Source organism: Gulbenkiania mobilis (assembly GCA_004346645.1).
GTDB lineage: Bacteria > Pseudomonadota > Gammaproteobacteria > Burkholderiales > Chromobacteriaceae > Gulbenkiania > Gulbenkiania mobilis.
Genome location: SMDA01000004.1, coordinates 168,342 through 226,012 on the forward strand (window position 1 = coordinate 168,342; position 57,671 = coordinate 226,012).

Here is a 57,671-nt window from a genome sequence, read left to right on the forward strand (position 1 = left end):
CTGACTTTCGTCACCGCCGCCTTACTTCTGACCGTCTGCCTCGCGTCGAACAACGGTTTCCTCGCTTTTGTGGGCGCCTTACTATTCGGCCTCACGCTGTTTTATGGCGGCAATGCCGTGGGTATCACCCTGATGGATGCGGCAGCCAACGAAGGCAGGGTGCGCCCGATGGCAACCGCAGTGATGGTGTCGCTATTCAGCAGCCATCGGCTGATCGTGCTCGCCCTCTTGGCTGCGCTGGTCATGACCGCGCTCTTCTTGGTGGTGGCCCTGGCGCTTTTCCTCTGCAAGATTCCGGTGCTGGGACCCTTGCTCACGGTGGTGGTTTTGCCGGTGGGCGCCCTGCTCGTCGGTCTGAGCTTCTTCGTGTTCAACTTCGTGTTCTATCCAATGGCGGCCGCTGCGGTATGGAACGGCGCAGGTATCCGCGAAACCATCAGTCACCTGCTCGCGATCGCCCGCCAGAAGCTGGCTTCGGTACTGATCCAGGAAGTGCTGCTGATGCTGCTGGTGGGGTTAATCAGCCTTTTCATCGGCATCGTGGTGTTCTATGGCTTGTTTGTGGTCGGCAGCATGGCTAGCGGCATTCTGGTACCGGAAGGGCTGACCAGGATGCTGCTGATGGGCGGGCCTGCCATGCTGCTGGGCATGGGCGGTGGCGAGGGCAGCGGGGCATACATGATGGCCATGAGCGTGGGTGCAGGCCTGCTGATCGCCATCGGCATGATCATTCCCGGCCTGATCACCCTGCAGGGCTACTGCCAGATCTACCTCAGCTCCCTGGAAGGACTGGATGTGGCCCACGCCCGGCAGCTGGTGGAGGAAGGGAGCGCGGCCCTGCGGCGCAAGCAGGAGGAGATGCGTCGGCGGCTGGAAGAAACCCAGCGCAAAACTGCCCAACCGGGGACCAGTACACCCGTGGTTGCGCCCACGACCGCTTCGGCCAACCCTTCCACCGCGGCAGCGGCCGTCTGCCCGGCCTGCCATACCGTACCGGAAGAGCCCGATGGCAAGTTCTGCGGCGAATGCGGTCATCAACTGAGGTAAGCGACATGGGTCTTTTCTGCACGGAATGCGGGCAGCGCAAGGAAAGCGCTGATGCCCTGTTCTGCACCCACTGCGGGCATCGCTTCCCGTCTGGCACCACCGTTTTTCAGCCTACCCTAGCGCCTCTCGCCAGCGACCCTCTTCGGTCACCGGCTGCTTCCCTGCGTCGACCCGGCAAACGCACCCTGCTCCTCGGTGGGGCAGGGTTGGCACTGCTTTTCGCTCTTGGAGCCGGCGTCGCCTACTACATGCGTCCCCCGGCCGCGACACCCGAAGCGTACACCGAGGCCATCAACCACCATCTGGCTAGCCATCGCGAGCAGGCACAGGACAAGGTCTGCCTGAGCAACTTCCCGTATGCGACCAATCCGGTCTTTACCAACGCGTCGGACACAGCCACCAATCACTGGCTAGATCTGCTGGTGAAGGCCGGTCTTTACCGGCAGCCCGATACCCTCACCGAAGGTTTCTGGACCAAGCTGCGCTACACCCAAACCGATAAAGGGCACACAGTACTGAAGGAAGGACGTTTGTGCCTGGCAAAAGGGCTGAAGGTGGAACGCATCGAATCTGTACTTCCACCCGAAACCATCGCAGGCGCCTTGGTAGGCAAAGCGGTTTTCAGCACCACCTTGGACGCGCCGGCCGACTGGGTGACCGAGGAAATGCGCAGAGAGCTGCCCGGTGAAGGCCATCTGACCGGGCAGACCCTGCTGCTGACGGTACAGGATGGCGCGTGGCAGGTCATGGATGCGGCACAGCTGCAGCGCTCGCAGATGGCGCAAGCCCCTTCCCCGGAAGCTGGAACATCGGGGCTGCGTGGTTGGTGGCAGCGACTGACCGGCCCCACCGAACCTGACGATGACGCCATCTGGACAGCGCTGATGCCGCATGTACACGGTCTGAGCCGCGAAGCGCTGCAGTTTCGCAAGGGTTCGTGTGAACGCCAAGCCGAGGGGCGTTTTCGTTGTGTCATCCACCTGGGCGATCGGGAGGAACGGATTTCACTGATGCGCGAGGGAGAGAGCTGGGTGCTGCAAGACGAGTGAATCTCGTTAGCCTCCGCCCTTCCCGGCCCCGCCTCGTGGCGGGGTTTTTGCATTGGAGCGGGCGCTGGGAAGCGCCACGCCCTAACAGCAGAACGTCCGTGCGCCGTCAGGTTGGCAGCGCACGGACGAGCGGATGTAGACAAACAATAAAGATTCATCATGCCTATAACGCAAAGCATTGTTGCGAATAGGCATGCAATCTTTCATAGACAAATAAAGATGCAGCGTGAAGATTGAGCTGTAACACAAGTCTCACCCCATGATGAACAATAAAGTTTCATCTCAGCTGAGATGCACTTGGGGCTCTTCTTATACACACGTGCAGTTCACAAGGCTGCGTGAAACACTGTACTCAAATCGCACCAGCAGAGCAGCCTCAGGGAGCCAAGTCTTCCTTGCACCCAAACACGGATGGATGCCCCCTGCACACCTTTCTCCACACCTGTAGCGGAGGCAAGAAGAGTCTTGTGCACCCAGCCAGGATGCTCAGAAATGCGCCTCAAGCTTCTGGATTAGTAGCTGAACGGTTTTTCCCTGGTTGCTGCTGTCGAGAAGGAAGTCGACCAACTCGTTGCGCAAGGCCATTCCCGCGGAGCTAGCGCCAGCGACCCCCGACCAAGGGCCATACAGGTGATCGGAACGTCCGCCAGTGCTGAACCCTACACTCTCGAAAATCTGCTGCAGTTGTTCCTGCCCGGGCGAGCCAGGTGGCATACTGCCACGGCCCAGTGCGGAGAGCCGAATGTACTTGCGCGCCTGTAGCGCGCTGCCTGCCCCAATATGCGAGGGGAAGAAGGCGCGAAGGGCGCGCCGAAGACAGGCCTCACCTCGGCTGATCAACGGTGCCTTCTCCTTGTGGGTGATGCCGATCAAAGGCTGGTCGTTTCCCGCCCAATCACCGCGCAGGAGATTCTGGATCTCTCCTTCGGTAAAGCAGCTCTGGAATGTCGCGACAACCTCGTACTCGTTCTCGCTGAAGGCGGGCTTGAACTGGCTGATGACGTTGCCAGTTCCGAGGAACGAGCAATTCCGAAACTGTAATGCCGGCTTGAACTTTGACTGGATATTGGTGATGACTACGTCGCTAAGCGTACAGGCTTCGAAGGTGATCGGCCCTTCGCAGTCGATAAGTTCGAGTTTCGAGACCTCGCAGTTTGTGAATACCACGCCTCGCATGGAAACACCGTTCAAACGGGCACAGGCTATTGACGAGTTGACGAAAAGCGACCCGTCGAGCATAAAGTCGCTGCCGCTGAACTCCTCGCCGATCGTAAAGCCGACGAATTCTTCGTCGGTAATCTCCGCCAAGGGCAACGGATTTTGCACAGGGGCGCCCAAGCGCTCGTCTCCAACTGCCGCACGCAGCGACCATTGATTGGCGCTCGCGGCCTCAATCTTGTCGGCTACGGCAGCGTTCAATGCGTCGAGCCATTCGGCGTGCACCAGCTCATCTTCCAGCATTGATGGCAGCAGCAGCTCGAAGGTGTACTTCGCACGGGTGGCGGACGCGGCGAGCTTAAGTACCTCGGCACGATTTAGTTTCCCTACGGGCGGGCAGCTCTTGAAGATTTGTGCCAGCAACGAGCATCGGATCCAGTCGCTCAGGAACTGGGGCCGGTAAGCGCCGGCAGCCTCCGTCGCGTACAGCAGCGCGTGCTTGGCGTTTTGTCGGACGATGGCCACGTTGACTTCGGGCGCATTAACGGGGTCGACGCCGAAGGCGTCAGGGATCAGTTCATAAGGGGTTGGAATGTTCGCAAGGCTCGGAGCTGACGCGATAGCTGCCAGTCCTTGGAGCACAAGCATTTGTCCTTCTACCGAGTAATTGGCCTTGGCGACGATGTCAATCTTCGTGCACTCGCGCAGGCAAGCGTAGAGCGCGGCGATAAGGCAAACGTCCCAGACGGGTGGCACGTCGAGCTTACCCTCAGGGCTTCGCAACGGGGCGCGGTTGCCTGCTCGGCGTCCGATCGCAATGGCGGCCAGGCCCTGTACAAAGAACAGCGACGGCTCCTGTGCGAGCTCGGGAAGCACTTCAATGATCCACTGGACGATGTCATCACGCTCACGCTTGACTTGGTCGTCTACCAGACGCTCGCCGACGAGGTCGACATACTCCTCGGGAATCTCCACCGGCTCAGCGCGTTGCCGCACAACCCCATCAACGACGGAGCCAACGTAGGTGCGGAAATCATCCGTTTCCAGATTGGGCAGTTCGACGCTGAAAATAGCCCACTCCTGGGGGCTCAAGTGGCGAGCCTCGGTCTTGCGACCCGAAAGAACCACCGCCGACTCGGTTGAGCGCAAACGCCCCGTCATCAGCTCCAACAAATCCCGAATGAGGTTCTTGTCGTAGCGGCCGGAGACTTCGTCGATGCCGTCAAGAAAGAGAGTGACGAGTCCCGACTTCACGGCACGAATCAGCCGTTCCGAGCCCTCCCCGACGATGCCGATGAGTTGGGTAATGCTTTCCCAAGCTACGCCAGATTCGAGAGGAAGCTTGCGGAGCGGAATGTAGATCGGGAGCTTGCCGTTCCACTGCTCTCGCATCTTCTGGGCTTGAGACGCGAGAAGAATAGTCTTGCCCCTGCCAGCTTCGGCCTCGATGAAGACCAGTCCGCTGCCCATCGTGGCGGAATCGTCTATCAGTTTGGAAAGCTTCTCAGCGGCGTTCGAATAACTCTCTCCTTCGTTGTCGATCAACCGCATGGCGATCGGCTGTGCGTGCAAAAGCGCGAGAGGCGATAGCGCCTCGTCGATCAAGGCTTGTTGCGACTTCTCGAAGGTGGCGGGCAGATCAAGCAACCTGCGGAGCGCGAAAGCCTTCGTGACCGCAGATTTACCGAGTTGTAATGACACCTGCTCCAGATCGTCGGAGCTCTTGTTTGTTTGGAGATGACTACGAGGATCCCAGTGAATCAAAACATAGTGAACCGCGAACACATCGGGCGGTAGCGGCGCGCCGAGAATGTCCGCAGCAGCCTTGAGACCATCCGGGGACGTAATTTGTGGGCGGCTTACGAATACCCACAGTTCGTGGTGATGCGTAAACGCCTGAGCGTCCGGGGCTAACTGGAGCAGTTGATGCTCCAGGGCAGACGCCAGCGCAAACGCAGTATCGAATTCGTTCTTTGACATATACTTCCCTTGATTCTTGTTGTTACAGCCTATCCTCGGTCACTAGCCGACCAGATGACGCAGTGCAGGTCGAACAGGCCGTAGCAGCTGCCAACAGCTCGGGGCCGCAGGCTAGACGCTCACTCCTCCGGCAGCCTCCAAGCTCAGCTGAGCCGGCGGTCAATCGACCATGCGTGGCGCCCCCCACCAGTAAGGTGTCTGATCAGCGCGTGGGCTGATACATGGCCACACCCCTGTTGCTAGTAGTTGTCAGAAAGCACCACGGGTCAGCATCCAGAAAACGCTGAGACCGAAGAAAAATGCGACCCAACAGATGGTGAACACAATCCACAATCCAATGCGGTGTAGTGTCGCCCGATTGGTGAGTTTGACAAAGATGCTATCCAAGCGCGCCTTGATATCTGCGTGATCTTCTTCCAACGCTTTTTTGTGCCGATCTATTTCCTCTTCAAGCACGTCCAGCGTATGTTTCTGGTTCAAAGCCGCCAACGTCAGGAAAATGCAAAAGATAAAAGCACCGGCGATCACGGCAACGTTGATCCACATCTGCCCCGTCCTTGCCGGACCGGTCAGCGCCTCCACATCCTTGAACTGGGTGGCGACGACGATAGTCGAGATCGGGATGCCCAAGAGCTGTCCTTGGATATCCGAGAAGGTCTTATGAATTTTGCCCAGATACTCGATCCGGATCGATTCTGCTTGGTCCCGTACCTTTTCGAACGAGAATGAAGCAGCAAATAGCTTGTAGCCATCGACAAAACGCTGCCGGAACTCCGCGAGGCCTCGTAGCAGCACCGCAAACCGCTTTTCCTTGGGCTGACCGGAGAGCATTTCGCAAATGGCCGTTGCACAAATCTCATGGCGCTGATCCGTGTGGCCATCTTCGAGTTTAAGCTGCGTGATCATTTCCTGTGCGATCTTCTCGTCGCACGCCAGCAGGACCTCACCATCAAACTGAATTGGTACATCTAGACGCCCATCACGCAAGAACACGATGCGTGCATTACGCGCATCGAAAATCGAAGCGGTACCTTCCAAGGCTTTAACAAATTGGTGCACGACCTGAAGCCGACGGGGGATTTCCTTGTCAGCCTCCCAACTGGCCTCATCCCGATCCACAACATACCAATGAGTAGTTTCGGTACCCGAGGCAACCTGGGTATTGCGTAGCAGCGTGTCGACATCAGGTGCGATTAGTCCAATGGCCGTTCGCACACGGCCAAAGCACAAACGAAACAGGTCCCCAACCCTGACATTATCAGGGTCACCTTCGACGACCTCGCATGGATAGTGATCCGCTTGGCCCTCATCGAGCAGCTCCCTCAGAAAATCCGCAGTAGCCTGATCAGGCACGCACAGCTCTCCGCACAGACGACCATCCCGCCATGTGCGGTCAGTCATCTGGCGGAATAGCGTCACCAGTTCAGTCAGCGGGATCGTCCGGGTTGGCATTGGCCGAAAACTCATTCGTCAGGCTTGCCAGTATATCGGCAGGCAGGTTCCGAATAGTAAGGGTTCCTTCATCTGGATCAAAATGGATGGTGTGGTCCTGGATCGCTTCACGCTCGAACTCCAACTTCCACTTCGCCGTCTTCGCTTTGAAGCGCACCAAACCATCGAGACCTCGCTTCCGTGGCACGAATCCATCAGCGATGGGAGGATCGGCTCGGGCAAATGCTGCGTTCAGGTCCCCTGGCGCTTGCGGCCATACCCTGTTCGCCAACTCTCCTAGGTCTAATGGCTCCTGTCTTTCCGCCTTGTCGGCTGCAATGTTGTTCACTTCAGTAAGCAGGCGTTCACGGCTGGCGTCATCCAGATTCTGATCCGCGGCGAACTTCTTGATGACCTTCACTAGGTTGCGTGTATCGACCAAGTCTTGCTGGGAGGTCGAGCACCCCAGGAACTTCTGGAAGTACTGGGAGACTTCCGAGTTCTTGCCACGCAAGAAGCTGATGTAACGCTGGTTCGCTCTTTCCCACTCGATGAAGTTGACTCTGCCAGCGAAACGAATCCCATCGACATCCAAGTGAGGTGCCGGAACGACCCTGAAGTTGGCATCGATCATGGTCCCTGGTGCACTATTGACGATGGCAACTACAAACCAGCGTGTCCCGTGGGCACTGAAGTCGAACATCAGTACATGTCCACCCGTCGCAAAGTTCTGTGACTCGACTTTGTCCTTTAGGATTTGCATCAGTGCGATGGAGATGTCATAGAAATCGGCATCGTCCTGATCCCGCAACTGCTGTAAGTATGGCTCGGCCGAGACAAGAGTCAGCTCCGGGTCGAACACGCCATAGCTTTTCCCTTGGCGACCGCCGTACACCCCGTGAACCGACTCGACCAACTCCCGCAATGGAGCATCGTTGACATCCAGACAGGCCGGTGCCTCCTGTATCACGGCGGGTTGCCCAGCGTCACGGTGTAGCCGGTGGATAACGGCATGGTGGATGACTTCTATCACTCCAATTACCCTTTACATTTGTTGTGCATGGTGAGGGGAAAGCAGGTTGTTTCCGTCTTGCAATGCAACTCTCTGCAACAGCCCACCTGATTACAACATCATACATCTTAAAGTCATAAATCGTTTGTACTTTTGAATTCCGTTAGTCAGAAAAATAATGTATATTTCTGACATGACTATCCGAAAAAGACTGAACGATAGGATCTCGTCCTTGCAGGCAGGACACCCTTTCGTTACGGCACAGCTGCTTGACCTAGGGAGACGCGATGCGATCGACCAAGCTTTGTCACGCCTAGTCAAATGTGGAGACATCACTAGGATAGGACGGGGAGTTTACGTTCGTACTCCCCACAATCGAACGTCTGAAGTAGAGACAAAGCACTTAATTGATCAAGCCGTTATCGCAATGAGTACGGCACATGGACTCCCCATCCAATCCAATGGGAAAGAAGCTCTATGCCGTCTCGGGATACCCGACGTTGAAGGTGCCGCAGCAGAGCATTCTGATCATTCAACTTATCCCCATACCTTCTTGAGCTCCACAGGGCGGCGAAACTTCCGCATTTGCGGTCAGGTCATCCATGTAAAGAAAGTTAGCCCTCGGAAGATTGCACAGGGAGGGACGCCTGTCGGCTTGGCGATATCGGCGATTTGGTATCTCGGCAAGAAAGGCTTCACCCCCATCATCATGGGACATATCATGCAGAAACTCACTCCTGAAGAGCAACAATTGCTTAGAGCATCGCGACGCGATCTGCCCGGCTGGGCCTTGGATGTTTTAGACCAAAACGTATCTGAGGACTATACGAATAGAGAACTGCATGAGAGCGCTACCGGTACTCTTTCGTCGCATCCTGTCTCCACAGCTCCCCAACAGATTGCCGAATTGGAAAAACGCTGGACACCCAGCACGATTGAGGGGCGCTGGAGCGGTTTCGGCCCTTACTATGCAATGTTTCCTGTTGAGTTTGCCCGAAAGGTAATTGCGCAATACTGCCCCCCCAATGGTGCAGTATTGGATCCATTTTGTGGCCGGGGAACCGTCCCATTCGTTGCTATGGCAACAGGACGAGAAGCCGCGGCGTGCGATATCAACCCTGTTGCATGGGTTTATGCAAAGGTCAAAACAGACCCGCACCCCAACTCCTCAGATGTACTCGCCAGGGCAAAAGAAATATTCGATAGCATTCAAGCAGATGATCGCATCCCTGAGAATGAATTTCAGGAGCTAGCTTGGGCACCAGATGTACTAGCCTATTTGAATGCAGCTCGCAGGCTTCTGAATTGGAGATCATCATCGATTGACCGAACCCTGATGGGTACGTTGCTGATCCATCTTCACGCCAAACTTGGCGATGGATTCTCTAATCAGATGAGACAATCCAAATCGATGGCACCAGCGTACTCAGTTCGCTGGTGGAAAGAGCGGAACATGATGCCGCCAGTGATAGATATGCTTGATCTTATCAAGAAGAAACTTGATTGGCGCTATCAAAAAGGGATCTTGATTCCAGAGCAAGAGCGGCCGCAAATCATCCTTCGTGACGCGCGTGAAGCCATCCCCACTCTTCACAGTTCATTCAAAGCTGATCTGGTCTTTACATCCCCCCCATACTGCGGTGTAACAAACTATCGCTATGATAATTGGATCCGCCTTTGGCTTTTAGGTGAAGGACCGGCAGTTGCATCTGGCGATACCAAACAACGTTATGTCAATAAGACTGCTTATAAAGAACTGCTAAATGAAACATTCAGTGCATGCAGCAAGGTTACCAAAGAAAATGCAGTCATTTATGTCAGAACGGATGCAAGACAATTTACTCTAGAAGCAACTAAAGCTGCACTTTGCTTAGCATGGCCTGATAAAGAAATGTTCTTCATTCATGATGGTTTTAAAAAGGCAACACAAACTGCCCTTTATGGAGACAAAAGCAAAAAACCGGGAGAAGTTGATCTCTTGCTTCTGCCTAAAGGTGCCAATTACTCACATGAGATGAAAGAAGAGTCCCAAGGTTTGATAAATTTACTAAAAACTTTCAAATAAATCTTAAGTATTATTTATTCCAACATGCTCTCTGGCTAGCATATCTAGTACTTTTTCACCCATTTTGAGCGGTATAGCTGCCTCAGAGTGTGCAGCAATCAGAGGGATCACCGCATTGGGGTATCGCATGGAGACTAGGAGATCCAGCAGGTCTAAAGCATCTGCTAGTCGAGGGAAAAGTTCTGGGCTTGCCTTCTTTCTATCATCTTGCTCAGGCGAAAGGATAGCGCTAATCCCCACGATCATTGCGCCTGTAGAGGTTTTATAAAGAAATGGTCTTCCATAATAGGTATCTTTCCCATGAGGCTTGTCGCTTTCGCTGGGAACGATGTACTTCTTGATGTATTGATCGTCAATGAGCATAACCGATTGCTTGGGAATCCGCCCCGGCTGATAGACTCTGAACTCATCGGGATCGATTTGCTCTTCTGCCGCAAGCTTCCGCTCTAGCTCAAAATCACGTTTCGATTTGGTATCCAGTCGGCACCAGTGATCGAAAAAGCGCCCGCTTTTTTCGATACCAAATACAAGCATATCCTTGCCCGTTTTATCACGGACAAGCTTGTTGAGCCGTGCTAGCTCTAATTTGATAGCCTGACTCAACCACGCCGGATGGCCAAAAACTGCTAAGCTTCCATCCATCACAATGGCCGTATCTTCGAACATGGACCAGTTACCGCTGTCTTGACACAAGCGCTCCATATGACGAAGGAAACCAACGAGCAAAAGATGTTCTAGAACGCGCATCACTTCGCCAAAGCTCTCACCATTGCTATTAGAATCCGTAAACCGCTCGTGAATTCGAAGCGAGTCCGTCAAATAAACGTCATACTTACCGCATGCGCATTTTCCCTTACTGTAATCAGGCTTGAATGAATCCTTGGTTTCGCATAAGTCCATCAGAGGGCACTGCAGCTCGCTCTCAGTTGGTTTCCAAGCCAGCAGCGCTTCATAGGTCTCTAGCAGTGTTTCTGACTTGTCGGCAGGGCGGGTGTTCTTGAGCAACTCGTACCAGCTTGAGCGAAATGAAGAGCGCGCATCAGGAAAGTCCACATGGATCATGTTAGAGCTTGGCAGCACGGCGGTCAGTGGGTACGAAGACTGCACCTGATTAAATTCAACCGGATCAATCGTCGTTTTGCTCGATGCCTCGATAAGCTTCTCGACCTTGATTAATACGGTTGCGATGCTGATAAAGCTAAGCTCCGCGCCAGGAAACCCTTGATCGTATTGCAGCTCTTGGTGACTACCATCAATCGCCACGACATATCTTGGTTTCCATTGGTTGCGTTCTATCATGCAGCCACAGGCTCGCTCGTCCTCCGGGTACTCAGGTTCCTTGAAGTTTTCAAGCAACTTCTTAATTTCAGGATTTTCAGTAAATCGACCTAAAATTTTATGCTGTGCAAATTCATTGACAAAAGGCATAGTTATACTCACTTATATAAATTCAATTTGCAGGCTGCACTATATTCAAAACAAACCGTTCAATTTGAACTGGATTTACATAAGGGTTACTAAGCATCTTTGCCCTCAAGAAGCCTCTGTTCTGCGCATGCAAGATAGAATCTTCAAAATTTGCAAAATCATAAAATTTCTTCAACTCCCTGGTTTCATCTGTGTTATTTAGATGCGAAATAAACCAGTTGGCCGTATTTTTGAGGATATTTTTCTGGATACTCGATACTTCTTGTGTCGCATAGACCAGACCAATCCTGTACTTACTACCCTCCTTGGCCGTACGCACCCATACATCCTTCAAATCGTCTGCTTTACTGGGCGGCAGCAGGTTATGCGCCTCTTCAACGTAGATCAAAATGTCTTTTGGTGTTTCGCCGGCAATAAAGGAGCGTTGATTACCCTTGAAGACCTGCCACATAATTCTTCTTGCAGCAGCTTCATTTAACGAAGGCTCACCGCCAGCCTGATCAACAATAACCAATTTTCCCTCTAGCAAATCATCATATATCTGCCTAGCAAAATCGCGACTGTTATCACCATCATGATACTGCGCCAATCTAGCAACAGACTTCGCACCATTTCCATATCTAAACATTTCTAAAATACGTGACACATTCTGATCTGCCCATGGCTCACCCGTACTACTTTTTTGAACATACTTAGTATTAAACTCAGAATATCCACTATCTTTGCTTGAAATAAAATTCGATAAAATTTCCAAGGCACTACTTAGCTTTTCCCAAGTAAGCTTACTGACATTAGCAGGGTCAAGTATGTCAGCAGCCACTGAATATGAAGCTTGCTGAGACTCATCCGGGCTAGATCTCATACTTTGAAGAAGGTCCTTACCAAACAATCCGTTGCCACCTAAACCTAAAATATCTGGCTTTGAGATAGTATTTGGAGCATCAAGATCTGCTTTCTTTAGCAATGCCCGATAAATCAATACGAGTCTTCTGTATCGTGTTTGCTTACTTGGATCTGAAATATTATCAGGAACTGACAAATCTACTTCACAGAAATTTTTCACGTACTTTGCCGGATCATCGGCAAGGAGATCACCCAATATCTCTTTGCCAACACATAACATGTCTAGATCCTCTACGACCTTGTTGTAGTCACTCCAATCGCGCACTTTGTTACCAAAAGCATTGATCTGAAGAAGACGACGATCAGGATCATTCTTTGGCCTGCTTAAGCCGTATGTAACAACCTCGTTCTTTCCTTCGTATCTTTCACGCCAAACATTTTTCAAGGCATTCGCCTCAACATCAGCACCACCTTGAGTATTTTCGTTGGCATATTCGCCGTTATAGTCGAATATAAGTTGCCCAACAGCAACCGGATCAGATGGCGAGTTTCGTAAGTGATAGATAGATCTCGCAATAATCTTCGTTGTATTTGATTTACCGGTACGACTCATACCAAAAAGTGCAGTGCGTTGCGCGAGTAGATCGACAGGAGAAATCTGTACGGGTACTTCATCGACGCCTTGCATAGAGCGATTGGTACTTGCATAGCGTACATGACCAATCTGCACTGTAAAATCTTTAAGCGGGTGATCCGGGGTAAATGTTGAGTCTCTGAAATTAACAATACTTTCCAACGCTTCTTTTACTGGCTTGTACACTTTCAAGCCACTGTTAGGATAAAAGTTATTGATATCAGAACCAAATTTCAGCTCCAAACTATCGTCGGAAGCTTTTCCCAAATAAAAAGTACCAACCACTTCACATTGCAATCCCGCAAAGGAAAGCTGATAGCGCGTATAGCTATCCATATTTTCAATAGCTTCCCAATGCTCACTATCGTTCCCCGTCGCACGACGCGCAGCCTCGGCACGAATAATCGTATCCATCATGTCGCTTGGGGTCGGTGCAGCCCCTATCACCCGCAACAGCAATACACTGGCGTCGTCCTCTTTCCAGTTGATTGGCGTTTTCCAATGCTGGATTCTGGAAGCAACCAGATAGCTAAGGTGTGGAATTCCCCCTACCGTCTTACGGTGATGGTCATGTACTTGAACTGTGATATTTCTGAAATCCATTCGGAGTGTTTCGCCCACATACTGGTCTTTCTGAACAAGGCACCCCAATAAATGCTTAGCATCTTCTTGTTCTGCTTGCTCGTGCTTTCTCTCTACATCTTGTTTTTCCTGCTCACCGCGCTGTTGAATTATTTCAAATGGATCCAGATTGTTAGCCATGATATTTCCTGACATTTATAAATTATTTAACACATCATCCCAATGCAAAAATTTATAGATTTTGCATTAATCACCACTTTACAAATTGATCACATTCAAGATCAATTACTCAACATACTCCTCTCACCATGAGCCTAATGATTTCTCGATACGGTACAATAGCCGCTTAGCTACCTGCGCCAAGTAAGGCTTTGAATAGCTGCTCAAATTTCGCTTGAGTAATCGTGGTAGCCGATAAACCGTAGCCAATGGAGATAACCGCTCTTCAAGGTCATTGCCCCAATGCCCCCCGTTACACACTGCATCCATGAGAACTTGGTTGATCAGCGCCTCCAATGCGGCTCGGTTCAAGGGCTGGTTTTCTCTGAGGGCCAAGGTTGAAATGGCACGATCACCGGTACGGTCGATATCAATTACCACTAGCTCCGGTCGGTTGGCAGATGAAAAAATGGCGACCAGGCTTACACGTGAGCGTCGTTCCGCAGTTGAGAACGCTCGCCCTGGCGGGAGCTTGCAGAGTGTCATCGCCAGCTCAATATTCGGGCGCAATGCCGCCATGAGCCTTATAACGCATGCCATTGGCCCCAGCCGGCCCAGTTCCTCCCAACCCACAGCCTCCAGGAACTCGAATTCAATCGGCAAGACATGGGATATGGGTATCTGCTGGGCAACGCTGACGGTGGTGACGCGCCGTAACCGACCCTGCGACGCGCGCCCTCCGGATTTCCTGCCCGGCTTGGTGGTCGGCTTCTCGGTCCTCCAAATCCTCGTAGCAGCCACCGGGTTGATAAAATCTGCTCGTCGCGAAGGAATAGGTACTCCTGCCTGGCCTCTGTCTGTACGTGAACCGGTATCCTCCACCTCGGTTCGATAGTGGGAAGAACCATTTTCTGAGCGTGGGCCCGACTGTCCACTGCCTTTTTCGGATTCGACCAATTTTGGTCGATAGACAAGGGAAGGATGAGAGAACGAAAGCTTTCCGCAAGGTACAGATCGGCCGGACAGATGTTGCAATTCAAGAACCAGCCATGTGCCATTGTGCTCAATCCCCCTGAATGTCCATGTCGAATTAGGGATATCAGGGGGAACAAAGCTGACATAGGATTTACCAACCGTTTCCGCATACACGCTCTCCCAACTAGTGCGGGCGGACTTGTCATAGGCCAACCAAGCGAATTCCTGCACGAAGCTCTGACTCAGCAGCCGCAAGGGCATATCACCGCTGAAACTCAGATGTAGAGGCTTTCCAAACTCGAATGCCTGTTGTTGATGCAACGTCATCAAACTGCCAGGTACCATCAGCGCGTTGGCCATCGTCTTGTTGCACGCAAACAGAAAACGCACCAGTTCTGCGGTAGGGATGAAGATGACCCCTTGCTCAGTTGCATACTTCAACAAATGTTGCACACCGCCACGATGAGCTCCAAACGAATACAACCCAGCAGGAAGCCGGTCAGAGCCAACCTCCTCACCCTCGGCTACATTGGGGATCGTGGCAGTTCCCGTTACGCCTCGGGAGTGAAACTGCAACAGTTGGCCATCTTCAAAATGTGCACCTAGTGTCAGCATTGGGTACATCCCAATAGGCAATGATCGGACCCAAAATTTTCCGGACAGCATGCCGCGCATCACCACCCGGATCTGCCAACCAAGATCGGTTTGATGATAAAAGCCGGCCAGCCAATAGACCTCTAATATCTCCAGTTCGTGCTCGAATGCACCGATCACCAATCCCGTCATGATCGTTTCGCAAAAGCGCCAAGATCAGGGAAATTGAGTTCAATTTCTTGCGGAGAGAGATGCCGTAACCCAGCCTTCCTCTGCACACGCCAGGGCATGGGAGTAATCCCTTGCGCCTGAAGTTGAGCAACCGCCCATTTCACACGGCGCAGACGAAAAGTCTCAACACTTTCAAGAACCTCTTGGATAGCTGTGGCTGTGAGCGGCAAATAGGCAAATTTCTTCTGTAAACAACCAGGGCGATCGATTTGCCGCTCTAGCCGTGTCTTGCTCACGCGCTGGGGAGGATCGATCGCTCGAATTACCGCCGCGGCGGCCAAGACTTTTTCTCGCCACACCACATCGAGCTGATCGCTAACACTGTCAGGATGATTCGTGCGCTGGCGGGCCCGTTTTGTTGGGGCCGATATGCGTGCATGTTGATTGCGGCATTCCTTCGGAGAACCTAACAGCAGCCACCGAGGAGAAAGACCCAACTGCACGCACTGTCGGCGAACGGTGTTGGCATCCACATGCAGCAACCGAGCTGTGCTTCGTAAGCTCTCCCCGCTTCGTATCGCCTCACGAAGACCGATCTCGAAAATGCGACCGTATGCCAAAGGCCGATGCCGGTCACTGACCAATCCGTCCTCGTTTACATGCCGGCAATACTGATAACCACAATCACAGCGGAACACTCCGATCGTCCACTTGCGATTGCGATGGGTCGACACCGAGTGAATCAGCAATTGTCCCTGGTGCGGCTCCAAAGGATTCAAGCAGGGCCATGGACCACGCCCGAACGGCCCCTCGATTTGCGGGCAACAATCTAGAAACTGCTGCAGAAGCAGATGATATAGAGGGTGTGGGCTCCCTCCGCGCTTACGGCTGAATACAGCTGACCACAGATCAAAGCCCGCATGTACTTTATTTCCCAACAGATGACGGAGCCATTCGAGCCGGTGGAATTGCAGAAACTGCTCATTCAGCCGGGCCAGTGCCATCTTTGCATTCCCGCGTAAAAATCCTCGGTCAACTAGGGCATCGTGATAGTCAGAACGCCATTCCTCTGGTGCTCTCGGCGGGGGCATCTGATTCAGCAATGATGTGCTTCGTTGGGCAAGATCTTCGATGCGCTGCCATGTCGAAGACGACCGCTCAATACTCGGTGTCTCGCCATGCTGGCAGTTGTCCCGCAAGGCAGCGATAAAGGCATGTGGGCTCTCACGACCAAGCCGCACCTGACTCAGACGGAGCGGCTCACCATGATCAATGCAGACCAAAACACCCGGCAACTGGTGCGATCGACGCCAATACAATTCACCAAGCGTCGCATCCATCTCGTTTACACATGCAGGGCAGTACCGTAACTGGGAAATAGCCGGAACTAGCGTTGCGGCCAAACCCAACCGCATATGCAATCCAGCAGCTCCATTCTTGGTCATCGCCAGCAGCGCATCGTGCCTTCTGATTTCATCGCTAAATGCCAGGAAATACGGGTAGAGCGTCAACTCGTAGACCATCCGCTGGCTGCTCAGGCCCCGCTCAGGGGGAATGCGCCGTACCAGCCGAGCGAGATGGCCGGGCAGATCCAGGCTGGCATGAACATGCCGATTGCCGAATAAGTCTTCGAGGGTCTGTGTAGGGCTCGTTGAGCCGGTGTGACGGTGATAGCGCGCCAGTACGCTGTAGAGCAATTCATCTCGGTAAATTTGCGGGAAATAGCTCAGCATGGCGCCATCCTTTATGCCGCGAAATCCGCTAACGGTGATTTGATCACTCCGCGCACCCTCAGCGCCTCATAGGCACGCAATCCTTGCTGACGCCCCTCCTTCGTAATGAACCTCAAATCGTCGTCTTCAAGTACAGTGTCTTTTTTTGGCTTACCCTGCCGGCGTGTCGGTTTGGCTTTGTTCGGCACCGGTGCTTGATGATTACTCAGGATGCGACCGATCAGTTCCTTCGGATCGGCATTGGGGTGTGCGGCCAATGCATCGCTGACGAATTGCCCGGCAATTGCAGACTCCATACCCAGATTGACCAGCACCTCAACCACTTTGTCGCGCGTGTCATCCGGCTTTCGCACCAGTACACGGGCCGATATGGTCGATTCGCTTTGCGTGGATTGCAGCGTCCAGGTATCGAACAGCCGCTGAACATGTTCATGGAGCGGCAGTAAATCATCGAACTGACTTAACGCCTTGAGGTTGCCGGATTTCAGCGCAGCAATCATCGGCGCAATGATCTTGAAGTTCTCTCTGGCGACATACCGAATCAGCTGTGCATCAATCCGCTCAGGCCGATTTCGCACAGCCCGCATCTGAATCGCATACTTCTGCGTCAACATGTACAGATTGATGACCACGTCGACGATCCCCTGGCTTTCCTCATAGAGTGCCGTCCGGATTTCGTCGTCAAGCGGGGAATATTCCCGGGTCCACTGCAATTGCCACATGTGCTGGATAAAATGGTCCCAGCTGGCATTTTTCGGCATACGCTCCCAGACCATGGAGCCCAAGCCACTTGCACGGCGCGCCTGCCGGAAATCCTTCTGCAGCAGGGGCAAGGCACTCAACGTGCCGATGAAAATCATGGGGATCGCCACCAAGTTGACCATCCGTACCAGGAAAGCCATCAAGTCTTGCGATGTCGTCCCGCTGTTTTCCTGGATGTTCTGGATCTCGTCGATCACCAGCACGCCGATTGCATGCAAACTGGCAATCTGGGCCATATGCACCACCATCGCGCCGGCGGCCGTGCCAGACCGGCCATACTTCGCCAGATAGTTGGTCCCCAGCAGCCGATCGACTTCAGCAAAGAAACTGATGCACAGGTCCTTATGTGATCCCCTGGAAGGGCACTCGAGCTTCAGCCAGACAATCTGATGCAGACTGAATGGCTCGCGGTGATAGATCACCTGATCGTACAGCGACAGCACCCGCTCCATAGATTTGGTTTTGCCGACGCCCGAGCAGCCAACTAAGGCGAAACTCGCCGCGGTGTTGCCAACCTGGTGGCGACTGGCCGTCAAATCCTGCTGTTCGATGCGTTCGTAGTTATTCTGCAGATGGCGTATATAATCCCCATTTGCGGGATTTCTCCCAACATATCCCTGCCGTAGCAGCATCGCAAAATGCTGCTCAAGAGCCAGATGCTGTTCGAGCGGCTCGAAAAACCGTTTCAACCGCAACAGACAATGCGCACGAATATGATCTGGGTAATTCCGTTCGGCATCCTCGTGGATAGCCGGCACGCCCAATGCTTGCACGCTGTCCGCTGTCGACAAGATCGACGGCAGCCGCGCAATAAAGGGGTTATCCCGGTATTCGGGAAGCCAGAGCGAGTCTTGGACCTCAGTCATCGGCATCCCTTTCGGGTTTCAGGCTGCTGAGAATCTCGGTGATACCAGGAGAGGACAGATCATCCGGGACATTCGTGCGCAAGGGGATTACCTTGGCGGGCGTCTCTGCCGGCGTGGTAGGAGGTAGGAACCGCTCAGATTGACGTGCGGCGTGTTTCTCAGCTGCCCGGTTCTCACGCACCTTCGCGGTACGCTCCTGGTTGGACTCAGTCGTTTCAGGCTTCTTGGCATCCGCATCCGCGACAATGGCCTCGATGCGCGACGCCAAGTCGGCGGAGGACAGCGTTTGGCGTGGCCGCGCCGCCTGTATCTGTTTACTCTCCTCAACCTGTCGCAGGTCACTCTCCCACACCGACATTCCCTGATCTGCCCGGCTGCGGTCGGTCAAAAAACACTCTTGGTAGCCATTGGCGGCTTCCGCGTCGTGCAGGTAGATCATGTCGGTGGAAATGGGATCGTAGGAGATATCGACGTTCCAGCGGCCGCGCTGGCGGGCGGCGTCAAACCAGTGTGATTCGATCGCTTTGGCACAGCTATAGTAGCGACCCTGGAATTTGAGCCCGAAGGTTGTGACCGTCGCGGAGGCGGTCGGCAACAGGCTGAAACGCACACGTTTTTCTGGCCAACGCCGCAATGCGCCACTGCAATTGGCAATGCCCCATTCCCACAGATCGATCGGAATCGGCGGCACCTCATCGCGAACCATCTGCGACGAACGGTCATAGCTGGTCAGCGCATGCGAGTTGTTGTAGTACAGCACGCATTCGATGATCACCTGCGTGAACTGGTCGATATCCAGCGTCGCATCCAGCCGGTAATCCCGCCCGCCGCGCGCCCGAAAATCGGTTTCGATATAGCCAGGGGTATAGGCCTTGAACTTGGCCGGCAACAGTCGAAAACGCTGTTCGACGATGCCCTTCCAATCTGCGCGGAACGGCGCTGTATTCTCGACCAGAACGTTAAAGTTGTTGATCAGATTCTCGATATGGCGCGCTTCGATCTCGCCTCGGTCACCCAGCAAAATCCCGGGCAGGAAATGACAGGGCCAGTCGGCCTCTTCGATGTCGATGTTGAAGCGCTTGCAGAACGCCACCTTGTCGCCGGCCGTATTGGCCAGCGCTAGCATCGCCCCGATCCAGGACGGCCCCTCCAGCCCCACGTAGATACCGACGATCATGCGGCTAAATACGTCGATGACGACATAGAGTACCGGCCGTCCGATGATGCGGCGTCGATTGGCACGTGACAGCAAATAGACGTCGGCCAAAGTGGCGTCGATCTGGTATCGTGAAGCCGGTCCCATCACCTCTGCCGCAGACGTCCCGATCAGCCCGCGCATATCCTTGTCGTACACCCGAGGCGTCCTGCGCTTCTTTTCAATCTGCTCGCGCCCCTGGCTGTCCAGCCAATAGCTGAACTGCCGCAGTGTCGGCACGCCGTCAGGCGTATCGTCGACATGCGTCACCAAGCCGGTCTCGGGATCGATCACCTTGGAGAAATAAAACTCCTTCAGCATCTCGTGGTAAGTGGACGTGATCGTGAAGCGCTTGTTCTTGATATAGCTGCGCTGCAACGCGATCCGAAAAATCGCTTCGTCCTCCGCGACGCGGTTTCGGCCTGGTTCCTCACCATATTTGCGCGGGCGACCCAGTTTCTTTGCGCCTGCCTTGCGCGGCATTCCCTTGGCGCCGGAATTCAGATAATCGGGCAGTAGGGCATTGGGTATTTGGCCTCGTTGCCAATAGCGGCGCAGGTATCCATAGAGTGTGCTGTGGGCGGGAGCACCCTGGCTCAACATAGATCGAATCAACCGCCCGCGTTTCTGTGAATCAAAAATGGCTGGGGTGTGCTCAACAAGCGGTTGAATAATCTGCCAGGCTTTATCTCGAACCGCTTTCTGCTTGTCGCTGCGCGGCACCATCATCTGAGAATGGAAAGGATCCTCTGCCAGAAGTTGGGCGCGATGTTCTGCCAGGTCGGCGAGCAGCACCGGATATTCGCGTAGAACGGGCATCGCCGCGGCTGCATGGATATCGATCAGGTAGGCAATGGTCTGAGCAGGATGAATCCACAAGACCCTGAGTTCGGATGGGCCTTCCGGCAAAGGATAGGTGACGATGTCATTGACCAGCAACATCAGGCGCTCCTGGGAAGATCCGGTTGCACCGACTGCACCAGTTCAAGCGAAGTCATCTTGTCCAACGGATCGAACTTTCGATCCAGATTCATGAATAAGCGCTTGTTCGCCAGCAGATAGCGGATGACTGTAAGCCCCTCGCCAGATTGGAATCCCAGGGTTTGCTCCAGCCAGCGGCAATAGCCCTTGATGCTCATCTCACCGGCCGCGGCGAGGTGGGTGCAGAACGTGTCGATACGATCGTCCCAATAGCCGTCATAAGGCACCTGCGTTCCGTCCAGCGAGCGCATCGAATGTAGCCAGTGCAGGTTCTGAATACGCTCTGCCGACAATTCAGCATCGGTCACGATGCCCCAATCGACACCCTTTCTGGTCCAATAGCGGCGCTCGATCTCAAACTTGGCGATCGTGCGCTCATCGTCCAGATCCTCAACCCGTTTGAAGGTCCGAGCCAGAAGATGGGTCTTGCCATCGATGACCACATCTACCAGAAAATCGGTCGTCATCACCAAGTCGGTCTGGGTATGGTTATCTCGCGGATGAGGTACGCCGATCTCGACAGCAATCTGCCGAGTAACGTCTCGATCAAGTGGAAACTGCTCACGAATATCCGCAACGCAGTCTTCCCAATCGAGCATCAGGAACAGTCCGGTTTCGCCGTCGGAGAGCAGATGATGGATCCGACCGGTATGCCAGCCTTGAATACGACTGACGCGGCCAGAAGAGGGAACATCGTGAACAGTCAGCCAGGGTTGGTAAGAGACAAATTGGCCCGCGCCACGGCCTTCGGCAAGGTAACGCTGAATCTTTGGCTCATCAAAGTCGTACCGCCGCTTTGCCATAAATATCCCCAATGACTATGGGTGATCATAAACCTCACCTTCACTGTATGACAATGGATAGCCATGGTGTTTTATCGATTTTGCTTATGAATGCCAACTTGAGAGGCAAGCCAAGCTAAACGATAGGACCGCGCATCATGCAAAGCGTGATGCCAAGGATGCTCAGGTCGAGCGTGATACTTCTCAACAGCATGGTGATACGTCCCAGTGTCGATCAATGGCGCTAGGTCCAGACGCTGCGAAGCAAGGTTGGGGGGGTGGTCACCAAGGAGGGCCAACAAGAACTGAAAATCTCTTTCTGCATCGCAAGCCACGATACAGTTACGCGGCGCCGCGGCCATCCATTGACGAAGAGACTCTCGGGCCTCTACCCACCTGAGGCGGGATTCCTGCAGAAGTGGCAAAACCTCTCGTTTGACGAAGGGGGAACAATCTTGCTCTGTCCAACCGTCGGCCAATTCCGCATACCACCCCCTGCTGCCATCCTCTGCAACCAAGGCCAGCGAAATCAGCAGAGGGCTGCCAACATGGTTCCCTGTGTACTCAGTATCAAGAAACAACCGCATCCTATTGCTCATTCATTCGTCTATAGACGCTCATTTCTGACAATACACGATTGCTCCAGCACCCCGCTATCTGGCCGAGGCGAGACATTAAATGCCACCGCTAAATGCAAACAGCCCGGCAAGGCATGCTTACCGGGCTGCAATCAAACTTTATTGTCTGTGATGAAATTTTATTGTTTACGATTCAACTTTATTGCTCGTAAACAGCGGACTTAAGACTACTGCGCGGTTATTCCACCGTCACCGCTTTGGCCAGATTCCGTGGTTTGTCAACGTCGGTGCCACGTGCCAAGGCCGCGTGGTAGGCGAGGATCTGTACTGGGATCGCATGCACCACAGGCGAGAGCACACCCACATGGCGCGGGGTACGGATGACATGCACGCCGTCGGACTCGCTGAAGTGGCTGTCGGCATCGGCAAACACGAAGAGCTCGCCGCCCCGGGCGCTCACTTCCTGCATGTTGGACTTCACCTTTTCAAGCAGTGCATCGTTCGGTGCGATCACCACCACCGGAATGGTGTTGTCCACCAGCGCCAGCGGACCGTGCTTGAGTTCGCCTGCCGGATACGCCTCGGCATGGATGTACGAGATTTCCTTGAGCTTGAGCGCGCCCTCCAGAGCAATCGGATAATGCAGGCCACGGCCGAGGAACAGCGCATTGCTCTTCGCGGCAAAACGGTCGGCCCAGGCCTTGATCTGCGGCTCCAGGTTGAGCACGTGCTGTACGCTGCCCGGCAGATGCAGGAGTTCGTCCAGATAACGCGCCTCATCGGCCGGCGAAACCTTGCCGCGCAGACGGCCGAGTGTGGCGGCGAGCGCAAAGAGCGCCACCAGCTGGGTGGTGAAGGCCTTGGTGGAGGCAACGCCGATCTCGGCTCCGGCACGGGTGTAGAACACCAGGTCGCTGGCGCGAGGAATGGCACTCTCGCGCACGTTGCAGATCGAGAGCGCAAAGCGGTGCCCCAGTTCGCGGGCGTATTTCAGCGCTTCCATCGTGTCGAGCGTCTCGCCCGATTGCGAGATGGTCACGACCAGATGCTCGGGGTTGGCAAATGCCGCACGATAGCGGTACTCGCTGGCGATCTCGACATCGCACGGCAAGCCGGCAATGCTCTCGATCCAGTACTTGGCGGTTAGGCCGGCATAGTAGCTGGTGCCGCAGGCAAGGATCTTGACACCCTGCACCTGCGGCAGGATGTGCTCCCCGTCCGGCCCGAACAGCCTGGCTGAAAAGCCGGTGTCACGGATGGCCTCCAGTGTGTCCGAAATGGCCTTGGGCTGCTCGTGGATTTCCTTCTGCATGAAGTGGCTGTACGGGCCCAGTTCCAGCGAGGCGAGCGATACGTCCGACACATGTACCGCACGCTCGGCTGGTTGGCCATGCTTGTCCAGAAGCACGATGCTTTCGCGTGTCAGGCGCCCCAAGTCTCCTTCTTCCAGGAAAATCACACGGCGCGTCGCGGACAGAATGGCAGAAACATCCGAGGCGATGAAGTTCTCGCCCTCGCCAAGACCGACCAGCAGCGGGCAGCCCATGCGCGCGCAGACAAGTTCATCCGGACGATCCAGCGCAAGAACCCCAATGGCGTAGGCACCGGTCAGCTCGCGGGTGGCCTGTTGCACCGCCTTGAGCAGGTCGCCTTCCTGCAGATAGTAACGGTGTACCAGATGCGCGATTACTTCGGTGTCGGTCTGGGAGGTGAAAACATAGCCGGCAGCCTTCAGCTCGGCCCGCTTCTCCTCGTGGTTTTCGATGATGCCGTTATGTACTACGGCGATCAGCCCGTGGGAGACATGCGGATGCGCGTTGTCTTCGGTCACACCTCCGTGCGTCGCCCAGCGGGTGTGGCCGATGCCCAGTTGGCCGGACAGGTCGGCAGCGACGGCCGCCTGTTCCATCTCGGCTACACGGCCTACTCTGCGTACGCGGGTAATGGTGTCGCCGGTAAGCACGGCGATGCCCGCCGAGTCGTAACCGCGGTACTCCAGCCGCTTCAGGCCTTCCACCAGTACCGGTACTACATTGCGTTTGGCGATGGCGCCGACGATGCCGCACATTATCTTCTCCTTGCATTGAGGTTGGCCGAAGGCGCGCAGATCAGCGTGACGCCTTTGGCCAGAATTCGGTCCCTGTACTCACCGGACAGGGCGTCATCGGTCACCAGGGTATGGATGCTTTCCCAAGGCAACTCGAGATTGGGAATGCGACGGCCGATCTTTTCCGACTCGACCATCACGATGACTTCGCGCGCCACCTCGGCCATCACGCGCGACAGGCCCACCAGTTCGTTGAAGGTAGTAGTGCCGCGCTCCAGATCGATGCCGTCCGCGCCGATAAACAGCTGGTCGAAATCGTAGGAGCGCAGCACCAGCTCGGCCACTTGCCCTTGGAACGACTCGGAATGTGGGTCCCATGTGCCCCCCGTCATCAGCAGGGTGGGCTCGTTCTCCAGCTCGCGCAGTGCACCGGCTACATTCAGCGAATTGGTCATGACCACCAGGCCGCGCTTGTTGCCCAGCAGCGGAATCATGGCGCGGGTGGTGGTGCCACTATCGATGAGGATGCGGTTGTGGTCGCGGATGCGCGCTGCCGCCGCGCGGGCGATGGCCTGCTTGCGCAGCGACATTTGCTCTGCGTCCTCTTCCGCCACCATCTCAGTGGGCAGACACACGGCGCCGCCATAACGGCGCAGCAGCAGGCCACCGGTTTCCAGTAGGGCCAGGTCCTTGCGGATGGTGACTTCGGAGGTGTCGAAACGACGGGTCAACTCCTCCACACTGACCTCGCCCTGTTCCTGCACCAGAGCGGCGATGGCATGACGGCGTTGCTGGGTATTTCGTTTCGTCATTAATTTGTTTCGTTTCGAAAGGTTAAATCTTAACAGCCGCTTCCTATCGGGGCAAGCATGACCGCGTGGACCCTGTGCCGGCTGTTACCACACCTACAATAGCGGGGCCCGGCCCGGTGCTACCCCACCCAGGGCCGTACAGACGCGGCAGAAACATGAAACCGCAGAGGCGCGGAAAAGGAAGGACATGAAGAGAGGGCTATGGACAGCGTGTTCCTTACTTGTCCTTGCGTTGTCGGCTCAGGCGGAACCCTTGGACATGTTTATCGGAACGCTAGAGAAGCGGGCCGAGGGATGGACGATGATGCGTTGCGACCTTGCCAAGGAGCGCTACCTGCTGCTGGATGGGACAGGAGAGGCTGAGGGCTTTACCGCGATGCTGCCGGCGCAAGCCAAGCGTGAAGGAAAGTCTTTCACAGTGTGGGTGATAGCAAGGCTATCAGGCCCGGGGTGCGCGACACACCTTGCGGGTGTCGCGCATTCATCAACTGGAGCCAGACAGCTGTCACCTTGATGAGCTGCTGTAAGGCAGAGCCCGAGCACGAAGAAGACCCGCCTAACTTTTCTTGACCGGGCGCTTCCAGCCCACGATGGACGTCTGGCGCGCACGCGCCACGGTCAAGGCGTCGGCAGGCGCGGTCTTGGTAATCACCGACCCCGCAGCAATGGTGGCCCCGGCCTCGAGTGTGACCGGCGCCACGAGCATGCTGCCCGAACCGACAAACACGCCATCGCCGATAAGGGTGCGGAACTTATTCACGCCGTCATAGTTGCAGGTGACGGTGCCAGCACCGACGTTCACATGGCTCCCGATGCTGGCGTCGCCGATGTAGGTCAGATGATTCACCTTGCTGCCGGCCCCGATCTCGCTCTTCTTGATCTCGACGAAGTTACCCACGTGCACGCCTTCGGCCAACTGTGCCCCGGGTCGCAGCCGGGCATACGGGCCGATGCGACAGGCCGGGCCGACTTTTGCACCTTCCAGGTGGGAGAAAGGGGCGATGCGCGCATGGGCGGCCACGTGCACGTTCTTCAGCACGCAGTTGGCGCCGATGCTGACGCCCTCCTCCAGTACGACGTCTCCTTCGAACACGCAGTTGATATCGATGCTCACGTCCCGGCCATGCTCAAGGCGCCCACGGATGTCGATCCGGGCAGGGTCGGCCAGGGTGACACCAGCCTCCAGCAACGCATGCGCCTGGTTCTGCTGCAGGATGCGCTCCAGCTCAGCCAGCTGTACCTTGTTGTTAACGCCGGCTGCCTGCCAAGAGGCGGGCACCTGTACGCCATGCACCGTCAGACCGTCGCGTACGGCCAGTGCCACCACATCGGTCAGATAGTATTCGCCCTGGGCGTTGCCGTTGCGCAGTTCGGCCAACCAGCCCGCCAGACGCGCACTGGGCAGCACCAGCATGCCGGTGTTGATCTCGCGAATGGCACGCTCGTCCGGTGTACAGTCCTTGTCCTCGACGATCGCCGAAATGGCCCCGTCAGCTGACCGGACAATGCGGCCATACCCGGTCGGGTTGTCCAGCACGTCGGTCAGCAGCGCCACCTCATCGCCGGCTGCAGCCACCAGCGCTTCCAGCGTGCTCGCCTCGATCAGCGGCACATCCCCATACAGCACCAGGGTGCGCCCAGTCTCCGGCAAGGCCGGTAATGCCATCTTTAAGGCATGCCCGGTGCCAAGCTGTTCGGCCTGTTCTGCCCATACGATGTCCGCATCAGGTAGAGCGGCACGCACCGCCTCGCCACCATGGCCATACACCACCACCAGGCGGGAGGGGGACAGTGTGCGGGCAGTATCGAGTACCCGGGCCAGCATGGGGCGGCCGCCAATGGGATGCAGCACCTTGGGCAAGGAGGAGTACATGCGCTTGCCTTTACCGGCAGCGAGAACAACGATGGAAAGGTCGGTCATGAGGGCTTAACACCATAGAAAAAGGCTGCCCGATCGGGCAGCCTCGAATAGTACACGAACCGGAGTCCGTTTTCAGTCCACACGCTTGCGGAGGTAATCCAGCGCCTTCAGTTCGGCAATCGCCACCGCCAAGGCGGCGTGGGCTTTTGCCGTGGAAAGGTCGTCGGAAGCATGCTTCAGTGCGTTTTCTGCAGCACGCTTGGCCTCGTTGGCGCGGGCTTCGTCAAGATCTTCGCCGCGGATAGCCGTATCGGCGAGTACGGTGATGTGCGTTGGCTGCACTTCCATCATGCCGCCAGACACGGCCACCAGTACTTCACCCTGCTGTCCCGGTACCTGCAGCCGCAGGACACCGGGCTTGATACGGGTCAGGAGCGGCACGTGACGCGGGTAAACGCCGATTTCGCCCTCTTCCGCAGGCGCCACCAGGAACGACGCCTCACCGGAATAGATCTGCTGCTCGGTGCTCACCACTTCCACATGCATCAGGGCCATGAGACCTCTCCTTAGCTGATGGTCTTAGCCTTCTCGACGGCTTCTTCGATACCGCCCACCATGTAGAACGCCTGTTCCGGCAGGTGGTCGTATTCGCCGCTGATGATGGCCTTGAAGCCCTTGATCGTATCCTTGAGCGATACGTACTTGCCGGGCGAACCGGTGAACACTTCAGCCACATGGAACGGCTGGGACAGGAAGCGCTGGATCTTACGTGCACGGTAAACGACCAGCTTGTCTTCCTCGGACAGTTCGTCCATACCCAGAATCGCGATAATGTCGCGCAGTTCCTTGTAACGCTGCAGGGTCGACTGAACGCCACGGGCCACGGAGTAGTGCTCGTCGCCTACCACCAGCGGATCGAGCTGGCGGGAAGTGGAATCGAGCGGATCCACGGCCGGGTAGATACCCAGCGAAGCGATGTCACGGCTCAGTACCACGGTTGCATCCAGGTGAGCAAAGGTGGTGGCCGGGGACGGGTCGGTCAGGTCATCCGCGGGGACGTATACGGCCTGGATCGAGGTGATCGAACCATCCTTGGTCGAGGTGATGCGTTCCTGCAGACGGCCCATCTCTTCGGCCAACGTCGGCTGGTAGCCCACTGCAGAAGGCATACGACCCAGCAGGGCGGACACTTCGGTACCGGCCAGGGTGTAACGGTAGATGTTGTCTACGAAGAACAGCACGTCACGGCCCCTGCCGCTGGCGTCTTTTTCGTCACGGAACGACTCGGCCATGGTCAGGCCGGTCAGTGCCACGCGCAGACGGTTGCCCGGCGGTTCGTTCATCTGGCCGTATACCATTGCCACCTTGTCCAGAACGTTCGACTCTTTCATCTCGTGATAGAAGTCGTTCCCTTCACGGGTACGTTCACCGACACCGGCAAACACGGACAGACCCGAGTGCGCCTTGGCGATGTTGTTGATGAGTTCCATCATGTTCACGGTCTTGCCCACGCCGGCACCGCCGAACAGGCCGACCTTACCGCCCTTGGCAAACGGGCACAGCAGGTCGATCACCTTGATCCCGGTTTCCAGGATCTCGGTGGACGAGGACAGCTCGTCGAACTTCGGAGCGGGCTGGTGGATGGAGCGGCGCGCGTCGGTTGCGACCGGACCAGCTTCGTCCACCGGGTTGCCCAGTACGTCCATGATGCGGCCGAGGGTGGCAGCACCGACCGGGACCGAGATCGGTGCGCCGGTATTGCTGACATCCATGCCACGCTTCAGGCCGTCCGAGCTGCCCATTGCAATGGTACGGACCACGCCGTCGCCCAGCAGTTGCTGAACTTCGAGCGTCAGGTCTGCATCGACCAGCTTGAGGGCATCATAAACCTTTGGCATGGCATCGCGCGGAAACTCCACGTCGATAACCGGGCCAATGATTTGTACGATTTTGCCTTGGCTCATTATCGGTTCCTAAACTCAATAAACTTTTACAGTCCGTCTCGGCTTACACCGCTGCGGCACCGGCCACGATTTCGGACAGCTCCGTGGTAATCGCCGCCTGACGCGACTTGTTGTACACAAGACGCAGGCGTTTGATCGCGTTACCGGCGTTGTCGGTAGCGGCCTTCATGGCCACCATCCGCGCTGCCTGCTCCGAGGCCATGTTCTCGGCCAGAGCCTGGTATACGACCGATTCCACATAACGCTTGACCAAGAACTCCATGACGGAGAGCGGACCGGGCTCGTAGACGTAATCCCACGAGTGGCTGTGCTCTACCACCATGTGCTCCGGAGTCAGCGGCAGCAGCTGTTCCAGGACCGGCTCCTGCTTCATGGTGTTCACGAAGGAGGAGTAAACGATGTAGACCGCGTCCAGTTCGCCATCGGCGTACTGCTTCATCAGCACTGTAAGCGGGCCAATCAGGGCTTCCATCCGGGGGGTGTCCCCCAGGTGCACCGCGCTGGCTACGACGTTCAGGCGTGCGCGCTGGCAAGCGGCCAGACCTTTCTGCCCCAGGCAGCACACGTCGACTTCGACGTTGGCGTCCTGCAGTTCCTTGACCTTGGCAAAGAAGCGCTTGAGCGTGTTCACGTTCAAGCCACCACAAAGACCCTTGTCGGAGGTGAGCAGGATGATGCCGGCACGCTTGATGACGTCGCGGCGTGCGAGAAGGGGATGCTCCAAGTCCGCATTAGCCTGAGCGAGGTGCGCCATTACGGTACGCATCTTCTCGGCATAAGGACGGGCAGCGCGCATACGCTCTTGCGTTTTGCGCATCTTGGAGGTCGCCACCATCTGCATTGCGCGGGTGATCTTCTGCGTGTTCTGCACGCTTCGGATCTTGGTGAGAATCTCTTTGCCGACTGCCATATCCTGAACCTTTCTTTAACTTGACGTTGGCCGAAAGACTCAGTTGAAGCTGTAGCCGGCTTTGAACGATTCGATCGCCTGCACCAGAACCTTCTCGTGATCGCCAGAAAGGTCGCCGGACGCATCGATGGCCTGCAGGACATCAGCGTGGTTGGCACGCATGAACGCCATGAAGGCGGCTTCGAAAGCCAGGGCCTTCTTCACCGGTACGTCTTCGTAGTAACCCTTGTTGACGGCCCAGAGGGTCAGCGTCATCTCGGAGGTCGACAGCGTGGCAAACTGCTTCTGCTTCATCAGTTCGGTCACAATCTCGCCGTGGGCCAGCTGCTTGCGGGTGGCTTCGTCGAGGTCGGAGGCAAACTGCGAGAACGCAGCCAGTTCACGGTACTGGGCCAGTGCAAGACGAATACCGCCGCCGAGCTTCTTGATCACCTTGGTCTGAGCCGCACCGCCCACACGGGATACCGAAATACCGGCATTGATGGCCGGACGGATACCCGAGTTGAACAGGTCGGTTTCCAGGAAGATCTGGCCGTCGGTGATCGAGATCACGTTGGTCGGCACGAAGGCGGACACGTCACCAGCCTGGGTCTCGATGATCGGCAGCGCGGTCAGCGAACCGGTTTTGCCCTTCACTTCGCCAGAGGTCAGCTTCTCGACTTCTTCCTCGTTGATGCGCGCGGCACGCTCAAGCAGGCGGGAGTGCAGGTAGAACACGTCGCCAGGGTAGGCTTCACGGCCCGGCGGACGACGCAGCAGCAGCGAGATCTGACGGTAGGCAACAGCCTGCTTGGACAGATCATCGTAAACGATCAGCGCATCTTCGCCGCGGTCGCGGAAGTATTCGCCCATCGCGCACCCGGAGTACGGGGCGATGAACTGCAGGGCAGCGGCTTCGGAAGCGGAAGCGGCGACGACGATGGTATGGCCCATCGCACCGTGCTCTTCCAGCTTGCGCACCACGTTGGCGATCGACGATGCTTTCTGGCCGATAGCGACGTAGATACAAATAACGCCGGTGCCCTTCTGGTTGATGATTGCATCCAGCGCGACGGCGGTCTTACCGGTCTGACGGTCGCCAATGATCAGCTCACGCTGACCACGGCCGATCGGCACCATCGAGTCGATGGACTTCAGGCCGGTCTGAAGCGGCTGCGACACCGATTTCCGGGCAATCACGCCCGGGGCGATCTTTTCGATCGGGGAGGAAGCACTGGCGCTGATCGGGCCTTTGCCATCAATCGGCTGACCGAGGGCATCGACCACGCGGCCGACCAGTTCCGGACCAACCGGGACTTCCAGAATGCGCCCGGTGCAGGTCACCTCGTCGCCTTCGGAAATGTGCTCGTATTCGCCCAGTACAACGGCGCCCACGGAGTCACGCTCCAGGTTCATCGCCAGACCGAAGGTGTTGCCCGGGAATTCGAGCATCTCGCCCTGCATCACGTCTGCGAGGCCATGGATACGAACGATACCGTCGGTCACGGAAATCACCGTACCTTTGGTACGGGTTTCAGCGCCTTCAGCCAGGTTCTGGATCTTGGCCTTGATCAGATCGCTGATTTCAGAGGGGTTCAACTGCATGATCTCTCCTAATTCTTGAGGCTTGCCGCCATTGCGTGCAGTTTGCCGCGAACAGAAGCGTCGATGACTTCGTCACCAAGCAGAACCCGCACCCCGCCCAGAAGGTCGGGGTCGTCACGCACATCAAGATGTACCTGCTTGCCATACTTCTTGGAAAGCGTGGCGGCGAGTTCGGTTTTCTGTTCTTCGGTCAGGGGGAAGGCGGTTTCAACCACGGCTTCGAGTGCGCCTTCCGCTTCCGACTTCAGGATTTCAAACTGGCTGGCAATTTCCGGCAGCAAGAGCAGGCGGCCGTTTTCGATGAGGGTTGCGATCAGGCGACGGGCGCCCTCGCTGGCACGCTCACCAAGCAGGTCCAGCATCAGCGCCTCAACCTCTTGTGCGGTATGTTTCGGATGGGTAACGATTTGGGCCACATCCGGGTTGTTCACCATGGCAGCCAGCCAGGACAGCGTTTCCGACCACTGGCCGAGAGCCTGCTGTTCCTTGGCGAGGCTGTATACCGCTTCGGCGTAGGGCCTTGCTACGGTAATGAGTTCTGCCATGAGTTAATTACAACTCCGCTTTGATGGAGGCTAACAGATCAGCGTGTTTAGCAGCGTCGATCTCACGGCGCAGGATCTTCTCGGCGCCCACCACGGCCAGTTCGGCAACCTGCTCGCGCAGGGCTTCCTTGGCCCGGAGGACTTCCTGATCGATCTGCCCCTTGGCATCGGCCAGAAGCTTGGCACCTTCGGTGCGGGCGGCTTCCTTGGCTTCTTCCACGATCTGACTGGCACGCTTTTCGGCAGCGAGCATGATCTCGGTAGCCTGCTGCTTGGCGGTGCGAAGTTCATCCGCAACGCGTTTTTCAGCAGCCTCGAGGTCCTGTTTGCCGCGTTCTGCAGCGGCCAAGCCATCAGCGATACGCTTGGCACGCTCGTCCATCATGTTGGTAAGCGGAGGCCAAACAAACTTCATGGTGAACCATACCAGGATGGCGAAAGTGATCGCCTGGCCCAGTAGTGTCGCGTTGAATTCCACGCTTGTTTTCCTCCAGTTTGGTGACTACAACAACCGTCCGGTCGTACGGATTAGGCAGCAGCTTTCAGAGCAGCAACGGCAGCCGACAGGAACGGGTTGTTGAAGGTGTAGAGCATGGCTACACCGACACCGATCATGGAGATGGCGTCCAGCAGACCTGCGATGATGAACAGCTTGGTTTGCAGCACCGGGATCATTTCGGGCTGGCGAGCGGAGGACTCGAGGAACTTGCCACCCAGGATGGCGAAGCCCAGAGCGGTACCGATAGCGCCGAGGCCGATGATGATAGCGGCTGCCAGCACGGTCATCGACTGGATCTGAGAAACGAGTGCTTCCATTGAGGTATCTCCTAAGACTTAATGCAAGGATGGTTGGTAAAAGGGTTTGGTTGAAATCGGTTTAGTGGCTTTCCACCGCCAGGCTCAGGTACACGATGGTCAGCATCATGAATACGAAGGCCTGCAGGGTGATGACCAGGATGTGGAAGATGGCCCACGGGGCACCAAGAATCCACTGGAAGCCCCAGGGCAGCAGCGCGATCAGGATGAAGATCAGCTCACCCGAATACATGTTGCCGAACAGACGAAGCGAGAGCGAAATCGGCTTGGCCAGCAGTTCGATCATCTGAAAGGCGAAGTTGATGGGTGCGAGGATGACCTTCATCACCGTGCCATGTGCGTGGAAGGGCGTGGTGAGGAGTTCCTTGCCCCAGCCGCCGAGGCCCTTGGCGCTGATCGAAAAGCCGATAATGCAGATCATCACCGACAGCGACATGGCGAAGGTGGCGTTCACGTCGGCCGAAGGCACCACACGCAGGTAGACGTGATGCGGGTCGTGGCCAAGTGCAGCACCTACGTTCTGGGCAATCCACGGCAGCAGATCCACCGGCAGCAGGTCCATCGCATTCATCAGGAAAATCCAGCAGAAGATCGTCAGCGCCAGCGGGGCGATGACCTTGCTCTTGCCGTGGAAGATCTCCTTGACCTGGGTATCCACCATATCGACGACCATTTCCACGAACAGCTGCAGGCGGCCCGGGTTTTCCAGTCGTGCACGGCGGGCCACGAGGGCAAAGATGCCGGCAAAGACGAAGCCCAGAAGCAGCGAGACAGAGAAAGTATCAACGTGGAACGACCAGAACCCGGCAGATGGATCGGAGTTCCAGAAGGTCAGGTGGTGCTTGATGTACTCGGTTGCGTTGCTAGCCATTGGTCTTTCTCAATTTCTGATTAGAAGCCCGAACCAGTACCCGGACACGGCGGCAAGGAATCCACCGATCAGCCCGGCTACGGACAAATCCTTGAAAAACAGCAGCGCTGCACTAAACATGATCAATGTCAGGCAGAACTTCACCGCCTCTGCGGTAAAGTGCGCTTTCATCAGCACCGCGGGCGGGACATGACGTTTGCGGTAGGCGATGCGGGCATAGACCCAAGCCGGCACCAGCGCCGCGAGGCCGCCGATCAGCGCGGACACGGGGTGGCGCAGCTCGCCCTGCCCGATCACGAGCGCCGCAAGCACGGCAACTGCGGTCAGCGTCCACTGCAACCGCAGGACAGCCCTAACTTCCGGATTAATCATGTCCAGCAGAGTGAAAAAATCGCACGATTATAGGCTGGCGCCGATGCGAGCGTCAACCTGAAAACCCCTCTTCCGCAGGGTGGAACGCCCTTGTCAGCGCATTGATTTTTCAAGCAGTTTTTCCAGAAGACCGTCAAGCTCCTCGAGAGAGGAATAATCGATTGTCAAGCGCCCTCGCCCGGTCTTGCCGGCACGGATGGCGACCCGGGCCCCCAGGGCTTCGGAAAGGGTCTCCGCCAGGCGTGCGACATCGGGATCGGCGGTATGCACAGGCGCCGGACGCACAACCGTCGGGGCAGCCCCCTCGGACACGCCCTTGATGCGGCGCTCCACTTCCCGAACCGACCAGCCTTCTTCGACGATCCGCCGGGCAAACGCCAGCTGGTCGATGACAGGCAGGGACAGCAGCGCTCGCGCGTGCCCCATCTCCAACTGCCCGTCGTGCAACAAATCCTGCACTGGCTCCGGCAGGGACAGCAGACGCAGCATGTTACTCACCGCGCTGCGCGAACGCCCGACCGCTGCAGCCACCGCTTCGTGCGTGAGACCGAACTCCTCGATCAACCGGCGAAACCCTCGTGCCTCCTCGATGGGGTTGAGGGCCTGACGCTGGATATTCTCGATCAGCCCCATCGCCAGCACGGCCTCGTCCGGCACGGCCTTCACCACTGCCGGAATATCGGCAAGCCCGGCACGCTGACTGGCACGCCAGCGGCGCTCGCCGGCGATCAGTTCGTATTCGCTGACACCGACCTCGCGCACCACGACCGGCTGGATGACCCCTTGAGCACGAATGGATGCGGCCAGATCTTCAAGGGCGGCCTCGTCGATTTCCTGCCGGGGTTGGTAACGCCCGGGGCGGATGCTGGCTACCGGCAGGGTCTGCAGGCGGTCTTCGGCAGAGGGAACGTCGGAAAACAGGGCGTCGAGTCCGCGCCCAAGGCCTTTGCGTTTGCTCATGGTCGGTCTTGGCTAGAAGAAGGGGCAGGCTCCAGGCGCTGCAGGAGTTCCGTGGCCAGGGCCTGATAGGCCTGGGCACCGCGCGAGGCCGGATCGTACACCACGCCCGGCAATCCGTGGCTGGGCGCTTCGGCCAACCTTACATTGCGGGGCACCACCGTCTCGAACACCTTGTCACCGAAGTGCCGCGCCAGTTGTTCGGCCACCTGCTGCGAGAGGTTGCTGCGCGCGTCAAACATGGTGCGCACAAGGCCGATGATCTCGATTCTGGGGTTGACGGCGACACGCACCTTGCGCAGCGTGTTGACGAGATCGGACAACCCTTCCAAGGCGTAGTACTCGCACACCATGGGGATCAGTACACCTTGGGCGGCCACCAGGCCATTCAAGGTCAGCAGCGTCAGCGATGGGGGACAGTCGATCAGCACGTAATCGTACTCTGCCTCCACTTCGGCCAAGGCATTCTTCAGGCGCGCCTCGCGCGCCAGTTCGTGCACCAGCTCCACCTCCGCCCCGGCCAAGTTGCGGTTGGCAGGCAGGACGTCGAAGCCCCCTTCTTCCGAGCGCTGGCGCGCCTCGGGGATACCCGCATCCCCCAGCAGCACTTGATACACCGATGCGGGCAAGTCTCCTTTGCGCACGCCGGACCCCATGGTGGAGTTAGCCTGCGGGTCCAGATCCACCAGCAGCACGCGGCGACCCTGCTGGGCAAGCGCAGCCGCCAGGTTGACGGCGGTGGTGGTTTTGCCCACTCCGCCCTTCTGGTTGGCCACGGCAAGGATGCGTGCGGTCATTGGGCCACCATGCGCACCAGATGGCGCTCGGCGTCCAGGCCGGGCACCTTCAGGGGCAGGACTTCCTCTGCACGGAAATCACTGGGCAGCAGCGCGATCTCCTCATAGGGGTAGACGCCCTTCATGGCTAGATAAGCCCCGCCCGGCGCCAACAGATGCCGTGTGAGACGCACGAACTCGGCCAGCTCGGAGAAGGCGCGGCTGGTAATGCAGTCGAAGCGCTCGGCTGGCTGGTATGCCTCCACACGGTCGGTGACGACCTCGACATTGGCCAGGCCCAGTTCGATCACGGCCTGCCGCAGGAAGGTGGTCTTCTTGTGGTTGGCGTCCAGCAGCACCACCTGCAGGTCGGGACGGGCAATGGCCGCCGGAATGCCGGGCATGCCACCACCGGACCCGACATCCAGCAGGCGGTGGATGCCGGCCAGGTGCGGCACCAGCGTCAGGCTGTCGAGCAGGTGATAACTGACCATGCGGCTTTCCTCACGCACTGCGGTCAGGTTGTAGGTCTGGTTCCACTTTGCAAGCAGGGCAAGGTAGGCTTCCAGCCGCGCAAGCTGGTCGGCCGAAAGTGGCAGGCCCAGTTGCACCAGGCCCTGCGTCAGTTCTTCATGATGGTTCATGCGGTCTTCTTGGCACCGGCAAAGCCGCGCTTGAGATGGACGGTCAGGAGGGCCACCGCAGCCGGCGTGATGCCCTGGATGCGGGAGGCCTGACCGAGCGTTTCCGGTCGCTGGCTGTTGAGTTTCTGCTGGACTTCCTTCGACAGGCCCTTGACGAGGCTGTAATCGATGTCGTCGGGCAGTCGGACGTCTTCCAGATGGTCGCGGCGTGCCACTTCCTCATTCTGGCGGTCGATATACCCTTGGTATTTGACCTGAATTTCCACCTGCTCCGCAACTTCGGGTGCGAGCGTTTCGCCTGCTGCACCAGGCAGCGTCATCAACAGCGCATACGACACGCCCGGCCGCTTGAGCAGGTCGGCCAAGGGGTATTCCCGGGCCAGTGGCTGGCCCAGTACACGCTCGGCCTCGCCGTCCGGCAACCGCGCCGGGTGCAGGATGGTGGCGGCCAGACGGGCCTTCTCGCGCTCCACCGCGTCCCGCTTGCGGCAGAAGGCGTCCCATTGTGTATCGCCCACCAGGCCGAAGCGACGGCCGGCTTCCGTCAGGCGCAGGTCGGCGTTGTCCTCGCGCAGCTGCAGCCGGAACTCGGCGCGGCTGGTGAACATGCGATAAGGCTCGGTGACCCCCTTGGTGATCAGGTCGTCCACCAGCACCCCCAGGTAAGCCTCATCCCGCGCCGGGCACCAGCCCGGTTCGTCACGGGTGTAGAGACCAGCGTTCAGGCCGGCCAGCAGACCCTGCGCGGCGGCCTCCTCGTAGCCTGTAGTGCCGTTGATCTGCCCGGCAAAGAAGAGTCCGGCGATGGCCTTGGTCTCGAGCGTGGACTTCAGCGCACGCGGATCGAAGTAATCGTATTCGATCGCGTAGCCTGGCCGCAGGATGTGGGCGTTTTCAAGGCCGCGCATGCTGCGCACCAGCTCGAGCTGGATGTCGAAGGGTAGGCTGGTAGAAATGCCGTTAGGGTAATACTCGTGCGTATCCAGCCCCTCCGGCTCGAGGAAGATCTGGTGGCTTTCCTTGTCGGCAAAGCGGTTGATCTTGTCCTCGATGCTGGGGCAGTAGCGCGGCCCCACGCCCTCGATCACACCGGTGAACATCGGGCTGCGGTCGAAGCCGCTGCGGATGATCTCGTGCGTGCGGGCATTGGTGTGGGTGATCCAGCACGGCAGCTGCTGCGGATGCATGGTGCGCGATCCGCGGAAGGAAAATACGGGCTCGGGCGTGTCCCCCGGCTGCATCTCCATCACCGAGAAGTCGATGGTACGGCCATCGATGCGCGGAGGCGTGCCGGTCTTCAGGCGCCCTACTGGCAGGGCCAGTTCGCGCAACCGGGCGCCGAGCGTGGCCGCCGCCGGGTCGCCGGCGCGACCGCCGGTGTAGTTCTCCAGGCCGACGTGGATCTTACCCGAGAGGAAGGTGCCGGCGGTCAGCACCACGGCGCGCGCGCGGAAGGTGATGCCAATAGTGGTGACGGCACCGGCCACGCGATCGCCTTCGATCAGTAGGTCGTCCACCTGTTGCTGGAACAGCATGAGGTTGGGCTGGTTTTCCAGCATGTGGCGGATGGCCGCCTTGTAGCGCACGCGGTCGGCCTGCGCACGCGTGGCCCGCACGGCTGGGCCCTTGCTGGCATTGAGGGTACGGAACTGGATGCCGCCCAGGTCGGTGGCCAGTGCCATGGCGCCGCCCAGGGCATCGACCTCCTTCACCAGATGACCCTTGCCGATGCCGCCGATCGACGGATTGCACGACATCTGGCCCAAGGTCTCGATGTTGTGGGTCAGCAGCAGTGTGGCGCAGCCCATGCGTGCGGCGGCAAGGGCCGCCTCGGTGCCGGCGTGGCCGCCACCCACTACGATCACGTCGAACGTCGTCGGATAAATCATGGCCGTAAAGATCGGATTCAACAAAACCGGCTATTGTACGGCAAACCGTCGTCGCTGTGTAAGTGACTGATTTTTCTCGTGGGCTTGCCGAATGCGCACCTTGGCCACCCTTGTCATGGCAGCGTCATCGACCCGACACGCGCCCGTCAACAACCGGGCTTAGCATGGCGCCAGCTTCCACGGGAGGATGACCATGCAAGAGCTACTGCAACCGCGTGTCGCGCCCGCACGGCGCGAGCGTCTGACGGTACGGCTGGCCGAGGGCCGCCACGATGTCGAGCGCGCGCTGAGGCTGCGCTTTCAGGTGTTTGGCGAGGAGATGGGCGCCCAGCTCGCTTCGGCCAACCTCGGCATCGACACCGACGACTACGACGATGTGTGCGACCACTTGGTGGTGGAGAACCCTGCCGGCGAGATCGTGGGCACCTATCGCATGCTGCCGCCGGAGGCCGCATGCCTGATGCCCAGCCTGTACTCCGAGCACGAGTTCGACCTCTCGCGGCTGGCGCCGCTACGCGACAGGCTGATCGAGGTGGGTCGTTCGTGCGTCCATCGCGACTACCGCTCAGGCGCGGTGATTGCGCTGCTCTGGTCGGGCCTGGCCGCCTATGTGCGCGACAAGGGAGGTGATTACCTGGCTGGCTGCGCCAGCGTCAGCCTGGGCGACGGCGGACGGCAGGCCGCGAGCCTGTACCGCCAGCTGGCCCGCGAACACCTCGCGCCTCCTGAGTGGCACGTGACACCGCATTTGCCGCTTCCTCTGGCAGGCGTGCTCGACGACGAAGCCCCCGTGGCGCCGCCCCCCCTCATCAAGGGCTATCTGCGTGCCGGCGCCTACATCTGCGGCCAACCTGCCTGGGACCCCGACTTCAACTGCGCCGACTTCTTCATGTTGCTGCCGATGGCCCGCCTCACCGACCGCTACAATCGCCACTTCTCCGGCTGACCTGGACAAGGTTGGCCGAAGGCCGGTTCCGACCGGGCGCCGCAGGCCGCTACAATGCGGCCATGACCTTTACTTTCGAAAGCGTGGGGGTGATCGAATCGCCCTATCGGGAGAAATTCGGCATCCCGCGTCAACCCTCGCTGGCACCATCCGCGCCAGTGTCCCTGCGGCTGCTGCCGCCCTACGACTTACCCGAGGCGGTACGAGGGCTGGAAACGTTCTCGCACCTGTGGCTGACCTTCGTCTTCCATGCTACCGCCGCACGCGGCTGGCAGCCTTTGGTACGCCCCCCCCGGCTGGGCGGCAATACTCGCATGGGGGTGTTCGCCACCCGGTCCCCCCACCGGCCCAACCCGATCGGCCTGTCGCTGGTGGAGCTCGCAGGCATCGACTGCAACCAAGGCGTGGTGCTGCACCTGAAGGGGGCCGACCTGCTACACGGCACGCCCATTCTCGACATCAAGCCCTACATTCCGTTCGTGGAATCCCAGCCGGAAGCCCGCAGTGGTTTTGTAGACGGCCCGCCGCCCACCCTGGCGGTACGCTGGCATCCTGCCGCGCGTGCGCAGGCCGCCTGCCTGCCGCCCTGGTTTGTGCCCTTGGTGGAAGAAGTGCTCGCACAGGACCCACGCCCGGCGTATCAGGACGAACCCGAGCGGGTGTACGGCATGCTGCTGCACGATCGCAATGTCCGCTTCCGCATCGCAGGGGGCGAGGCCGAAGTGCTTGAAATCGGCCTGGCCGGACAGAACTAAGACAGACGCAGGCTGTCGTATCGACACTGCAAACCCTTTTTGCCACAGAGAGAGAAGACCATGATGCAACGCGCCCGTGCGGCCCTACTGACCCTGAGCCTGGCAGCCCTGCTGGCTGCCCCGTTGGCCGAAGCGGCCCGGATGGGCAAAGGACGCAGTGCAGGCATGCAACGCTCTGCGCCCACCCAGCCGATGACCATCCCTGCCCGCCCGGCCGCCCCGGCACCGCAGCCGGCCCAGCCTTCGCGCGGGCCCGGTGTGGGCACCGCCATCGCAGCCGGTGCCGCCGGTGCGGCGGCTGGCTATATGTTGGGCAATGCCATGAACGACAACCATGCGTCTGCCCCGTCCGGCCAGCCGGCCGGGTCCGGATTTCCGTGGGGGACGATCGCCCTGATGGCCTTGCTGGTCGGCGGCGCGCTGATGTTCTTCCGCCGCTCGCAGCGCCAGGCCACCGCGGCGATGGCAGGCGGGGCTGCGCGCATGGCGGCACCCACCCAGTTCCCGCCGATTCCGAAGGTGGGTGGCAGCGGAGCCCCCTACGGCGGAGGCATGGCGGCCCAACCGGCCGTGCAGCAAGGCCGCCTGACCGACGGTACCGAAGTGCCGCATTTCCTGCGCCAGGCCAAGGCAACCTTCCTGCACCTGCAGAGCCTGAACACGCCCGAAAGCCTGGAAGAAGTGCGCCGCTACATGACGCCCGAACTGTTCGAGGACCTGCGCGCCGACATCGCCTCCAACTCGGCGGTGGCCGACTTTCCGCAACTGGACTGCCAACTGCTTGAAAGCGTGCAGGAAAATGGCCGTCACGTCGCCAGCGTGCGCTTCACCGGCATGGTGAGCGAGGAAGTGAACGCCCCCACGGTACCGTTCACCGAAACCTGGCACTATGTCAAGGACGCCAACGGTAGCAGCCGCTGGCTGCTGGCGGGTATCCAGCAAGCCTGACCCTTCTGTCCGCCCTCTTCCAAGCCACCGCCTGCGCGGTGGCTTTTTCTTTGCCAGACACGGCGGACTTGGCTGCGGTGGCCCGCATTGGACTAAACTGGAACAGGGCTTGCTTTGCCCCCGTCCGACCCCGGCGGCTTACGCCGCACCCAGGAGAACCCCATGTCGTCCCCGTCATCCCCTTCCGTTTCCGCCGGCTTGCAGCTGGACAGTCATTTCCAGCCGATCTACAGCCTGGCGCACCGGAGAACCGTCGGCCTCGAGGCATTATTGCGGGCACGGCTGGATGACACGCCGCTAGCCCCGCTTGAAGCCTATGCGCGCACCAGCGGCCTGGCCGAGCGCCACGCCTTCGACCTGTCGGTGTGTGCAGCCCATGCCGCCCGCTTCGCTGCCCGGCAGGCCGAGCAGTGCTGGCTGTTTCTCAACATCGATGCCAGCTCGCTGGCCACACCAGAAGCGGCCGAGGCACTGATTGCCACCCTGAAGCAGGCTGGGCTGGCACCGTCCAATGTGGTGCTGGAAGTGCTGGAGCATGTACTGGAAGTGGACGAGCGGCTGATCGAGGGGGTGCGCCGGGTCAAGGAGGCGGGCTTCCTGATTGCGATCGACGATTTCGGCGTCGGCCACTCCAACCTGGACCGTGTCTGCCAGCTGGAGCCCGATCTGGTGAAATTCGACCGTCACCTGCTTCGCAGCGCGGTGACGCAGCCGCGCACCCGCAACCTGCTGTCCAGACTGGTGCACCTGATGCACGAAATCGGTGCACTGGTAGTGGAAGAAGGCATCGAGACCGAAACCGACGTGCTGGTAGCGTTGGAGTCCGGCTGCGACCTGGTGCAGGGCTACTTCATCGGCCGGCCAGGTGCCGAGCCCGACAGCGATGTGCTGATCACTCCGCGGATCGATGCACGCTGGGACGAATTGATGGTCCGGGACCTGCTCAAGCGCAAGATCACCCGCCGGCAGGTGGAGATCGCCCGGCAGGCCTTCGTGCAGACGGCCATCTCGCTGATGCAGGGCACGCCCTTCGCCCAGGCCGCCACGCCGGTGCTGGCGCTGCCGGATGCGATCCGCTGCTTCTTGCTGGACGGCGAGGGGCGCCAGATCGGCCGCAACCTCGATACCTTCCATGCCCCCCCTACCAGCCATCCGAAATTCTCACCGCTGGCGGACACCACCGGGGCGGTGTGGTCGCGCCGGGCCTATTTCCAGCACGCTATCGACCAGCCTGGCGTGCTGTACATGAGCGAGCCCTACCTGTCCATGACCGACACCCGCAGCTGCGTCACCCTGTCGATGGCGATCGAGATCGACGAGGCGTTGCATGTGCTGTGTGCCGACGTGCTTGCCCCACGCACACACTGATCCCCTTCGGCCAACCCAGATAGCCATGGAAAAGCCCGCGCGGATCGCTCCTGCGCGGGCTTTTCACAGACTACACCGGCTCAGCTGGCTGGCTGCACTTCCGCGATGTATTCGAACAGCGTCACCACTTTCTGCACCCCTGCGGTGCGGCTGACCGCCGCGGCTGCCGCCTCGCCTTCCGCCTGCGTGACCAGGCCGAAGACATAGGTAACGCCCCGCTCGGTGACCACTTTCACGTGCGAGGGGTTGAAGCCCTGCGCGTTGAGCAGGTTGGTGCGGATCTTGGTGGTGATCCACGTGTCCTGGTTACGCTCGGTGATGCCCGAGGCAGGCGCCACCACGGTGTGGTTGTAGACCTTGCGCACGTTGGGCACGCCACGCACGATCAACTCTGCCTCGGCCCGGGCCGCCTCGCTGGGCACCTCGCCCGTCATCAGTACCGCACGGTTATAGCTGGTGATGTTGACATGGGCCGAAGGCAGGCGGCTTTCCACCTGATGGCGTGCCTTGATCTCGATGCCCTGATCGTCCACATAGGCACCGCTGGTACGGCGGTCGGTGGCCACCATCGTGGCGCCCACCGCCCCGGTCGCCAGAAGGGGGAAGCACGCACTCAGGGAGGAGGAGAGCGCAGCGGCCATCAGCACGACAGTGAGGGTGCGGCGGCGCATGGTCATTCCCCTCCCAGCAGCATGTAGTCCAGCGCATCGCACAGTGCGTGGATCAGCAGAATGTGCACTTCCTGGATGCGGGCGGTACGGCTGACCGGCACGTTGAGGTGAATGTCCTCCGGCGAGAGCAGGTCGGCGATCTTGCCGCCGTCCTTGCCGGTGAGGGCAATCACCTGCATGCCGCGTTCGTGCGCCGCATAGATGGCCTCGATCACGTTGGCCGAATTGCCCGAGGTGGACAGGGCCAGCAGCAGGTCACCCGCATGCCCCAAGGCACGCACCTGCTTGGAGAACACCATGTCGAAGTCGTAGTCGTTGCCGATGGCGGTGAGTGCGGAGGTGTCGGTAGCCAGCGAGATGGCGGCAAGGCCAGGACGCTCTTTCTCGAAGCGGCCCACCATCTCGGCGGCAAAGTGCTGGGCATCGGCAGCCGAGCCGCCGTTGCCGCAGGCGAGTACCTTGCCCTCGTTCATCAGGCACGCCACCATGCGTTCGGCGGCGGCGGCCACCAGCGGCGACAGCAGCTCCATGGCCTGCTCCTTGGCGGAGATGCTTTCGAGGAAGTGCCCTTGTACGCGCGCGATCAGATCCATGTTTGTCCTTTGCGTGTCCCGGGGTCAGCCCAGGATGTTCTTCAGCCAGACCGGCATTCCGTCCGGCCCCATCAGCACCGCATCGAAGCGGCACGGGGCATCGATGCCGTGTCTGGCCAGGTAGAGTTCGGCCGCCAGCATCAGCCGGCGGCATTTGGTCGGGGTGATGCTTTCTGCAGCACCACCGTACTGCGCATGGCTACGGTGGCGCACCTCAACGAAGACCCACACCGGGCCCTCCCGCAGGATCAGGTCCAGCTCCCCTCCGCGGCAGCGCCAGTTGCGTTCGACCAGCGTCAGCCCTCGCGATTCCAGAAACCTCAGCGCACGCTGCTCGGCGGCGTCGCCCAAGGCCTTCATCTCAGGGCGTCTCGCTGCCGATCACGACCAGCGGCTGGGTGCGTTCGAATTGGCGGTCGCGCGCCAGCCGCAGGTCACCGGTCACACCGTTCAGTCGCAGGTTGGCCGAAGCGCCCCGTGTCTGCCCCAGCTGTACTGCCAGCCGGTAGGCATCGATGCCCAGCGCGTACAGTCGTTCCGACGGCATGGTCAGTGCACTGGTCGGGCGCGGATAGCGTTTGACCGCCGGATGGTCCGCCATTACGAACCATGGCATGTCGATGATGCGCACGCCGTTGAGGGCGGGATCCGGGCGCAGCGTGTGCAATTGCGAGGTGCCGTAGGCCGCCAGTTCGGCCGGCAGCAGACGGCGCACACCCGGCGCCTTGTCGCTGTCGACGGCCAGCAGCACCGCGTCTGCCGTACCGGCCGCGGCCAAGACAGCCTCCTCGCCCTGCCGGGTGACATCCACCACCGTCACCGCACGCCCGGAGGCGCCACCCCACTCGGCGGAAAACGCCTGCTGGATGCGACGCGCCAGGCCGGTTTCGTCCACCACCACCAGCGGGCGAGCCCGACCATCGTCCCGCATCAGCCGTGCTAGTTGGCGGGCTTCGCCCTCCACATTGAGCGAAAGGCTGAAGAGTTTCGGATTGGGCACAATGGCGGGGTCCAGCGTGTTGAGCGCCAGCGTGGGCACCGTGGCATGGGGGGCCACGGCAGCGATGCCTTCACGGGTCAGCGGCCCGACCACCACATCCATGCGTCCTGTCACCGCTTCGCGGTAGCGCGCGGCCACGCTGTCCTCATCGGCGTCCAGGCGCACCACTTCGGCATTCTGTTCCACCGCGGCGGCGGCCTCGAATCCGCTGCGCACCACGGCGGCCGCCTCGCCCAGACGCTTGGAATCGGTAGGCAGCAGCAAACCGATACGCAGGGGACGCGCCCCAGGACGGGCCGTGGTTGCCGGCGCAGCGGGCATCGCCGGCAGCTGAGCGGCCGGCGCCGGGGTCGGAACGGGCGCGGATCGTGGAGCCGGAGCGGCACGCGTGCCAAGCGGCTGCAGCGGCGCGGCGTTCTGTTGAATGATATATTCGCTCTGCGCCTGTGCTGTCCCCAGCCAGGCCGTCAACACGACCATCACCAGCGGGGCCCATCTTTGCATACGTCGTTCCCTCACTTGCTTGATTCCGCCCGGGAAAGTTTCTGTCGCGGCACATTATATGTGGTGGCCACGCCCATTGGAAATCTGGCCGATATCACGCTGCGCGCGCTGGCGGCGCTCTCGGCGGCCGACGTGGTGTGCGCCGAAGACACCCGGGTGACCGGACAGTTGCTCAAGGCCTACGGCATCCATGCCCGGCGCCTGGTCAGCCTGCGCGAGCACAATGAGCGCAGCATGGCAGAACAGGTGGTGGCATGGTTGGCCGAAGGCAAGATCGTGGTGCAGGTTTCCGACGCAGGCACCCCCGCCGTATCCGATCCGGGCGCGCGGCTGGCCGAGGTGGTGCACCGGGCAGGACATCCGGTCAGCCCGGTTCCGGGAGCCTCGGCCGTGATCGCCGCGCTGTCGGCCAGTGGTGTTCCGGACGAACGCTTCGCCTTTTACGGTTTTCTTCCGCCCAAGAGCGGCGAGCGACGCAAGGTGCTGACAGAACTGGTCGCCGCCCCGCATGCCACCGTCTGCTACGAGGCACCACACCGCCTGGTAGACACTCTGACCGACCTGGTGGAGGTGCTAGGCCCGGAACGTCCCGTGCTGCTGGCGCGGGAACTGACCAAGGCTTTCGAAACCCTGCGCCAGCTACCGGCCGGGGGATTGCTGGACTGGGTCAAGGGCGACCCCAACCAGACCCGTGGCGAGATCGTTCTGGTGATCGCCGGCGTGCGCCCTGCTGCTGCCAGCGACACGCCTGCCCTGCCGGAGGAGGCGCTGCGTGTGCTGCGCATCCTCGCCGCCGAACTGCCCACCAAGCAGGCGGCGACGCTCACTGCCGAAATCACCGGCGAGAACCGCAAGGCGCTCTACGATGCGGCCTTGGCACTGAAGGCGGAACGCTGAGCCGATTTGCCAGCCTTGGCCAAGGCTGGCTATAATCGCTTCCTCTGCCCAGGTGGCGAAATCGGTAGACGCAGGGGACTCAAAATCCCCCGCTGCAAGGCGTGTCGGTTCGAGTCCGACCCTGGGCACCACATCAAGAAAGGCGACAGGTCTCAACGACCCTGTCGCCTTTTGCGTTTCGAAAGCTTTTAGAGCGGGCCACCGCAGAACCGTACCGCCAGCCTGAATCGAGCTTATGGCAGGCGGGTGACTACGCCCCTCAAACCGCGGCCTCCGCAGACTGCCTGCAGCGGGAGAAGCGAAAGAGGTCGCCAACACCTCCGGCTCCCCTCTCAATCCGACTGCCACGTTAGAACAGCATGCGGTAACCGACAGTGACACTACCGATAGTGCGGTCTTCATAGGCCACCTGGGGCGTACCGCCACCGCTGGCGCCTGGCAGACGCAACAGGCTGTACTGGGCAAATGCGCTGTGAGCGCGGGCAAGTCGATACTCCACCCCTATCCTGCCCTGATAGACCAGGCCGCTCTCCGATGCGCTGGCGAAGCATTCGCATCCCTCCAGCCGGCCCGAAGGCATGCGCACCTTCCCCCAGCCAATGCCCGCCCCGGCAAATGCCGACCACCGTTCATTGAAGTCGTGGGTGCGGTAGGCGTTGACGGTGACCGCGTCGTAATGGCCCGTGCCATCGGCGGACCGATTGAGTGGCCCTAGCTTCAGGCTATTGAGCTCTATCGCACCCCGTTGGTATTCCATCTCGAAACGGGCGTGCTCGGTCTGCCGACCGAGCATCAGCCCGCCGTGCAGCCCGCTGTCGAGTGCTGCCTCACCACTGGCAGTTACCCCACCGAAATCCACCCGTGCCGGCCAGTGGTCCAGCAGGTTCGTGCCAAGATGCGCCCCCAGGTACGGGGCAGGCTCGGCAGCAAATGCTACCGAGGATGCGAACAAACCGGCGGCTGCGGCCAGAATCAGAGAACGGGACATTGTCGGGGCTCCATGGGCAAACAGGGCAAATGCGGGCAAATGTCGCGCCTGATCAGCCACCGAAGTGGGTTCCGAACGCGGCATTCAGGTCAGCGGCACTGGCTGCGCTGCCGTGGGGAATGCCAACCAGGGTAACCTGTGCCAGATAGTGCTGCTCCACCACCTCCACGAAGCCGGCCTCGGAGGTGGCGTGGTACTGGCCGGCCAGTGTCTGCACCAAGGCCGCCACCGAGGCGTTGCTCCGGTTGGCCACCAGATAGCCCTCAGCATCGAACACGAAGGCGCTGGAGGTGGTGGTGCTGAATTTGACCCCCTTGTCGCTGTAGCCCTGTCCGGCCAGCCCCAGACTGGCGGCTTCGGCGACCGTCACCAGTTGCGTCAGTCCCTGAGCGTTCTGATCGAGATGGAAGGCCGCGCCACTTCCCTGCCCCGGCAGAGCGGCATTGAATCCGGCCCCGTCGGCACGCTGATAGCATGCATAAGGCATTGGCTGCCCATCTGCCGCAAAGTACCAGTCCTTGGTGAAGGGTTGGTAATACGCGTTGAAGTGCTGGCTGCCTGCGCCCTCAAGCGAATCGAAGCGTGCCCCTTCTAGCACGTTGCCGGTTCCCTGCGCCATGCGGGCGGCGTCTGCCGCGCTGGTGGTGTAGTAGCGGTCGCCACTAGCCATACGAATGCTGAAGACGGGTGTAGCGGCTGGCGGAGCAGGTGGCAGGTTTTGGAAGACAAGCATCCCCGGATCGACAATCGTCCCGTTGACCAGCCCGTCCTCATCCCCGGGGCCGCCGTCGGTCAGGGTGACCACCACACGGTCGATCTTGCCGTCCCCGTTTAGGTCCAGCAGCGTGGCTCCGTTATCGAAGGTATCCAGCCGCTGATCATCCAGGAAGCTGTACCAAGTCTTGCTGACAGGGTTCCACTTGAAGAAATCGTTGGCTTTGACACCACCTGCTGGCAGATCGATGACCACTCGTGTCTGCAGCCCGGGGCGGGTCGGGTCCATGTCGGACAAGGGCTGCAGCCCGGTCTGCGCGGTGACGGTGAAATGCAGCATGGGCGTGGCCGCCACCGTATTGGCAGGCAAGGGAGCGGGCGCTGCCGTTACCTTAAGGTCGGCCAACTGGGCATTGGAAGTAAGCTGAACGGACGTACCCGGATGCAGGGCATCCACGGTGCCGGCCATGATCGCCCCGAACGACTGCTGAGGCGCGTATTTACCAGCCAGATAGGCACTGATCGAGGCAAGGGGCAGCTGGGCCACATTGTTCTGTTCCCAGTCTGCAATGCCATCGCGGTTGAAGTCGCCGTTGTATGCCGCCCGCTCCACCGAGGGCATCACCCCATCACGGTCGGTGACGATAGTGACAGTGACGGGCGCCTGAGCCTTCACCTGTCCGCTGGCATCCAGGATCCGCGCCTGGAAAGTGTAGACCCCATCATCCAGAGGCACGGTTTTCACGTTGACCTGGCCTGCGGTCACATCGGCTGCCGTAATGGCGGTCGTGCCGGTCACCCGGCCCTGCGAATCCACCAATTGCACCGTTCCACCGCGTACCAGCGGGCCACCGCTAAGGGTAAATTCTGGCTGGATGATGCTGGTGATCTTGTCGGTGTTGCTGGAGCCGTTATCAGTCCGAGGATCGAGATCAGCCCCGAAAGGCACCTTGTCGTTGTCGTTGATGGTGCCCACCGCACTCTTGCCACCCAAAGTAAGCACCAGCGTTTCGCTGTTCTCGATCTCGGTGTCGTCAACCGTCGGGGCGGTGATGGTGAAGCTGGTGGTGCCCGCCGCAACGACGATCTTGCCCTGCGACGGGTCGTTATCTTTCCACGAGGCGCCACTACCGAGGATCAGCGTGCCGTAGTCGCTGGCGCCGGCCGTGCCGCTTCGGCCAAGGGTGTAATTCGACCGGAGTGGGGCTGGGCACGTTGAGGGCGACGGTATAGACGAGGTTGGCGCCTTCGGTCACTGCCGGGCCGACGCTGATGCCGGTGACGCTCTGCGTGACGTCATTGTCGCGGATGGTGATTACGCCCGTGTTGTCGGTAATGGCGGCAAAGCTGCTGTCGGACAGCACCAGCGAGAAGGTTTCATCGCCTTCGGCCAAGGCGTCGTCAGTGATGGCGATCTGAACAGTCTTGGTGGTCTGGCCGGGGCTGAAGGTCAGGGTGCCACTGGTGGCGGTGTAATCGCTGCCCGCAGTGGCCGTGCCCGGCTGGGTGGTGTACTTGACCGTCACCGTGTCGGTGCTGGCCTTGCTGAGGGCCACCGTCAGCGTGGCATACCCGCCATCCTCGTTGACCGTGACATCGCTGACGGTCAGTTGCGGTTGGTTGGCCAGATAAGTGTTAAGGGTGTCCAGCAGCCCGGTTGTGGCCGCGTTGCCGGTGACCTTGCCGCCACTAATCGCCAGCGTCTGGCCGTTGAAGGTCAGACCGATGAAGCTGTGGGGATCACCGTTGGTCTCGGTGTACGGGTCGATGAAGTAGGTGCCAGTGGTGGTGGCCAGGGTGTGCGAGGCGCCGGTGGCGTAGAACACCATCGTCGAGACGTTGCCGCTGGGCGCGCGCCAGTTGATCACGCCATCGATGCGGTGCTGCACGTTGGCCGCATCGGTGATCAGGATGGTGCCCGAATAGTCGTTGCCCTGGGTCCCGCCGAACAGCCCGTTGTTGGTGGTCTGCACGAACTGGAAATTGGACCACCCCAGCGATGTCAGGTAGGCGCTGTTGCTCGCTTCGTTGTTCTTGGTGGCATCCCCGACAAAACCGTTGGAGAAGGAGACCGATACGGTGGTAGTGGCCAACAAGGTGATCCCTTGTCGTCGTAGAGCCCGGCCGGCCTGTCCTGCCTGATGCGCCTGTCCCGGGCGCCGACGTGCGGTCTGCAAAGATAAATTTGATTCAATCGCCCGGGAGCAAAAGATTTACACTTTTGCCTCCCCCATGAAAAAACCTGCAACAAGTCTGGACACACAGGCAGCCTTGTCTGGCTGCTCCCGGCGGCTATTACCGCCACTGTGGCCACGGCGGGCTCTACAGGAAGCCTTGTGGGGCCTGAATTTCGCCAGGACGCCCGCGCAGGGCATCGTCCATCCTTACGACCACGGATTGTTCAGGGAAGAAAGGGCGCAGACTATACGCCCAGAAAAATTAGCCAGAAAGCATGTATTAAATAAGCGTTTTATGCTCTTTGGTGTGATCTTTTTGCGTCAATTGCTAAAAACTAAATAATGCATTGAATTTGTTCATGAAACGCATGTTTCAAAACCCCGCCCGTGCCCAGCGTTACGGGACAGGCGGGACGAAAGGCTTAGGGTTTGACAGGCGGGCTGGACAGTGCGCTGCGTTTGTCCGTTACGCCGGGCAGATCGCGCGTAGGGCGCTTGAATCCGCCCTTGAGCGCGTCCACACCAGACTGGGGCTTGGCCAAAGGCACGAGGTCGGCCCGGTCCTTGCGTGCCTCCGGTGTGCTCAGCCTCATGCGGCGATCACGCTTTTCCACAAGGCCAGGCATCGCCTCGCCGTCGCGGTTGAACGACCAGGCCAGCATCGGGTCGCCCAGCGGCAGCTTGTCAGCTGCCATGCCCTCATGGCCGGTGTTCCACACGTGCCAGGTCTTACCATAGCTGTTGATTTTGGTCCGCATCAGCGCCTTCTCGGCCACGCGTGGCAGGCCGGGGGCCTGCAGCTGACCTGAGAGAATCTCGCCGTTGTGGGGGTGCCAGTACTTCTTCTCGTCCTCCGGCAGGGATTCGAATAGTTTCTCGGAGATGATGTATTCCACGCCGTTCATGTTGGCGTTGGCCGTGTTGCTGTCAAACAGCACGCACTGGGCAAAATCCTCGTTCATCTGGTGGCAGTAGTGATGAGCTTCCATCTGGTGTTCCGGTTGCGCCTTCATCGGGTGAAAGCCCACCAGATACACGTCGAATCCCTTGAGCGGAGCATTGCCCTGAAGCACCTTGGCACCCGCCTCCAGCACTTGGGTCTTTGCGGTCTTGGGGCTGCCCACCGGCGCCACCTTGGGCCGGACCGCCTCGTCGGCCAGCGCATGGGTGGCTGTCAGGCACGCCACCACGGTCATTGCACCAAAAACATAGTTCCAGCGTGTCATCGTCCTATCCTTTGTAAGAGGGGGTATAAGAAGGGGTAAAGGCCGGGGCGTGCCTTGGCGAAGGTTTGCTTTTTCATGCCGATCGCTTAGGCTGTTGCCCCCGCTTCCTGGAGCCCTGTCATGCGCTACCGCTACATCCTGCTGGACTTCGACGGCACGCTTGCCGACTCCTTTGCGTGTTTCCTGCGCGTGTTCAACCAACTGGCAGAGCAATTTGCCTTCCGGCCGCTGGATGCGGCCCAGCTAGCCACGATGCGGGGCGCCAGCGCCCGCGAAGTGGTGGCGCACACCGGGCTGCCCTTGTGGAAGATTCCACGTGTGATGGCAGAGGGGCGACGGCTGATGGGTGTGGAAGCCGGCAGCATCCGTCTGTTCGACGGCATTGCCCCGGTACTGGAAAGGTTGGCCGAAGAAGGTGTGCAGCTGGCCATCGTCAGCTCCAACAGCGAGACGAGCATCCGACGCATTCTGGGGCCGCTGTCGGGACACATGCGCCACTTCGCTTGCGGCGCCTCGCTGTATGGCAAGGCTGCCCGGCTGCGCAAGGCTGCCCGCGCATGCGGTGCAGGCCCGAACTCCGAAGTGCTGTGCGTGGGAGACGAGATACGCGATGCGGAAGCGGCCGCCGAGGCAGGCTTCGCCTTTGCACCGGTGATGTGGGGCTATACCGCCCCCGAAGGGTTCGACCGGGTGCCGCAGGTGGCGCGGCTGGCCCGGCCGGAAGACCTGCTGACGCTGGTCTTGGGAGAAGGGAAAAGCGTGAGTGCTTAGCGGCGGTCGCCGTGTGGCTTCTCGCCCACTTCCTCGATGATCTTGCGCACGAAGGCGTCCAGGTCACCCGGGTTGCGGCTGGTGACGAGGCCTTTGTCAACCACGACGGTCTCGTCCTTCCAGTTGGCCCCGGCATTGCGCAGGTCGGTACGGATCGACGGATAGGAAGTCAGGGTACGCCCACGCACCACATCCGCCTCGATCAATAGAATGGGGCCGTGGCAAATGGCGGCCACTACCTTGCCTGCGGCATCGAACGCCTTCACGATCTTGACCGCTGCCTCCTCCAGACGCAGCGTGTCAGGGTTGATCTGACCACCTGGTAACACCAGCGCGTCGTAAGCGGCCGGGTCCACCGCGTCCAGCGCGAGGTCGGCCTCAACACTGTCACCCCAGTTTTTGTCCTTCCAGCCCTTGATCGGCTTGCCGCCGGGGGTGGCCACCTCCACCGTGGCGCCGGCAGCCTTCAGCTGCTTGAGGGGTTCCATCAGCTCCGACTGTTCGTAACCGTCGGTAGCCATGATGAGAATGCGGGCTTGCTGAATGGCGGGCATGCTTGTCCTCCTGAAAAAGAGCCGCCTGCTCCCACAGGCAGATGAAAGCCGGCAGGCCTTGCCTGCCGGCACAGAGCCGCCAGTGTCGGTCCGCACGCAGGCGTGCGGTTTGCGACGACGACGGCAGGCCGCGAACGGCCGCTCTCTCTCCTCTTGCCACCCGTGCGAAACTTACCGTTCCACTTGTTGAATTTGCCTGAGGCTTTCCATGTTTGACACCACCGTGCCGGAAAGTTGCCTGATCGATACCCACTGCCACTTGGACGCACCCGAGTTCGCAGGCCGCACCGACGCGGTGGTTGGCGCCGCCCGGGCGGCCGGGGTGGGCCAGCTTCTGGTACCGGCCGTCAGCCAGGCCACTTTCTCCAGCACGCTGGCGATGCGGGCGCGTTACGGCTGCTGGGTGGCGCTGGGGCTGCACCCCATTTATCTGGACCAGCATCTGGACGGCCACCTGGACGACCTGGACCGGGCTCTTGCGCTACACCGGCCGGATGCAGTGGGCGAGATCGGGCTGGACTTCTACCAACCGGGACTGGACCCGGCACGACAGGAGAGGCTGTTCGTCGAACAGCTCAGGCTCGCCCGCCAGCACGGCCTGCCCGTCATCCTGCACGTACGGCGCGCGCAGGACCGCGTCCTCAAGTACTTGCGCCAGGTGCGGGTGGAAGGCGGCATCGCGCATGCTTTCAACGGCAGCCTGCAGCAGGCCGAGGCGTTCATCGCGCTGGGCTTCCGGCTGGGCTTTGGGGGCGCCATGACCTATAGCGGCTCGCAGCGCATTCGCCGTCTGGCAGCCACCCTACCCGCGGACGCGCTGGTGCTGGAAACCGATGCCCCGGACATCCGGCCCGAATGGGCCCAGACCGAGCCCAACACGCCAGCCAATCTGCCGCGCTTCCTTACACTGCTGGCCGGTTTACGCGGAGAAACCGAGGAAAAGCTCTGTCGCATCCTTGTACGCAATTCCCTCAGCGCCCTGGGGAAAAACTGAGGCAATTCACCTGTCTTGCGCTACGTTAAGGGCCGTACCCCCGCCACTTCAAAAACCCTATTCCATGTGGCGGGCATAACCGATAACAAACACGCTGCAACCGAACCATTACGAACTGACGGTGACAACCATGAAAAACTTCTCCATTGCCGCGCGCATCAGCTTCGGCTTTGCGCTTCTGGATCCTGGCCCTAATCGCAAGCACGGTGATGAGCCTGGTCGGTTTTTCCTCCATCGAACGCACCGTCAACGAGCTGACGGACCATGATCTGGCTTTCTTCAACCGCATGGTGGACGCCCGCTACCACGCGGGCAACCTGCGCCGCTACGAGAAGGACTATTTCATCAACCTTGGCAATGCCAGCGAGCGCAAGGAGTACAAGCAGAAGTGGGACACCTCGCTGGCCGAAACCCGCAAGAGCCTGGAAGCCGCCGCGGTCAATCCCTTGGACGCGGAGGCTGGCAGCACGCTGAACACGCTCAAGACCCAGCTGGGCACCTACGAGCAGGGCTTCAACACCGTCACGCAGCAAGTGGAAGGCGGCCAGGTCACCGACACTGCGGCGGCCAATGCAGCCTTCACCCCTTACAAGGACAACATCCGCTCGCTGGAAACCAGCCTGCGCGGGCTGACCGACCGCGCCCAGGAAGCCGCCAACCAGGTGGATGACCAGATCGGGGCGGCGGCGGACCGCAGCCGTACGCTGCTGATCACACTGGGCGCCACCATGCTGGTGGTAGCGGTCCTGCTTTCGCTGGCGATCATCCGCTCCATCCGCAGCCCGCTGGGCACGCTGACCGCCACCAGCAACCGCTTGGCCGAAACCCGCGACCTGACGGCCGACATCCCCGAGTTCGGCAGCAACGAACTGGGCCGGGTAGCCGGGTAGCCGGGTCGCTGCGTTCGCTAGTGGGCACGGTACGCACCCTGGTGCACGAGTCGCATGGCAGTTCCGCCCGCCTGGTCGCCTCGGCTGACAAGCTGAGCCGCGTCAGCGAGAACGTTTCGGAGTCCGCCCAGGTGCAATCGCAGGCGGCAGTGGCCAGCGCATCGGCGATCGAGCAGATGACGGTTAGCATCAATGTGATGGCCAGCAACATGGAAGGTGTGGAGGAGCAGGCGCACAAGGCGGCAGCCGAGGCCGAGAGCGGCAGCCAGCTGGCCGGCCAGGCCGCCAATGACATCCGCCGCATCGCTGCCAGCATCAACGAGGCCGCCTCCACGATCGAACGGCTCAACCAGAGCTCGGGCGAGATCGGCACTATCGTCCAGGTGATCCGCGAGATTGCTGACCAAACCAACCTGCTGGCCCTTAATGCCGCCATCGAGGCTGCCCGGGCAGGCGAGATGGGCCGCGGGTTCGCTGTCGTGGCCGACGAGGTACGCAAGCTTGCCGAACGCACCAGCAGTGCCACCGCCGAAATCTCCGGCCGCATTGGCGCGGTGCAGAACGATACCCAGGCTGCCTACCAGAACATGCGCGAAGCCCACGACCGTATCGAAGCGGGCGTGCAGGGCACCAGCCAGGTCGAAACCGCGCTGGACCAGATCCGTCGTTACTCCGAGCTGTCGCTGGAGAAGATTTCCGAGGTTGGTTACGCGATCCGCGAACAGAGCCAGGCCAGCCAGAGCGTGGCGCAGAACGTGCAACAGATCGCAGAAATGACGGAAAACACCTCGGCAGCCGTCTCCAGCGCCAGCGCACTGGCTCAGGAGCTCAAGCGCCTTTCGGCCGACCTGGACCAGCATCTCAACCGCTTTACCGTCTGAGGGCTCCTCCAGGGCTCACGCCTCGGTATGAAAAAGCCCCGCCAGCAGGCGGGGCTTTTTTATTTGACACACGGAACGCTCACTGTGCGGGCCGAGCCCGGTCCAGGCGCTCGGCGCGTACAAACAGGATCACGCACACGAAGAATAGTGTCGTCAGGCCCACCTCGGCCCAGGCCAGCTGCTGGCTCAGCCCGGTATCGCTCCAGCCACGCATGATGCCTTCGGTGAAATAGCCGAGGATGAACATGCTGGACCACTGGTAGGTGTACACCCGCTCGCGCAGGATGCCCATCAGCGGGGCCAGCAGGATGACGGCCTTGACCACCAGCCACGAACCACCCGGGCGCAAGGGGGCCAGCCACAGCTCCCAGGCCAGGGTGAGGAGGATCAGTGCAATCAGGGACAGGGCAGCGCCCCAGTGAAAGATGCGTTTCATGTGGCGGATGGATTACGGGCCGGACGCCCCAGGAAAAGGGCCATAAGGATACCTGCCTCGTACAGCAGCCACAGGGGAACGGCCAGCATGATCTGCGACAGCACGTCTGGCGGTGTCACGACAGCCGCCACCACGAAGGCACCGACGATCACGTAGGGCCGCCCCTGACGCAGCTTCTCGACCGACACCACGCCCATGCGCACCAGCACGATGACGACGATCGGCACCTCGAAGGTGATGCCGAAGGCGACGAACATGCCCAACACGAAGGAAAGATACTTGTCGATGTCGGTCATCATCGACACCCCGGCGGGAGTGACCGAACTCATGAAGCCGAACACTACCGGAAACACCAGGAAGTAGGCGAACGCCATCCCCACCAGGAACAGCAGCACGCTGGACACGACCAGCGGCAACACCAACCGCTTCTCGTGCGAATAGAGGCCGGGCGCGACGAAAGCCCAAACCTGGTAGAGCGTGTTGGGCAGCGAGATCAGGAACGCTACCAGCATCGTCACCTTGAGCGGCACGAAAAACGGCGCAGTAACGTCGGTGGCGATCATGCTGGCACCGGCGGGCAGCACGTCCATCAGTGGCTGGGCCAACAGATGGTAGATGGTTCCTGACCAGTGGAAGAGCGCCAAAAACACCACCACCAGGCCGAGCAGCGCCCGCACCAGGCGGGTGCGCAGCTCCAGGAGGTGGGCCACCAGAGGCTGTTCGTTCATCGCCGCCCCTCCCCCGGAACTACCGGTGAGGGCGGATGTTCGAAGAGGTCCAGCTGGTTTTCGTCCACGCCTGGCGCAGCACCGGTCGCGGACTCAGCGGCTGCGGGCGCTGCTTCGGTCTTGCCGGCCGCTGCGGCCAGTTCGGCCAACGAGTCGGACAGGGCATCCACGTCCCGGCGGGCTTCTTCGGCCAAGGTGCGCACGGCCTCGGCCTCCTGCTCAACCATCTGCCCTTCTTCGCGCAGTAGGGCGCGAGCGCTGTCGATCTCGCTCTCAAGCGAGGCACGAAACTCGTGCGCCGTCGAGACGATATCGTTCTTCAGGCCGTCCAGACCGGCGAGGCTGGCCTCGCGGTGCATATCGGCCTTCACGCTGGCCACGAAGCGCTGGGCCCGGCCCACGAGGGCGCCGAGCGTGCGCGCCACCGTGGGCAGCCGTTCAGGACCGAGCACCACCAGCGCCACGACGCTGATGAGCATGATCTCGCCAAAGCTGATTTCGAACACGGCGAGTCCGGCTTATTTCTTTTCGGCTTCGCCGTCGATCACACGGCCGGAGTTGCTGGCAGGCGGGGGCGTATCCTCGCGCATCCCCTGTTTGAAACCCTTCACGGCGCCGCCCAGATCCTCACCGATGTTGCGCAGCTTCTTGGTACCGAAGATCAGCAGTACAACGATCAGAACGATCAGCCAGTGCCAGATACTGAAAGAACCCATGGTCATTTACCTCATCAGACGGGCGTCACACGCCCGATAATTACAAAATCAGTGCTTGTGGCCGAACACGTGGATATGCAGGTGGAAGACCTCCTGCCCGCCTCCGCGTCCGGTATTGATGCCGGTCTTGAAGCCTTCGGCCAAGCCCTGCTCGCGCGCCAGCTGCGGCGCCAGGGTCAGCATCCTTCCCAGCAGGGCTTCGTCGTCCGGTCCGCAGTGCGCCAGCGACTCGACGTGCCGCTTGGGGATCAGGAGAAAATGGACGGGTGCTACCGGCCGGATGTCGTGGAAGGCGAACACCTCGTCGTCCTCGTACACCTTGCTGGCAGGAATCTCGCCGGCCACGATCTTGCAGAAGATGCAGTCGCTCATGTCTTTTCCTTAGGCTTGTTCCGCAGGACGCGAGGCCTTCTCATCGATACCGGAAATGCCTTCGCGCCGCTTCAGTTCCATCAGCACGTCCTCCGGACGCAGGCCGTGGAAGGCCAGCAGCACCATCGAATGGAACCAGAGATCTGCCACCTCGCGTACGATATGCAGCTTGTCGCCATCCTTGGAAGCCATCAGCGTTTCGGCAGCCTCCTCGGCCACCTTCTTCAGGATGGCGTCCTCACCCTTGTGGAACAGCGACGCCACATAGGAAGACTGCGGGCTGGCTTCGCGCCGGGCCTCGAGCGTGTCGGCCAGCGTGGTCAAGAGGTCGGTCTGGATCATGATTGGTGCCCTCCGTGGGGAATCCGGCAAGTATATGTCTTTTCTGTTGCGATTCTGTAACAGCCTGGCCATTCAGGACGGGCGGTAGATTGAGGCCGGGTCCTTGCGCACCGCATCCACCGTTTCC

Annotated in this window: 54 protein-coding genes and 1 tRNA gene (2 of these 55 cut by a window edge); 13 read left to right on the top strand and 42 right to left on the bottom strand. The window is 59.5% G+C overall.

Annotation, left to right across the window (positions count from 1 at the left end):
- On the top strand, positions 1-1,047 hold the 3' portion of the coding sequence (locus EV669_RS07680; RefSeq protein WP_132098316.1) for a zinc ribbon domain-containing protein. 90 nt of this gene lie to the left of the window's left edge; only the last 1,047 of its 1,137 coding nucleotides appear in the window; its start codon lies beyond the left edge, outside the window; the stop codon is at positions 1,045-1,047.
- Positions 1,048-1,295: 248 nt separating this feature from the next.
- Positions 1,296-2,096, top strand: coding sequence for a hypothetical protein (locus EV669_RS07685; RefSeq protein ID WP_132098317.1), 801 nt, complete (start codon positions 1,296-1,298; stop codon positions 2,094-2,096).
- A 486-nt stretch (positions 2,097-2,582) separates the two neighbouring features.
- Here the strand turns inward: EV669_RS07685 and EV669_RS07690 are convergent, their stop codons facing one another.
- The 3 genes from EV669_RS07690 to EV669_RS07700 form a co-directional block, all read right to left on the bottom strand.
- On the bottom strand, positions 2,583-5,234 hold the full coding sequence (locus tag EV669_RS07690; RefSeq protein WP_132098318.1) for an NACHT domain-containing protein: 2,652 nt from the start codon (positions 5,232-5,234) through the stop codon (positions 2,583-2,585).
- 249 nt (positions 5,235-5,483) lie between these two features.
- The gene (locus EV669_RS07695; RefSeq protein WP_132098319.1) at positions 5,484-6,686 is read right to left on the bottom strand and encodes a hypothetical protein; all 1,203 of its coding nucleotides are present in this window, start codon (positions 6,684-6,686) and stop codon (positions 5,484-5,486) included.
- Positions 6,658-7,698 (bottom strand): nucleoid-associated protein, encoded by a 1,041-nt coding sequence (locus tag EV669_RS07700; RefSeq protein WP_165922726.1) that lies wholly within the window; start codon positions 7,696-7,698, stop codon positions 6,658-6,660. Before EV669_RS07700 ends, EV669_RS07695 begins: the two co-directional genes overlap by 29 nt.
- A gap of 172 nt (positions 7,699-7,870) precedes the next feature.
- Here EV669_RS07700 and EV669_RS07705 point away from each other — a divergent pair, with 172 nt between their 5' ends.
- Positions 7,871-9,742, top strand: coding sequence for a DUF6088 family protein (locus EV669_RS07705; RefSeq protein ID WP_318271385.1), 1,872 nt, complete (start codon positions 7,871-7,873; stop codon positions 9,740-9,742).
- Positions 9,743-9,745: 3 nt separating this feature from the next.
- Here EV669_RS07705 and EV669_RS07710 read toward each other — a convergent pair whose 3' ends face one another.
- The 23 genes from EV669_RS07710 to mnmG form a co-directional block, all read right to left on the bottom strand.
- Entirely contained in the window at positions 9,746-11,170 is a 1,425-nt protein-coding gene (locus EV669_RS07710; protein WP_132098322.1) for a DNA double-strand break repair nuclease NurA, read from the bottom strand.
- A 22-nt stretch (positions 11,171-11,192) separates the two neighbouring features.
- Positions 11,193-13,409, bottom strand: a complete 2,217-nt coding sequence (locus EV669_RS07715) for a helicase HerA domain-containing protein (protein ID WP_132098323.1) — start codon at positions 13,407-13,409, stop codon at positions 11,193-11,195.
- Between the two features lie 123 nt (positions 13,410-13,532).
- On the bottom strand, positions 13,533-15,149 hold the full coding sequence (locus tag EV669_RS07720) for a hypothetical protein (protein WP_132098324.1): 1,617 nt from the start codon (positions 15,147-15,149) through the stop codon (positions 13,533-13,535).
- Positions 15,146-16,861, bottom strand: a complete 1,716-nt coding sequence (locus tag EV669_RS07725; protein WP_132098325.1) for a TnsD family Tn7-like transposition protein — start codon at positions 16,859-16,861, stop codon at positions 15,146-15,148. The genes EV669_RS07720 and EV669_RS07725 overlap by 4 nt, the downstream gene beginning before the upstream one ends.
- A gap of 11 nt (positions 16,862-16,872) precedes the next feature.
- Positions 16,873-18,489, bottom strand: coding sequence for an ATP-binding protein (locus EV669_RS07730; protein WP_132098326.1), 1,617 nt, complete (start codon positions 18,487-18,489; stop codon positions 16,873-16,875).
- Positions 18,482-20,626 (bottom strand): DDE-type integrase/transposase/recombinase, encoded by a 2,145-nt coding sequence (locus EV669_RS07735; protein WP_132098327.1) that lies wholly within the window; start codon positions 20,624-20,626, stop codon positions 18,482-18,484. Before EV669_RS07735 ends, EV669_RS07730 begins: the two co-directional genes overlap by 8 nt.
- Entirely contained in the window at positions 20,626-21,468 is an 843-nt protein-coding gene (locus EV669_RS07740) for a TnsA endonuclease N-terminal domain-containing protein (protein ID WP_132098328.1), read from the bottom strand. Before EV669_RS07740 ends, EV669_RS07735 begins: the two co-directional genes overlap by 1 nt.
- Positions 21,469-22,263: 795 nt before the next feature.
- Positions 22,264-24,093: a glutamine--fructose-6-phosphate transaminase (isomerizing) gene (gene glmS, locus EV669_RS07745; RefSeq protein WP_132098329.1), complete on the bottom strand. Its 1,830-nt coding sequence runs from the start codon at positions 24,091-24,093 to the stop codon at positions 22,264-22,266.
- Positions 24,093-24,884, bottom strand: coding sequence for a DeoR/GlpR family DNA-binding transcription regulator (locus EV669_RS07750; protein WP_132098330.1), 792 nt, complete (start codon positions 24,882-24,884; stop codon positions 24,093-24,095). Before EV669_RS07750 ends, glmS begins: the two co-directional genes overlap by 1 nt.
- A 556-nt stretch (positions 24,885-25,440) precedes the next feature.
- Complete coding sequence (gene glmU, locus EV669_RS07755; RefSeq protein WP_132098331.1) at positions 25,441-26,805, bottom strand: bifunctional UDP-N-acetylglucosamine diphosphorylase/glucosamine-1-phosphate N-acetyltransferase GlmU; 1,365 nt, start codon at positions 26,803-26,805, stop codon at positions 25,441-25,443.
- A gap of 72 nt (positions 26,806-26,877) precedes the next feature.
- Positions 26,878-27,300 carry a F0F1 ATP synthase subunit epsilon gene (locus tag EV669_RS07760; protein ID WP_132098332.1) on the bottom strand — a complete coding sequence of 141 codons (423 nt, stop codon included), beginning with the start codon at positions 27,298-27,300 and terminating at the stop codon, positions 26,878-26,880.
- Positions 27,301-27,311: 11 nt separating this feature from the next.
- The gene (atpD, locus tag EV669_RS07765) at positions 27,312-28,709 is read right to left on the bottom strand and encodes a F0F1 ATP synthase subunit beta (protein ID WP_054287235.1); all 1,398 of its coding nucleotides are present in this window, start codon (positions 28,707-28,709) and stop codon (positions 27,312-27,314) included.
- A 43-nt stretch (positions 28,710-28,752) separates the two neighbouring features.
- Positions 28,753-29,619: a F0F1 ATP synthase subunit gamma gene (gene atpG / locus EV669_RS07770; RefSeq protein ID WP_132098333.1), complete on the bottom strand. Its 867-nt coding sequence runs from the start codon at positions 29,617-29,619 to the stop codon at positions 28,753-28,755.
- Positions 29,620-29,658: 39 nt separating this feature from the next.
- Positions 29,659-31,203 (bottom strand): F0F1 ATP synthase subunit alpha, encoded by a 1,545-nt coding sequence (gene atpA, locus EV669_RS07775; RefSeq protein ID WP_054287237.1) that lies wholly within the window; start codon positions 31,201-31,203, stop codon positions 29,659-29,661.
- An 8-nt stretch (positions 31,204-31,211) separates the two neighbouring features.
- The gene (locus EV669_RS07780) at positions 31,212-31,748 is read right to left on the bottom strand and encodes a F0F1 ATP synthase subunit delta (RefSeq protein WP_054287238.1); all 537 of its coding nucleotides are present in this window, start codon (positions 31,746-31,748) and stop codon (positions 31,212-31,214) included.
- 7 nt (positions 31,749-31,755) lie between these two features.
- The gene (locus tag EV669_RS07785; RefSeq protein WP_054287239.1) at positions 31,756-32,226 is read right to left on the bottom strand and encodes a F0F1 ATP synthase subunit B; all 471 of its coding nucleotides are present in this window, start codon (positions 32,224-32,226) and stop codon (positions 31,756-31,758) included.
- A gap of 50 nt (positions 32,227-32,276) precedes the next feature.
- Entirely contained in the window at positions 32,277-32,564 is a 288-nt protein-coding gene (gene atpE / locus EV669_RS07790) for a F0F1 ATP synthase subunit C (RefSeq protein WP_054287240.1), read from the bottom strand.
- Positions 32,565-32,625: 61 nt separating this feature from the next.
- The gene (gene atpB / locus EV669_RS07795) at positions 32,626-33,435 is read right to left on the bottom strand and encodes a F0F1 ATP synthase subunit A (protein WP_132098334.1); all 810 of its coding nucleotides are present in this window, start codon (positions 33,433-33,435) and stop codon (positions 32,626-32,628) included.
- Between the two features lie 9 nt (positions 33,436-33,444).
- Positions 33,445-33,807, bottom strand: a complete 363-nt coding sequence (locus EV669_RS07800; protein ID WP_055433331.1) for an ATP synthase subunit I — start codon at positions 33,805-33,807, stop codon at positions 33,445-33,447.
- A gap of 93 nt (positions 33,808-33,900) precedes the next feature.
- Positions 33,901-34,767 carry a ParB/RepB/Spo0J family partition protein gene (locus EV669_RS07805; RefSeq protein WP_054287243.1) on the bottom strand — a complete coding sequence of 289 codons (867 nt, stop codon included), beginning with the start codon at positions 34,765-34,767 and terminating at the stop codon, positions 33,901-33,903.
- Entirely contained in the window at positions 34,764-35,561 is a 798-nt protein-coding gene (locus EV669_RS07810) for a ParA family protein (protein ID WP_132098335.1), read from the bottom strand. The genes EV669_RS07805 and EV669_RS07810 overlap by 4 nt, the downstream gene beginning before the upstream one ends.
- Positions 35,558-36,184: a 16S rRNA (guanine(527)-N(7))-methyltransferase RsmG gene (gene rsmG, locus EV669_RS07815; RefSeq protein ID WP_132098336.1), complete on the bottom strand. Its 627-nt coding sequence runs from the start codon at positions 36,182-36,184 to the stop codon at positions 35,558-35,560. Before rsmG ends, EV669_RS07810 begins: the two co-directional genes overlap by 4 nt.
- Positions 36,181-38,073: a tRNA uridine-5-carboxymethylaminomethyl(34) synthesis enzyme MnmG gene (gene mnmG / locus EV669_RS07820; protein ID WP_055433334.1), complete on the bottom strand. Its 1,893-nt coding sequence runs from the start codon at positions 38,071-38,073 to the stop codon at positions 36,181-36,183. The genes rsmG and mnmG overlap by 4 nt, the downstream gene beginning before the upstream one ends.
- A 193-nt stretch (positions 38,074-38,266) precedes the next feature.
- Here mnmG and EV669_RS07825 point away from each other — a divergent pair, with 193 nt between their 5' ends.
- The 4 genes from EV669_RS07825 to EV669_RS07840 all read left to right on the top strand — a co-directional run bounded on the left by EV669_RS07825 (position 38,267) and on the right by EV669_RS07840 (position 42,090).
- Positions 38,267-39,019: a GNAT family N-acetyltransferase gene (locus tag EV669_RS07825; protein WP_054287247.1), complete on the top strand. Its 753-nt coding sequence runs from the start codon at positions 38,267-38,269 to the stop codon at positions 39,017-39,019.
- 62 nt (positions 39,020-39,081) lie between these two features.
- Positions 39,082-39,774, top strand: a complete 693-nt coding sequence (gene tsaA / locus EV669_RS07830) for a tRNA (N6-threonylcarbamoyladenosine(37)-N6)-methyltransferase TrmO (protein ID WP_132098337.1) — start codon at positions 39,082-39,084, stop codon at positions 39,772-39,774.
- Positions 39,775-39,834: 60 nt separating this feature from the next.
- Positions 39,835-40,722, top strand: coding sequence for a Tim44 domain-containing protein (locus EV669_RS07835; protein ID WP_055433335.1), 888 nt, complete (start codon positions 39,835-39,837; stop codon positions 40,720-40,722).
- A 162-nt stretch (positions 40,723-40,884) separates the two neighbouring features.
- The gene (locus tag EV669_RS07840) at positions 40,885-42,090 is read left to right on the top strand and encodes a sensor domain-containing phosphodiesterase (RefSeq protein WP_132098338.1); all 1,206 of its coding nucleotides are present in this window, start codon (positions 40,885-40,887) and stop codon (positions 42,088-42,090) included.
- A gap of 80 nt (positions 42,091-42,170) precedes the next feature.
- Here the strand turns inward: EV669_RS07840 and EV669_RS07845 are convergent, their stop codons facing one another.
- The 4 genes from EV669_RS07845 to EV669_RS14225 are packed head-to-tail and all read right to left on the bottom strand — an operon-like array spanning position 42,171 to position 44,858.
- A complete protein-coding gene (locus tag EV669_RS07845) occupies positions 42,171-42,761 on the bottom strand; it encodes a BON domain-containing protein (protein WP_200906473.1) in 591 nt (196 codons plus the stop codon).
- 2 nt (positions 42,762-42,763) lie between these two features.
- Positions 42,764-43,354, bottom strand: a complete 591-nt coding sequence (locus EV669_RS07850; protein ID WP_054286238.1) for a phosphoheptose isomerase — start codon at positions 43,352-43,354, stop codon at positions 42,764-42,766.
- 24 nt (positions 43,355-43,378) lie between these two features.
- Positions 43,379-43,714 (bottom strand): YraN family protein, encoded by a 336-nt coding sequence (locus EV669_RS07855; RefSeq protein WP_132098339.1) that lies wholly within the window; start codon positions 43,712-43,714, stop codon positions 43,379-43,381.
- A gap of 1 nt (position 43,715) precedes the next feature.
- Positions 43,716-44,858 carry a penicillin-binding protein activator gene (locus EV669_RS14225; protein ID WP_165922728.1) on the bottom strand — a complete coding sequence of 381 codons (1,143 nt, stop codon included), beginning with the start codon at positions 44,856-44,858 and terminating at the stop codon, positions 43,716-43,718.
- 15 nt (positions 44,859-44,873) lie between these two features.
- On the opposite strand from EV669_RS14225, the gene rsmI reads away from it, so the two are divergent.
- Together rsmI and EV669_RS07870 are read left to right on the top strand one after the other, a co-directional pair.
- Positions 44,874-45,755: a 16S rRNA (cytidine(1402)-2'-O)-methyltransferase gene (gene rsmI, locus EV669_RS14125; RefSeq protein WP_318271366.1), complete on the top strand. Its 882-nt coding sequence runs from the start codon at positions 44,874-44,876 to the stop codon at positions 45,753-45,755.
- A gap of 46 nt (positions 45,756-45,801) precedes the next feature.
- Positions 45,802-45,886 (top strand) — tRNA-Leu (locus EV669_RS07870).
- Between the two features lie 218 nt (positions 45,887-46,104).
- Here the strand turns inward: EV669_RS07870 and EV669_RS07875 are convergent.
- The 4 genes from EV669_RS07875 to EV669_RS07890 form a co-directional block, all read right to left on the bottom strand.
- Entirely contained in the window at positions 46,105-46,743 is a 639-nt protein-coding gene (locus EV669_RS07875; RefSeq protein WP_165922729.1) for an outer membrane protein, read from the bottom strand.
- A 52-nt stretch (positions 46,744-46,795) separates the two neighbouring features.
- Entirely contained in the window at positions 46,796-48,460 is a 1,665-nt protein-coding gene (locus tag EV669_RS07880; RefSeq protein ID WP_132098343.1) for an Ig-like domain-containing protein, read from the bottom strand.
- Positions 48,461-48,584: 124 nt separating this feature from the next.
- Positions 48,585-49,550 carry a Calx-beta domain-containing protein gene (locus EV669_RS07885; RefSeq protein WP_132098344.1) on the bottom strand — a complete coding sequence of 322 codons (966 nt, stop codon included), beginning with the start codon at positions 49,548-49,550 and terminating at the stop codon, positions 48,585-48,587.
- Positions 49,551-50,056: 506 nt separating this feature from the next.
- Positions 50,057-50,860, bottom strand: coding sequence for an OBAP family protein (locus EV669_RS07890; protein WP_318271367.1), 804 nt, complete (start codon positions 50,858-50,860; stop codon positions 50,057-50,059).
- A 120-nt stretch (positions 50,861-50,980) separates the two neighbouring features.
- On the opposite strand from EV669_RS07890, the gene EV669_RS07895 reads away from it, so the two are divergent.
- Positions 50,981-51,631: an HAD-IA family hydrolase gene (locus EV669_RS07895; protein WP_055433343.1), complete on the top strand. Its 651-nt coding sequence runs from the start codon at positions 50,981-50,983 to the stop codon at positions 51,629-51,631.
- Here the strand turns inward: EV669_RS07895 and EV669_RS07900 are convergent.
- Positions 51,628-52,185, bottom strand: a complete 558-nt coding sequence (locus EV669_RS07900; protein WP_054286245.1) for a type 1 glutamine amidotransferase domain-containing protein — start codon at positions 52,183-52,185, stop codon at positions 51,628-51,630. The genes EV669_RS07895 and EV669_RS07900 overlap by 4 nt on opposite strands.
- A gap of 208 nt (positions 52,186-52,393) precedes the next feature.
- On the opposite strand from EV669_RS07900, the gene EV669_RS07905 reads away from it, so the two are divergent.
- The 3 genes from EV669_RS07905 (at position 52,394) to EV669_RS07915 (ending at position 54,950) form a co-directional block, all read left to right on the top strand.
- Positions 52,394-53,179: a TatD family hydrolase gene (locus EV669_RS07905; RefSeq protein ID WP_132098345.1), complete on the top strand. Its 786-nt coding sequence runs from the start codon at positions 52,394-52,396 to the stop codon at positions 53,177-53,179.
- Positions 53,180-53,349: 170 nt separating this feature from the next.
- Positions 53,350-54,069 (top strand): MCP four helix bundle domain-containing protein, encoded by a 720-nt coding sequence (locus EV669_RS07910; RefSeq protein ID WP_318271368.1) that lies wholly within the window; start codon positions 53,350-53,352, stop codon positions 54,067-54,069.
- Positions 54,070-54,110: 41 nt separating this feature from the next.
- Entirely contained in the window at positions 54,111-54,950 is an 840-nt protein-coding gene (locus EV669_RS07915; RefSeq protein WP_165922730.1) for a methyl-accepting chemotaxis protein, read from the top strand.
- A gap of 79 nt (positions 54,951-55,029) precedes the next feature.
- Here EV669_RS07915 and EV669_RS07920 read toward each other — a convergent pair whose 3' ends face one another.
- From EV669_RS07920 to hisI, 7 genes are all read right to left on the bottom strand, one after another.
- Positions 55,030-55,386, bottom strand: a complete 357-nt coding sequence (locus tag EV669_RS07920; protein WP_054286248.1) for a DUF2069 domain-containing protein — start codon at positions 55,384-55,386, stop codon at positions 55,030-55,032.
- Positions 55,383-56,114, bottom strand: coding sequence for a twin-arginine translocase subunit TatC (gene tatC, locus EV669_RS07925; RefSeq protein ID WP_054286249.1), 732 nt, complete (start codon positions 56,112-56,114; stop codon positions 55,383-55,385). The genes EV669_RS07920 and tatC overlap by 4 nt, the downstream gene beginning before the upstream one ends.
- Positions 56,111-56,620: a Sec-independent protein translocase protein TatB gene (gene tatB / locus EV669_RS07930; protein ID WP_132098348.1), complete on the bottom strand. Its 510-nt coding sequence runs from the start codon at positions 56,618-56,620 to the stop codon at positions 56,111-56,113. The genes tatC and tatB overlap by 4 nt, the downstream gene beginning before the upstream one ends.
- A gap of 12 nt (positions 56,621-56,632) precedes the next feature.
- Positions 56,633-56,830, bottom strand: coding sequence for a Sec-independent protein translocase subunit TatA (tatA, locus tag EV669_RS07935; protein ID WP_054286305.1), 198 nt, complete (start codon positions 56,828-56,830; stop codon positions 56,633-56,635).
- Positions 56,831-56,878: 48 nt separating this feature from the next.
- Complete coding sequence (locus tag EV669_RS07940; protein ID WP_054286251.1) at positions 56,879-57,202, bottom strand: histidine triad nucleotide-binding protein; 324 nt, start codon at positions 57,200-57,202, stop codon at positions 56,879-56,881.
- A 9-nt stretch (positions 57,203-57,211) separates the two neighbouring features.
- A complete protein-coding gene (locus EV669_RS14130; protein WP_054286252.1) occupies positions 57,212-57,544 on the bottom strand; it encodes a phosphoribosyl-ATP diphosphatase in 333 nt (110 codons plus the stop codon).
- Between the two features lie 72 nt (positions 57,545-57,616).
- Positions 57,617-57,671 carry the 3' end of a phosphoribosyl-AMP cyclohydrolase gene (gene hisI, locus EV669_RS14135; protein ID WP_318271386.1) on the bottom strand. Its footprint extends 338 nt past the window's final position, so 55 of the gene's 393 nt are visible here — the last part of the coding sequence; the start codon falls outside the window, past its right edge; its stop codon occupies positions 57,617-57,619.

Coding starts and splice junctions, on each gene's coding strand:
- EV669_RS07685 (WP_132098317.1), top strand. CDS start 1,296: ATGCGTCCCCCGGCCGCGACACCCGAAGCGTACACCGAGGCCATCAAC.
- EV669_RS07690 (WP_132098318.1), bottom strand. CDS start 5,234: ATGTCAAAGAACGAATTCGATACTGCGTTTGCGCTGGCGTCTGCCCTG.
- EV669_RS07695 (WP_132098319.1), bottom strand. CDS start 6,686: ATGCCAACCCGGACGATCCCGCTGACTGAACTGGTGACGCTATTCCGC.
- EV669_RS07705 (WP_318271385.1), top strand. CDS start 7,871: ATGACTATCCGAAAAAGACTGAACGATAGGATCTCGTCCTTGCAGGCA.
- EV669_RS07710 (WP_132098322.1), bottom strand. CDS start 11,170: ATGCCTTTTGTCAATGAATTTGCACAGCATAAAATTTTAGGTCGATTT.
- EV669_RS07715 (WP_132098323.1), bottom strand. CDS start 13,409: ATGGCTAACAATCTGGATCCATTTGAAATAATTCAACAGCGCGGTGAG.
- EV669_RS07720 (WP_132098324.1), bottom strand. CDS start 15,149: ATGACGGGATTGGTGATCGGTGCATTCGAGCACGAACTGGAGATATTA.
- EV669_RS07725 (WP_132098325.1), bottom strand. CDS start 16,861: ATGCTGAGCTATTTCCCGCAAATTTACCGAGATGAATTGCTCTACAGC.
- EV669_RS07730 (WP_132098326.1), bottom strand. CDS start 18,489: ATGACTGAGGTCCAAGACTCGCTCTGGCTTCCCGAATACCGGGATAAC.
- EV669_RS07735 (WP_132098327.1), bottom strand. CDS start 20,626: ATGTTGCTGGTCAATGACATCGTCACCTATCCTTTGCCGGAAGGCCCA.
- EV669_RS07740 (WP_132098328.1), bottom strand. CDS start 21,468: ATGGCAAAGCGGCGGTACGACTTTGATGAGCCAAAGATTCAGCGTTAC.
- glmS (WP_132098329.1), bottom strand. CDS start 24,093: ATGTGCGGCATCGTCGGCGCCATCGCCAAACGCAATGTAGTACCGGTA.
- EV669_RS07750 (WP_132098330.1), bottom strand. CDS start 24,884: ATGACGAAACGAAATACCCAGCAACGCCGTCATGCCATCGCCGCTCTG.
- glmU (WP_132098331.1), bottom strand. CDS start 26,805: ATGACCGACCTTTCCATCGTTGTTCTCGCTGCCGGTAAAGGCAAGCGC.
- EV669_RS07760 (WP_132098332.1), bottom strand. CDS start 27,300: ATGGCCCTGATGCATGTGGAAGTGGTGAGCACCGAGCAGCAGATCTAT.
- atpD (WP_054287235.1), bottom strand. CDS start 28,709: ATGAGCCAAGGCAAAATCGTACAAATCATTGGCCCGGTTATCGACGTG.
- atpG (WP_132098333.1), bottom strand. CDS start 29,619: ATGGCAGTCGGCAAAGAGATTCTCACCAAGATCCGAAGCGTGCAGAAC.
- atpA (WP_054287237.1), bottom strand. CDS start 31,203: ATGCAGTTGAACCCCTCTGAAATCAGCGATCTGATCAAGGCCAAGATC.
- EV669_RS07780 (WP_054287238.1), bottom strand. CDS start 31,748: ATGGCAGAACTCATTACCGTAGCAAGGCCCTACGCCGAAGCGGTATAC.
- atpE (WP_054287240.1), bottom strand. CDS start 32,564: ATGGAAGCACTCGTTTCTCAGATCCAGTCGATGACCGTGCTGGCAGCC.
- atpB (WP_132098334.1), bottom strand. CDS start 33,435: ATGGCTAGCAACGCAACCGAGTACATCAAGCACCACCTGACCTTCTGG.
- EV669_RS07800 (WP_055433331.1), bottom strand. CDS start 33,807: ATGATTAATCCGGAAGTTAGGGCTGTCCTGCGGTTGCAGTGGACGCTG.
- EV669_RS07805 (WP_054287243.1), bottom strand. CDS start 34,767: ATGAGCAAACGCAAAGGCCTTGGGCGCGGACTCGACGCCCTGTTTTCC.
- EV669_RS07810 (WP_132098335.1), bottom strand. CDS start 35,561: ATGACCGCACGCATCCTTGCCGTGGCCAACCAGAAGGGCGGAGTGGGC.
- rsmG (WP_132098336.1), bottom strand. CDS start 36,184: ATGAACCATCATGAAGAACTGACGCAGGGCCTGGTGCAACTGGGCCTG.
- mnmG (WP_055433334.1), bottom strand. CDS start 38,073: ATGATTTATCCGACGACGTTCGACGTGATCGTAGTGGGTGGCGGCCAC.
- EV669_RS07825 (WP_054287247.1), top strand. CDS start 38,267: ATGCAAGAGCTACTGCAACCGCGTGTCGCGCCCGCACGGCGCGAGCGT.
- tsaA (WP_132098337.1), top strand. CDS start 39,082: ATGACCTTTACTTTCGAAAGCGTGGGGGTGATCGAATCGCCCTATCGG.
- EV669_RS07835 (WP_055433335.1), top strand. CDS start 39,835: ATGATGCAACGCGCCCGTGCGGCCCTACTGACCCTGAGCCTGGCAGCC.
- EV669_RS07840 (WP_132098338.1), top strand. CDS start 40,885: ATGTCGTCCCCGTCATCCCCTTCCGTTTCCGCCGGCTTGCAGCTGGAC.
- EV669_RS07845 (WP_200906473.1), bottom strand. CDS start 42,761: ATGCGCCGCCGCACCCTCACTGTCGTGCTGATGGCCGCTGCGCTCTCC.
- EV669_RS07850 (WP_054286238.1), bottom strand. CDS start 43,354: ATGGATCTGATCGCGCGCGTACAAGGGCACTTCCTCGAAAGCATCTCC.
- EV669_RS07855 (WP_132098339.1), bottom strand. CDS start 43,714: ATGAAGGCCTTGGGCGACGCCGCCGAGCAGCGTGCGCTGAGGTTTCTG.
- EV669_RS14225 (WP_165922728.1), bottom strand. CDS start 44,858: ATGCAAAGATGGGCCCCGCTGGTGATGGTCGTGTTGACGGCCTGGCTG.
- EV669_RS07875 (WP_165922729.1), bottom strand. CDS start 46,743: ATGTCCCGTTCTCTGATTCTGGCCGCAGCCGCCGGTTTGTTCGCATCC.
- EV669_RS07890 (WP_318271367.1), bottom strand. CDS start 50,860: ATGACACGCTGGAACTATGTTTTTGGTGCAATGACCGTGGTGGCGTGC.
- EV669_RS07895 (WP_055433343.1), top strand. CDS start 50,981: ATGCGCTACCGCTACATCCTGCTGGACTTCGACGGCACGCTTGCCGAC.
- EV669_RS07900 (WP_054286245.1), bottom strand. CDS start 52,185: ATGCCCGCCATTCAGCAAGCCCGCATTCTCATCATGGCTACCGACGGT.
- EV669_RS07905 (WP_132098345.1), top strand. CDS start 52,394: ATGTTTGACACCACCGTGCCGGAAAGTTGCCTGATCGATACCCACTGC.
- EV669_RS07920 (WP_054286248.1), bottom strand. CDS start 55,386: ATGAAACGCATCTTTCACTGGGGCGCTGCCCTGTCCCTGATTGCACTG.
- tatC (WP_054286249.1), bottom strand. CDS start 56,114: ATGAACGAACAGCCTCTGGTGGCCCACCTCCTGGAGCTGCGCACCCGC.
- tatA (WP_054286305.1), bottom strand. CDS start 56,830: ATGGGTTCTTTCAGTATCTGGCACTGGCTGATCGTTCTGATCGTTGTA.
- EV669_RS07940 (WP_054286251.1), bottom strand. CDS start 57,202: ATGAGCGACTGCATCTTCTGCAAGATCGTGGCCGGCGAGATTCCTGCC.
- EV669_RS14130 (WP_054286252.1), bottom strand. CDS start 57,544: ATGATCCAGACCGACCTCTTGACCACGCTGGCCGACACGCTCGAGGCC.